Raw genomic sequence first — 57,671 nt, forward strand, 5'->3', positions numbered from 1 at the left:
TGCAACGCCTGCCAAGCTGATGGAATGGATCAACGTCCATCCGGAGCGGGATCATATTGCAACTGCCGCGATTGAATACGGCGATCGCCTGAAAGGCGGCCTTGCAGAGCCGGTCAGCCTGTTCGATACGAGCTCGAAGCAGAATGAGCAGGAGCATACGCTCTTTATTCGCCATGACGACTTATTTCTAGTCGATCGTCCGAATCGCTTTTATCTGAATGTTCATCATACCGAAAAACGGTATTCAGAGCCGGAGCTTGCTGCTTCGCTTGCGTCAGAGTGGGTAGAGTGGACTTATTTCTCCAACGGAAATTGGGTGGCTTTCGATTCGGCTACAGCTGCCGGAAATATGGTCGTATTACATAAGAAACAAGCAGGAAAGCTTGAAAAGACGGAGCATGAAGGCATAAGCGGACGCTGGATCCGCTGTACGCTGAAGCAGCTTCAAGGTACGGCTTCTCCTTTGCTGAAGAAGCATTTGGAAATGGACAAGATCAGGCTGCGCGCTGCTCATGATGCCGCAAACGACGACGTTGGCATCCAGCCAGGTGCCTTGTACTTTAATGACACAGAGCTGCTGCGCGATGGCTTCTATCCTTTCGGCGAGCATTTTGTTCCATATTCCGTATTTTATTTGTCCTGCGAAGAAGCTTTCACCAAGCGCGAGAGCAAAATTAAATTGTCGTTCAAGGCGAAAGCGAATCCGAGCAGGCTTCGCATGGCGCAGGATCCGGAAGTGAAATGGAAGATGGTTATGCGGACCTCGGACTTTGACGAGAAGGACCCGCCGCGTATTTGCATTCGGAGCGTGCAGTGGGAGTACTGGGATGGCGGTAACTGGGCAAGGCTGCCGGGCTGCGAGCGTTACGGCGGCATGTTCGCAGAACTGCCCGAGCAAAGCGAGAGAAGCTTCACGCTGGATTTCATCTGTCCCGAGGACATGACGCAAACCTTTGTCAACGGTGCATCCGATTATTGGATCCGGGCACGTGTTCTACAGACTGATCCGATTATTGCTCCCGTTGTTGAATATATGTCGCCGTGGTTAGGCGAGCCGTCGCTCTCTTATGCGCATGGATCGCAAACCTTGTTCATGCCGGAGCATGCCTTTACGAGAAGCAATATCGATAATCGTGACCGAACGATTTCGGCTCAACAGGGTGGGCAGTCATTTAAGCTGTTTGAACCGATTGAAACGAGTCATCCCGCGATGTATGCTTCCTTTGACATGGCTCCGCTAAAAGGACCGATTCGTTTGCATATCGAGCTGGAGCGAAGATTCTCGGTGCGCAATCAGCCGCCATGGGTGGAATGGGAGGCGCTCTGCCTCGAAGCTGGCCGTTACGTGTGGCAGCCGCTCAAGGTCGTTGACAGTACGGAAGCCTTTACGGTAAGCGGAGAATTACAATTTGTGGGTCCGCCGGCAATGGTTTTGGCAAGATTGTTCGGTCGCGAGCGATTTTGGATACGGGTCATCAATCGGGATAGTACGCTTGGAGATTCTTATCCAAGCAATCCGATTGCAAAGAGCATGCATTTGAACGCCGTATCCGTCAGGCAGCAGATCAGTCAGGAGAAGGAGCTCACGATTCCGTCTGACGGATTCGTACATTTAGCTCCAACCGCTTATATAGAAGAAGAAGTATGGGTGGATGAACTCGAGCATGTCACGCCAATGGACCGAATCGCGCTAAGCGATGCAGAACCAGACCGTTACATGCTGCAGAGGGATGGAGACGGGAATGACCAGCGCTTCTGGGTGAGATGGAGGCCGGTTGCATCGCTCGCTGAATCCGGGCCGATCGACCAGCATTATATGCCGGACCATGCCGGAGGTACGCTGCAGTTTGGAGATGGCGTCCGAGGAAAGATGCCTTCCTCCGATACAGCGGAAACGGTCCGCGTTCGGTTCAAAACGACCAGCGGAGCCAGCGGCCATGTGGATGCCGGTCAAATAACAGGCATGGTGCTCCCGTTTGCTTTCATTAGCAGCGTGAGCAACCCAGCGCCTTCCATCGGCGGTGGCGACGCGGAGCGAGTCGAGCAGGTGCTCGAGCGAGGACCGCAGCGGCTTAAGCACCGCGGACGGGCCGTTACAACTAAGGATGTGGAGTGGATTGCCCGAGAAGCCTACCCGCAGATTGCCAAGGTCAAATGCCTGAGCAATCGCAATGGTCTGCTGGAGCGGTCGCCTGGCTGTATGACGGTAGTTGCTTTCCCGTCAGGCGGCTTGGCGAATGCGGCGCAGTTTCCCGAGCTTCGCAAGGCAGTCGAACGCGAGCTGACGCGGACGGCCTCGAATATGGTCTCCCTCAGCGGATCTATCCGTGTCATCGAACCGGCATACTTGGAGGTGTCCGTCCACGCGACGGTTGCGACGGAGTCGGTAGACGAGCTGCTGCCGCTTGAGCTAGCCTGTGCGGCAAAGCTGAATGCGTTCCTCGATTCCGTTTCGGGAAATGTGGATGGAAACGGCTGGAATATCGGCGAAGCATTGCATGTGTCGGTCCTGCATTCTCTCCTGCATGCGGTCCGATCGCTGTTATACATTGAGCGGCTGTATTTGCATGTGATTAAGATTGAAAATGGCGTAAGGACGGAATGCGATCCAACGCGAATGGATGAAGTCATACACGGTATCGTTGTCAACGGCGTACATGCCATTACGGCAATACCTGCCCCTAAATAACGGCTGATACCATGCATTGAGCTTGATATGAATGCTTAAGAGAAAGGAGAGATCATATGCTGCCAAGGCTGCCCTTGGACGACCGCACCTATGCGGAGATTGTTCAGCAAGCTAGAAGGCTTATTCCGAAACGCGTGCCGGAATGGACGGACGAGAACGCGCATGACCCGGGCATTACGTTTATCGAGCTGTTCGCTTGGCTGACAGAGATGCAGCGATATTTCATCGGCCGCGTACCGGACCGAAACAAACGCAGGTTTCTGGATCTGCTAGGCATTGCGCCAGCGGATGCCAGCTCGGCGCAAGCGATCGTGCGTTTTTCGAACGTGAAGAAAGCGATAACGCTGCCTCGCGGAACGAAGCTGATGGCTGAGGATCAAATGTTCGAGACCGAAGCATCCCTTTCGCTCGTACCGCTCGCGCTGGATCGAATTGTTACCCGGACAGAACGGGAAGCGAATGATGTTACGGCTACCAATGATCATGCGAACGTCGCCTTTTATGCATTCGGCAAGGATGCGAAGGCAGCCTCGAAGCTTTATCTTTCCTTTGACCGCGAGCTTGAGCCGCAAGAGCAAATAACGATTAACGTTAAGCTGCTGGAAGCAGGCGTCGACATGTTAAAGGATGCGGAACAGGAGTTTGTCGTGGACCGCTCCGCTATTTCTCCGTCAGCCCGCCTTTCCTGGAAGGCTTATTGCTGGGATGAGTCTTCGGGCTCCTCGGGCTGGATGCCCGTTGAGATGATCGAGGATGAGACGCTGCATTTGACGCTAAGCGGAAAGATTACGTTTGCGATTAAATCGCAAATGCGCAGCGTCACGGTGCATCCCGCCAGCGAGCAGGCCCGATATTGGATATGCGCTACGGTTGAGGAGGCGGGCTACGAAATGCCTCCCCGCATACGCCAGCTTATGCTGCACACGGTAGCGGCACAGCAGAAAGATACGTTAAGCGAAATCGTCGATTTCATCGTTGACGGAGAGCCAAACGAAGAAATACATATAGATCGCTATTTGGCTGTTTTCGGGCAAATACGCGTTCAAGTAAAGGATGCGGACGGAGCTTGGCGATACTGGCAGGAAGCTCCGTCATTCGAGAATCTGCCGCCAATGGACCGACCGCCATCCGTATTTGCCCTTGTCAGGCATGAAACGCTGGACAGCGTGACCGTCAAGTTCAGCGACGGCTTGTCAGGCGCAATTCCTCCGCCTGGACAAACGGTAAGAGTCATTGCGAGCGATGCCAAATTCGATCTGTACAGGCAGGTTGGACGAAGCAATGGACTCCCGGAGCAGACGTTTGAGCTGTACAGCCTGTCTTGCAAGAAGCGTGACGCTTTGCGCTTGCAGGTAGGCGTGCCCGAGCCGCAAGGCGCTTACCGGTGGCAGGATTGGACGCGGGTAGATGAATTTGACCGCTCCAAACCGGAGGACCGCCATTTCATATACGATCCGGCCAAACGGCTGATTCACTTTGGCAATGGAGAAAGAGGCGCCATTCCGGAAGCAAGCATCGATACGAACATCGTACTCATAGCCTGTGAGCTCGGAGGAGGAGATCGGGGCAATGTGAAGCCGCATCTCATTACCGAATGGGTGAATGAGGCTCAGAAGGCTTTGCATATAAAAGCGGACAACCCCGGCTTTGCAGCAGGCGGAGCAGAGGCTGAGACGCTGCAGATCACCTTGCAGCGGGCACAGGCGGAGCTTAAGCATACATTCCGGGCCGTTACGAACGAGGATTACGAGACGCTCGCAAGAGCGACGCCAGGGGCTGCCGTTGCTAGGGTGCATGCCATTCCGCTATTCAAGCCAGGATTAGCCGATTATCCGAGAGAAACCGCTCCGGGACAAATATCTGTCGTCGTTGTGCCGTTCGGTCTGACGGATACGCCTACCCCGAGCGCCGGTTTTCTGCAAACCGTAAAGCGTCATCTGGATTCGAGAAGGCTTGTAACGACCGAGGTGCATGTTATTCCTCCCGTTTATATTAAAGTGACGGTGAATGCGGTTGTGGTCGTTGAGCCGCAGTTCGTGGACGAAGGACAACGCTTGGTTGAGCATTTGAAAAAATTGCTTCGTCCGCTTGATGGCGAGCATGGAATAAAAGGCTGGACCTTTGGCCGCTCCGTGTATAAAGGCGATATTTATAGCGCATTGAGTCTTGGCAGCGGTGTCGTCTACGTTCAGGACCTATGGATCGATGCGGAGGGGCCGCATGTGAAGAAGAGCGCGGGCGGCGATATTATACTGCCGCCGCATGGTCTCGTTTTCTCGGGAGAGCATGAAATTGAACTGATAAGTCGCACGCATCTATAGCATTGTGGTAATCGGCTGCAAAGGAGGCACAGCATGAACGGACAAAACCACTTTTTCTCGATCAGCCGCGAGCAGGATTGGCAGCGCGGCACGGGATACAATCTGGACTATCATATCGCGGGATATGGTGTTCAGCGCGATAGCCGCTACGGCATCGCGGGAACCATACAACTGAATGAGCTTACCGGCACTGCACCGGTTAAGGAAATCGCAGTCTCGCAGCATGAGCATATGTATTTGCTGGATGAGCGTGCGGATCTCTGGATATACGACCGCCGCAATGCCGACCATAAGCGCTTGTTTACGCAGGGCCATCGTTTGTTTAGCCCACATGCCAGGCTGGCTGCCTCTGGTGACCTTCTCATTGCAGCCGACCGCTCGAGTGAAAGAAGGGTAGCCGCCTACCATACCGGGAACGGCCAGACGCTTTGGTCCAGAATGGGGGATGAGGCAGACGGGATTCCCCTGCACCCTCTCGCCATTGCGGCTGACGATCGCTATATCTATATTCTTACGCCGCTTGCTCTTGATCTTGGAGCGGACGAGCCGACGGTTGCGGAAGGGGCGAAGCTTGGCATTATTCAATTTACGCTGGGCGGGGCAGTCGCAGCCGTATGGAGCGATCCTGCTTTTACGCAGCATGTACGGGCCAAGCTTAGGCATCTGAACCGAACGTATTATATGACCATTGCATCGTCCGGCGAGCTTTATATATTCGATACGTTGTACGCCAAGCTTTTCAGCTTTCAGGCGAATGGCCAATTGAACATAAAACGGGAGCTTCCTTCGCTGCCATACGCAGGGCTTTGCGCGGATGGAAGCGGGAAGCTGTACGTAGGCGACACGCGTCAAATGGATCAAGTCAGCGAGGATGACCGGTTCATTACACAGTTGAATTCTGCCGGGGAGACCATCGGGCGCATTACGGGCTTCCGGGGCAAGGCAGACCAGCTGCTGATTGACGAGAAGGACCGCATGTACATATTGAACGGCGAGGATGGCACCGTTACGATATTAAATCTGCAGCCGCAAACATTGCTTATGGAGGAGACTGGCGTTCCGGAGGGTGTTTGGCTCTCAACCGCATTCGACAGCGCCGAAGCGGAGACGGTCTGGCACAAAATGGCGCTTGAAACGTTCATTCCAGACGGCACGCAGCTGCATGTTTCCTATTTCAGCCAAAACGAGGATAGCTGCATCATTGCCGGCAGCTACCGCAAGGTTGATGATTGGCTGGGAGATCAGACGATCCCTTACCGCGAGAAGCTGAAAGGGCTTGAAGGTTTTTGGTCGAAGCCCGTTATTAATCCAAATGACGCTTTGTTTTTTGGGGCTAAGGGTCGATATTTATGGTTAAAGATGGAGTTTATCGCATCGGAGAGATATACGCCTCTCATAGAATCGATGCGCATTTATTTCCCTCGGGACACGTATCTGTCTTATTTGCCGGCAGTTTACCAAGAGGACCCGGCCAGTCGCGATTTTCTTGAACGTTATTTATCATTATTCGGCACGTTGTTCTCCGGCATCGAGGAGGATATCGAGGATTTATCTCGGTATATTGATCCGGAAAGGGCGACCGGCGAGCATCTTCGGTGGCTTGCGACCTGGGTTGGTCTGGAAACCGATGATTACTGGACGGATGACCAGGTGCAAGCTTTTATCCAAGCAGCACCAGAGCTGTACCGTTACCGCGGCACGCGTCAGGGCTTAATGAAAACCATTGAGATTTATACGGGAGTAAAGCCGCTGATCGTGGAATACTTCCAAACGAAAGCGATGCGTGACCATGCGGAGCTGCGTCAATTGACGGATCAGCTGTACGGGGGAGATCCTTATACCTTCACCGTGCTGCTTAAGCCGGAGCAAGCCCCGTCCGAGAAGCAGCGCGTCGTGATCGAGCAATTGCTCGAAGAGCAGAAGCCAGCCTTCACGGAGGCCAAGCTTGTGCTGCTTCAGCCATGGATGTACTTGGATCTGCATACATACCTAGGTATTAATACGGTGCTTACGGAGCCGTCGCTGCTTAAGCTGAACCCTGATCGGACGATGCCTAACGATACGCTAATCGTAGACATTGGCATGGAGAAGCGCCTAGATGTCCATACACGCTTAGAAATGGATTCAGAGCTGGAATAATATAAAAACGCGAAGGAGCGGTACAGGTGAAAAAATCGAGGCTGTATCCATTTGAGAGAAATCGTTATTTTTACGGGAAGCTGCTTACAGTGCGCGATTTCGAGTCTGAGCAGAAATATTTCAATGACAAAAGAAGATTGCTGAACCGCCTGCTTTACGGCAGCGGCGTATTGTCGGGCATGCAGGTTGTGGCTGTTGACGATAAAACGATCTCCGTTGAAATGGGCGTAGCCATCGATTATATCGGACGCGAGCTCGTCATCCCTTCTCCCGTCACGCTCAAGCTGTCCATGATTGAGGGCTTTACGAACAATGAGTACAAGAAAAACGTCTACTTATGCGTCGCTTATGACGAGAAGGGCAAAGAGCCCGTGCATTCCGTAGGCAATTCGGCCATTCGCAACGATGAAGTAAGCGAATATAATCGGGTGCTGGAATCCTACCGCCTTTTCATTAACGAAGAAGCACCTGCTCCCTCCTCCTTCGAATTCGTCCGCTTGCTGGAAAATGTCGTGACGATTTACGAGGATGCGAACGTGCGGATTACGCAGCGCATGCCTAAGTATGTTAATGTTGGCGAGGTTGTCGAGGTCAAGCTGGTCGTTGAGAAAACGCTGCAAACACCTCGAATTGCGTTTCAGTATGATTACGAGGCTTCAGGCTTCACCTCTGTCGGGCATGACGGCAATAAGGTGGTGTTCGTAGAGCCGGGCGACGCGCAGGAAACGGAATATGCGGTGAGCTTCCATGTGAAAGCTCCGCAGACAGCGGGCGTAAAAGCGGAGCTATCCGTTCCGAATCAGGCCGCTAAGCTGACCATTGGCGATTCAGCTATCCCGCTGGACACGAATGCCAAGCACAGCATTGATGTGCTGGATGAGCCGGTAGCGAATCGTATTCTGAAGGATTGGCATGAGCGGACGCTGGAACAGGCCGTTGAAGGCGCAGCGGATCAAAGCATTTGCTTAGCCAAGATCAGCTTGCTGCAAATGGGCCCAACCTATATGATCGAGAAAGTGGATCGGGTACCTTTTGACGAATATATTGAAAGCACGTCACTGCTGCAGCGGCTAACGCAAACCTCGCGGGGTTCATCGCTTAATAAATTTTATGCCAGTGCCGAGACGCATGATTTGGAATATGACGCGAAGCCATCGCTGGATGTACAATACCATCCGGATCGCAATGAGTTTGACTTCAAGCTCGGCATTCCGCGGCCTCAGCATTTGTATGATGAAATCGCAACCGGAACGATGGAGGTGGCGCTTGAATCAATCGGCAAAACCGGTGGATTCTTTTTCTCCCGCGGCAAGAAAAACTACGTATCCGAAGAAATATCGCATGGCTTAGGCGAAGGCCAGGTTTCGGTGGTCGTTGGGCTTGAAGAAGTCGATCGGACGGTGCTCGCAGACCGGACAAGCACGATGAAAAAAATCTATTACGGTCAAAGCGATGTGTTCAAAGGGACCGAATTCGAGCCTGACATTCCTAATGTGTCGCTCGGAACGATCGTTTATCCCGAGAAAGGCAGTTTCCGTATCGGAATGAAGCTGCAGGGAGAGACGGAATCGGCGGCATCCGTCATTGCAGTGCGCTGGTGGGCATTCAAAAGCCTTGGCGCTGGGCAAGCTGCCCCGTTAGCCGATGATCCCGCAGACGAGGGCCTATCCGAGGCGGCAGCTTCGGAGCAGGAGTAATCGAAATAAGCTGTAGGGAAGATCAACGCGTGGATGTTGATCTTTCAGACAGCTTTTTGTTTATCCACGCGGAGGCTAGGTTGATAAGCTATAATGCTAGATAGATTTCGCAATTAAAGCAATAGCTAACGAGGCTTGCAAGAATAAGAATGCTACTATAGATGCGAACATGGTGATGCTGCCTAATGAAAGCGCTCCATAATTGAAGCAGGCTGAAGGAAGCAGCGCATGGAATCAATTTGCGAACAGGAACAGGTAAAGGAGCTTAATGAGTATGAAGCAAGAAAGCTCTTGGTTGAGCTTCTTGAGCTGTCCTTCCGCGGTATACCCATTGCGATACACCAATATGAGGTTCGAATCAACAGGAGGAATATAGAATGAAACCATTGTACGGGAAGGACTCGGTCATTCCGAATAAGAAAAAAATCGTATTTTTGGGGGATAGCATCACAGATGAGGGAACGTATATCGCCTACATGGATGCGTATTTGCTTCAACATTGGCCTGGGCATGAGATTACACTCATTAACCTTGGCGTAAGCAGCGAAACATCATCGGGTCTGAGCGAGCCGGAGCATCCGTTTCCGCGCCCCTGCGTGCATGATCGCTTGGAGCGGGCGTTAGAGGAGAGCAAGCCTGACTGGGTCGTGCTTTGCTATGGGATGAATGACGGTATTTATTATCCCTTCTCTGACGAGAGATTTGAAGCTTACCAGAGCGGCATCCTCCGCGCAGTCGAGCTTGTCAAAGCCGCTGATGCCAAAGCCATTCTGATGACGCCGCCTCCATTCGATGCGGTATCCTACGATGCGCCGATGCAGCCTGAAGGCCAGTCTCACTACAGTTATGCTGCACCTTTTGCCCGGTACGAGGAAGTGTTGAAGCGGTATGCGGATTGGGTGCTTACTTTGCATGGCAGAGCAGATGCTGTCGTTTCCATCCATGATCCATTGCTTGAGCTGTGGAGTGAAAAGCGCGAGAAAGATTCCGATTATGTAACCGGTGACGGCATACATCCAGGTGCTGAGGGGCACTGGGTCATCGCTCGTGAGCTGCTACGCGTATTATTTAATGTATCGCTCCAGCAGGTCCCGCAGCATGTGCTGCAGCCGGAACAGTCTCCTATATTCGCAGCGGTAGCGGAACGGCATCGCTTGCTTAGCTCCGCATGGAAAGAGCATGTCGGCCATACCAATCCAAGCAAGGCAGATGCGTTGCCGCTGAATATAGCCATTAAGCGGGGAGAAAACTTGGCGGCGCAGATTCGTAACATCGCTTCGAAGCTGGATGTTGCCGCGTCGCATCGCAGATCACAATGGAAAGGTTATGAGCGGATCGATTTTATGCTGGAGGGCAGGGAGGGCCTGCTTGTATTTCCTAAAACATTCGCAGAAGGCAAGCCATGGATATGGCGGGCTTCCTTTTTTGATGCCTTTTCCTATGCGGACATGGCTCTACTTGAGCGGGGATGGGCAATCGCATATGATCATGTAAGCGATATGTACGGAGCTCCGGGTGCCGTCGCTCATATGCGAGTCTTTCAAGACTATGTGACAGAAGCCTTCGAGCTTTCCGCTAAGACCGTGCTATTTGGCTTTAGCCGAGGAGGGCTTTATTCCTGCAACTATGCAATCGCCTACCCTGAGCAGGTAAAGATGATGTATCTGGATGCGCCTGTATTGGATATATTGAGCTGGCCGGCGGGGAGAGGTGCTGGTACGAGAACGGAATTCGAGTGGCAGGAGTGCTTGGCTGTCTACGGCGTTAACGAAGAGACGGTGTCAGGGGCGAAGCTCTCTCCGATCGATAACGTGCAGACGCTTGCCGCTACGAATATACCGATATTGATCGTAGCAGGGGATGCGGATATTCCGGTACCGCTGTCCGAGAATGGCACACCGTTCGCAGAGAGATTTCGCGAGTTAGGCGGAACAATTTCGCTGATCGTGAAGCCCGGGGTCGGCCATCATCCGCATAGCTTAGAGGATCCCAGCCCAATCCTTGCGTTCATTCGGCTTTATTCTTAAGCAAATACAAGGCAAAGAGTCAACGGATACAAACTAAAAAGAGCGATGGCAGCCGTAGACAAGAAAAAAGCATTAGGCTGACCACCGCTTGTTTGAACGGACGTTTCCTGTATGTGTAATCTCGAGAGATGCCTCAATCCACATCCTAGGGGCCCCTTGTATTTTGGAAGTTTCGGCACTGTGGTTATGGCTCTCGCACCAGATGCACGTGGACGGACAGCTTGTAGTCTATCGTCGCTAATCTTACATCCTTTAATGCGTGGGGGCGTATTTTAATTTCCAGCCATTCGCGGTCCACTCCGATCTCGCGCAGCAGTGCATGTTCAATGTGACCATCCGCGATGATCGGTTTAGTTAGGTTAAAGGGTTCAGTGGGTAACTTCAGATCTGTTGGCGTTATAGGCTGAAAAGCCGCATTCATGAACACGGATAACGTTCCGCCAGGCTCCCATGCAGCAAAAGCAACCTTAGAGATATCGTCCACATTCGCTTTTCTGAGCTCCGCGAACAAAAACTCAATAGGCAGCTTAGCTTTCGATAAATTCCTGTAATCAAGCTTCCCCTCCTGGATAAGCGTAATCGCGGGAGGATCGAAAAATTGTTTGATTAGCGGGACCTTTAGGCTGAGCCAGATCGCGAGAACATATAGAATAACGAGCGAAACGGTCGTAATCATGGAGCCTTTAAGCCCAAGGTGCTCGTCCGATAACGGATGGGCAATAATGTTGCCAAGCGTCAGCGCGATAATAAAATCAAGAAACCTAAGCTGAGAAATGGAACGCTGGCCCATGAATTTGGCAGCAACGATCAGAAATACAAATCCGACAATACTGCGTAATATCCATCCCGTTGCCGTCAACGACTCTTGGCTTTTGAAAAAGTCCATATGTATATTTCCTCCGATACCCTCATTGTCTAAGGAGTATGCTTCCCTTTTTTACCAAAGCCATACCATTTGCTGAGCTGAATGCCTGTCTTGGCGAGCCTATTGGTGAATGGATCACTTATGATAGCAAAGGCATGAAGTACAAAGCCACCTCTCGCGATAAAAAATAGAATGTGAAAATTGGCTAAAATCATCCCAAGAAGGTTTATAAATAGAGAAAAGGCAGGCTGAGAGATCGCTCCCAGCCTGCCTTTTCTATTCGGATTCCGTTAGAATGGATGACATTTCAAGCCGCACGGGCTTGTTTTTATTCATTAAAAAAGTAAGCAGCGTGTTGCCTGATTTGAAAATAAGGTTCGTCCGTCCATTTTCGAGCTGCTCCTTGGCGGATACGGTTTTGGCCGCCAGCAAGCGGCTGTAGGTTTGCTCCATGATGACCGGGTTCCATGTCGTAAGCCGCTGGACATAAAAGGCTTCAGGATTGTCCGCGTCAACTTCAAGCACAAAGGATAGCTGCATCGCGCTGAAGGTTAACGTTTGAGGTAAAATAACCTCTGCGCCCAATTCCTCTTCAAGAAGCGTTTCATTGCCTGAAGCAGGTGCATCCGTCATTGTGGCGATATCTGTAATCGCTTCTGACTCGTTAGAAGCGGATAACGCCTGAACCTCATTGTTCGGAGCCGGCGATGAAGAAGGTACAGCACTCGCTTCTGGCGTTGCGGATGGCTGAATAGCTCCTTGATCCGTTTCCGTTGGCGTTGCAGACGGCAGCGGCGAGATCTCCGTTCCGTCTGGTTCGCTGGTAGCGTCCGGCAAAGCACCTTCTATGTCGGCTCCATCTTCGAGAGGCTCCTCTTCAAGCGGAAGAACTGGCGCATCAGGCGCGCCTAGCGTTTCTTGCAGCTTCACGAGCGAGAGGCTCATAAAGCCTTCGGCATAGAGATTGCCTTGTCGGAAAAAGCCTTTATAGAGGGGTGCGCCGTCCGCATCGAAGAGCGTACCTACGCCTTCGTATTTCCCATTTACGAACTTGCCGTCATAAACAACGCCTCCGGCGGCATTGAATGCTTGTCCGCTGCCATTCTGCACGCCATTCGCAAAAGAACCTACATAAACGGCAGAGCCGGTTTCATTAAACAGACTGCCAGCACCATGGTAGCTGCCAAGCAGGAAAGCGCCGTCGTATTTCACAAAGCCGGAAGGGAAATATTCCTTGGCTGGGCCTGAGAGCTTCCCTGCAAGAAAGTTTCCTTCGTACAATAACACGCCATTGCCGTCAAATTGTTTGCCGGCTCCCTCGTAGATGCCATTGTTGAACTGACCCTCGTAGAGCAGCTTATCTTTTCCGCTATAAAGCTTTCCGTCCCCGCTAAATACGCCTTTCACAAAAGCGCCTGCATAGATAATGCTGCCATCGGCGCCGAAGGCGGTGCCTGCGCCTTCATAGGCGCCTGCGAGAAATAGTCCCTCGTACTTGGGCTTCCCATCGGGATAAAACAGTGTTCCCGCACCGCTGTATTGGTCTGCTGCGAACGCTCCGCGGTAGAGCAGAATGCCTTCATCGCTATAGAGTTCGCCAGCTCCTTCCATCATTCCTTTGGCAAAGTCTCCTTGATATCGGAGCTTGCCGTCCGGAAAGAACAGCTTGCCGTTACCGGTATATTGACCATTCTCAAGCTGTCCTTTGAACAGCAGGTTACCGTCGGCGTCCATAATCGAGGCTGGTCCCGTGAAGCCTTTGTCGGCTGCGGCGCTCGCTTCGAGCTGCGGCGTGCGCCCGAACCATTTGTTTATAAACGCCGGAGGACTAATAAAGCCAAAATAAACGATGAAAAGCGTAATAATCAATACGAGTGCAATGAGCTTCTTCGCAATAAAATAACTGCCTACCCGCAAATAATTGTTAAGCGAGCGCAGCGGTCCGAATATGGCGGTAACCAGCCATTTGCGGATGACGGCAAGCGCACGCTTCGGGAGCGTCTTGGCGCGTTTGAGAGGGGCGATAATCTTCCGTTTAATCGGCTTTATAATGGGATTTAAAATTTGCTCAATCATATCATGGCACCTGTATCGTCATCTGTCCGGGATTGACGAACTGAATGACGCCTCCCCAGTTACACATGCATTTCGAAGTTTGATTGAGCGCGGGCATGTTGGCGACCAGAACGGTCGGGGAGCCCGGTGCCCATGGAGCGGCAGTAACCGGAATGCAAGGTTGGGGCGTGAGTGCTCCGAGTGCCGCAGCAGTAGCGGCTGCCACCATCGGGTTGGCCATTGAGTTGCAAACGCCAAAAGGCATGATATTAACCATTGGCTTGTTATCCATGATGTTCGCTATCGGCATAGCCGTCAGAACACGGTTGGCTGGCAGCACGTTTAACGTTCCTGGAGCTGCTCCGAAGGAGCATTGCATCGTAGCTCCGCCGCATACAAGTTGTCCCATAAAATTCCTTTCCGTGAGTGGGCGTTCAATAGCTTGCCCCTCCTGTGATCTACTATTTTAATAGTACTATAAGCCAATAGGACCATCAACAAAAACCTACTAAAATAGCTAACATTCGATGAATTATAACAAGTATACTGATGCGAAATGGCTAAACTTGTAGTACTATGGAAATAGTAGAATTTTGCAAGATGAAAGCGATGGTGCGCATGCGAAGGTCCACGTTGGGAATAGCTCTGCTGTTACTTATGGCAATCGGTCTAGGTTTTTGGCTTTATCCGAATGCCGATCACTTCCAAACCCCCCCGTATACAACAGAAAAACCACTTACTTATTTATCGAAAGTAGCTGCCGGACCAGAAGGGAGCACCATTGTTATTGGCGATTCCCGTCAAGAAATTGTAAGGATGAGCAGCGAGGGCTCTATCGAAGAGCTCGTCAGGCAGGACTCCAATGATGGAAGCAGGCATGATTTTACGGAAATTGCGGTTGCTGCCGATGGCACCATTTACGTCCTGGATACGATATTGGATGGCTACGGTCTTTATGTCCAAGAGGAAAGAATCGTCAGCTATACCCCTGGCGATACGAAGGGAACGCTTCTTTATACCTATAAGGGAAGCGGAACGAACAAGCGTGTCGGCCTGATCAAAGGACTTCAGGTTGCCGGCGACAGTATTTATTTCTACATAAACGAAGACACAAGCGTCACATTGAATCGATTGTCACCCGCTGGGGGCAAGCCTGAGCAGACGATGGCGTTCGAGCTGCCGGCAGATCGCTATTTATCGGAGATTGTCGGTTATGAAGCGGGGCAAATCTATTATTCTACGAAGCGCGGGGCCATATTTAACGTGAAGGCAGACGGCGTTAGTGAAATGTCGTACCCCCTTGAGGGAATGGACCGCACGCGCAAAAACTTTCCCGAAGGATTGCTGCTCGGAGAGAATGGGCGGCTCTATTTCATTGACCGTCTCGTAAATGCGGTTACAAGCATGAATGCGTCGGACTCCAGCGATTTGATTACGGTCATTGACGAAGCTGCATTAAGTGCTTTGGCACCAAACGCGGAGAGCCTCGACATCATGGATTTAACGCTTGATGCCGCGGGACGCATGGAGCTGATTCTGGGCGACAGCAAGGTTACGCTTGGCGAGGACAAGAGTCCGGCAAAGGTATTAATGAAGCTAACCTATGATCGAAGCACCATCGTTAAAGGCTGGTTGACATGGCTAGGCGCTGCGGCGCTGCTCATCATCTTGATTGTTCTAATTAGGCTGTTCTACGTGTACGTGCTAAATCGCAGAATTTCTTTATTTTTCAAACAGGTTTTCGCTATCGTGCCTATTCTGATTATCGCAATGATCCTATTATCGAATTTTATTTACAATAGCTTCTCTAGCAAAATGGAGGACGAGATGCAGAAGCAGCTTTCGCTGCTTGCGCGGAACGGACAAAATATTATTAACGGCGACCAGTTAAACCGTTTGACATCGCCTAATGACTATATGAGCAAGGACTACCAAACGATTCGAAGCAAGATGAATTTCTTGTTCGAAAGCGAGGATCCTGCCAACCGCAAAGGCTTATACAGCACGCTTTACAGATATGAGAACGGTGAAATCTTCATAATCATGGACGATGATGACGGCGTTAACATGTATAAGCCCTTTCCCGTAAACGAGCTGAACCGGCTTGTCGTCGAGAACGGCGAGGTCGTGACGGATCGCTGGGAGGACGCGACAGGAAAGTGGCTTTATGCGATTGGCCCTATCTATGATTCCTCGAACAAGATCGTAGGTGTGTATGAAACAGGCCGCGACGTCAACGTCTTATACCAATCCAATCAAACCATCTATAAAAGCATTATGCGCAATATCGGACTGATTAGCGTTGCGTTGATCATACTGGTTCTCGCGGTTACCTATTACCTGCTGTCATCGCTTCGTAAGCTCCGCAAAAGCGTGATGGAGATGGCGAACGGAAATTGGGATGTGAGGGTGAACATTCGCTCGCAGGACGAGGTCGGGGACCTTGGCGAGCAATTCAACAGAATGGCCGTCCATATCCGGACCTACATTAAGGATATTACATCCTTTAGCGAGGCGTCGCACCGGTTCGTACCGCAGCAGATTTTCAAATACCTTGGCAAAAAGGGCATCACGGATATCCATCTTGGCGATCAGGTTCAGCAGAATATGACCGTTATGGTGGCGAACATCCGCTCATTCCACCAGCTGTCCAAGCAGCTGTCTCCCAAACAGAATTTCGATTTCATGAATGCGTTCCTTAAGCGCTTCAGCCCATTCGTGCGGACGGAGGAAGGACTCATTAGCAAATATCTGGGAGCAGGCTTCATGGCGCTTTTCCCAGCCCGCAATGAGGACGCGCTTCGTGCGGCGGTATCCATTCGCAGAGAACTTGTGTCTTATAACGAGAGCTTGAAGGCTTCAGGCTACGCTCCCGTCGATCTTGGCATGGCGATCCATAAGGGGCCGTTGATGCTCGGCATCGTGGGTGAGGAGCAGCGCATGGAAGGCAACGTGATTTCGGATGACGTTAACATTACGGCAACGCTGGAGCGGATGTCGGATACGATGGGAGCATCGATTCTCGTAACGCGCACTTTCTTTGAGCAGCTGCGCGCGCCTGAACGCTTCCGTTTCCGTCAGCTTGGGCGGGTTCGGATCGAGGGCAAGGATGAGCCGATTGAGCTGATCGATGTGTACGAGGGCGATTCGGATACGGAGCGGGGCTTGAAGGACCGGACGAAAACGATGTTCGAGAAGGGCATTATGCTCTGCCAAGAGGGCCGTTTCTTCGACGCGAGGGAAACCTTTATCGAGGTTATTAAAATCAACCGTTTCGACAAAGCCGCAAAGCTGTATTTCTACCTTTGCGATGAATATTACCAGAAAGGCTCGACTGAGGGCTGGAATGGAACGCTGGCTGTTTAATTCCAACATACATGGGAGGCGGGCAAATGATTGTGGGACAAATTCGGTTAAGTCGCTTATCTACGGCAGAAGAAGCAGAGAAAATCGTTCAGTTTTTATTATCGGATCATTCGTTTGACGATACACGCTATACGCCCGGTGAGTTGGTCCATTTCCATGAGCTTCCTTACCGAGCGTTAAATGAAGCAATCTATTTCTGGTATGCAGAGGACGAAGACGGCAATGTTATCGGCATTAACTGTGTCGCGGAAAACGAGCAAAAAACGGGCGGCTACAGCTGGGATTATCTCGTCGTCCATCATGATTACCGCAAGGTAGGCGTCGCAGCCATGCTGATGGAGCAAATGTATGATTTTTTGAAGGCAGAGCAAGCCAGATATTTGGTCACATATACATGCGATTTGCCGGAATATGACCGGATTCGTCAGGTTTTTGAGAAAAGCGGCTTTACGCTAGTCGGCAGATGCCCGGATTATTACTACGAAGGGGAAGACCGGTTAATCTATCATCGAAAGCTGGTTTAAAGGGAAATGAACATAGATAGAATATTGCGTGCCATCGGCGCCCGTCCTGAAGATCAGCGCAAGCTGCTTCTGATGGCGCCTGTTTTTTTTATTTGCGGCATATCGGAGATGCTTAATTACAACGGGTTCATGACACTGTTCAATCAGCGGTTCGGAAGCGAATACTTGCCCTATGTCTACGCTGCGGAAGCGGTTATTTTGCCGCTTGAGGCGTGGTTGCTGTCATGGCTGGCGGTTAAGCTGCCCAAACCAAAGCTGATGCGGGTATTGTATGGCATTTTGCTCGGCATCGTGCTGTTTAATGCGACTGTACTGCTAGTGCTTCAGGGCCTTGGTCTGGAAGCAAGGGCTTACTATCCGGTTCTGTTCATCGCATCGAGCTTCGTTGTCCGGCAGCAGACGCTGCTGCTATGGAGCCTTGCCGTAGACTTATGCTCTACGCAGCAGGCGAAGCGGCTGATGCCAGTGTTCGTAGGCTCCGCCACGCTTGGCGGGGTAGCAGCAGGCTTGCTCGCTCAACTCATTAGTTTAGCTTTCGGGCCAGAGGTCGTTTATGCGGCGGGGGGGCTGCTGCTGCTTGCGGCGTTGCCCAATTACCGCAAAGTTATCACGCGGTATTTGGTTCCGCTGTCTATTAAGATGGAGGCTAATGCACAGGAAGAAGAGCATGTATCGACCGCCGCCGTGTTCAAGCATGCGCTCAGGTCTCCTTTTTTGCTGACGGTCATTCTGTTGATGACGCTTATGCCGGCGCTGTATTTCCTCATGGAATACGAGTTTCTGAATGTAACCAAGATGTCTTTCCCGAGCGAGCAGGCCTTTAGCCGCTTCTTCGGAATGATTACGATGGTTTTGTTCGTGCTTGCGTTCCTGCTCCAGACCGTATCAGGAAAACTGATGGCTCGACTTGGCGCGAGCCAGATGCTCACGGCCATTTCCGGCGTATACGTGCTTTCCTTTGCAGCCGCTTTGTTTTTCGTGGGCGGCACGGCTGCATTGCCGATTATTTCGGTCGGCTACATGCTGCTGTATTTGCTACTGTATTACTCTGCGGAGCCCTCGTACCAGCTGTTCTTCAAGACGCTCCCGCTTGCACAGCGCGACAGCTACCGTTATGCAGCCCAAGGAATTGCGGCATCAGCCGGTATCATGATCGGAGCGGGGCTACAGTTTCTGCATTCGGGCTTCGGCTTGTCTTGGACGGCGCTTTCCTTTGTCGGATTCGCAGGAGCGGCACTACTGTTCGTGCTTGCCTGGTTCGGCAGAAGGTTTTATATGCGCGAGCTCGTAAGCAGCGTACAAACGATCGGCGAGCAGGATTTGGCCGAGCAATTCGATGAATTCGGTCGGGACGATGCTGCCATTGCCGAAGTCAAAAAGATGCTTAAGCTGCCGGCTGACTCAGCGAAGGAGATCGCATTGCAAATTTTGGCGAGGCTGCAAAATCCGAATGACCTTCCCGAATTGCTGGAGTTGATTGATGATCCGAATCCTCGAATTAGGGTCGCTGCGGTAAGGGCAATGAATTTGGAGAGTGCCGACCTTCATGCAATGGTTAAGGTTGCGGCATTTCTAGAGGATCCAGACGACGAGATGCGCGCGGAAGGCGTAAGACAAATCGGCAGAATGAAGCATATGGAGCATCAAGCGTTTTTCTTCCTTCGCCAAAAACTGCTCGATAACCATCCAAGCGTTGTCGCGGAAGCCGTTAAAGCGATGTACTCCTTTAATAATGCCCCTAGCCTTGAAGCCTGTGCGGAGGTTATTGACCGTATTTTGGATGAAGGCGGAGAATCGTCTGTTTATATTTGCCGTGTCATTGCGGAGCTGGAGCTTAGAAATTTTATTCCTAAGGTCGAACGGCTAGCGGAAGAGGCTCACCCTGCTGCCAGGGTAGCGGCAATCGCTTGTCTTGGACGGCTGCAGGTTGTCACGATCATTCCCATGCTGCTCGAGAAGCTGCCGCTTATGGATCAGGAGATGCTGAGAACGGCGACTCAGAGCTTTATCGCCATGGGGAATGGCGCGGTTCGGCCGCTGCTTGACAGCTTGCCGGACTCCCCGCCGAAGCACTGGAATTCAGCGATATCTGCACTCTCTGCGCTGCTGCCGGACGAACAGGTCCGTACGGTGCTTGCCGATGAGGCGCTAAAGCGACTTAGCGAGCTGGAAGCGGCTTTAGGTTATTCCGCTTCGCTACAGCGACTTGGCCAATCCGAGCTTTCGGAGCTTGCGCTGCGGCGCTGGCGCGAGGTTCGCACCTTTATTATTGAAGGGGTATGGGCTGTATTGACGAAGCTTGCGGACGAACAGGTCGTTGATGCAATCAGGCGCGCCGCAGAGGACGAGGATGAAGAAATTCGCAGCAATGCTTGGGAGGTATTGGCGGAAGGGATGGGCGAGCGGCGACTTTCCCAGTATCTGCTCACCGTCCTTGAGCGTGGAGAAGAAGGGACAGCCGTCGATACGGATAGCGATGCACTCGCCATATTGGAGAATGCAAGGCAGGGCAATGACGATTGGTGGCGGGAAATTGCCGCTGCTGCTTTAGTAGAGGAGGAGATGCAAGTGGGAAGCGAACAGCAGATAATGAGCCGCTTGAATAAGGTTATTTTTCTTCGGCAGGTTCCTTATTTCGCTGATCTGTCGCTGGAGGAGCTTGGTTTGATCGCGAACATTGCGGAGGAGCATATTTGCCTGGACGGCGAGAACCTGCTAGAGCGAGGCGAGCCTAATCCGGCCATGTATGTCATCGTTGACGGCAACATAGAGCTTACGAGCATCTCGGCAGCCGGCTGGGAAGGAACGATCGGCGTACTAGGCACTGGCGATGTGTGCGGCGTAACATCGGCGCTCGATCATACGGCTTCAACCGTAACGGCGCAGTCCTTGCTCGGCGACGTCAAGGTGCTGAAGCTGCTCGGCGAAAACGTTTCTAGGCTCATACGGCTGTATCCGGAGATCGGAATCGGCTTGCTTCGCGCATCGTTTGCCCGCATAAGGCTGCTTGAGGAAATGATGATGCGAATTGATTCTTAGCAGGAAAGAGTGCTTTGCGGTTGCAAGCATTCGTCAGATTGCATATAATATAGATTATTGTTTCATATTCGCAGCAAAGCAATGATGGAGAAGAGTAAGCAGTACTTTCGCACAGGGAGAAGACGCCGTTGATTGAGAGCGTCTTTACGGAAACAGGCTGCCGAAGATTCACTCCGGAGCAGACGCCTGAAACGCCACAAGCGGCTTGCCGCGCGGCGCGAGTAGGGAGTGTCCGGTTCCCGCCGTTATGGGGCTAAGGGATAACAATCCGCTATAGCAGTCAAGCGTTAACCGAATGAGGTTAATAGCGATGGCGCGAGCGTTGTCCGAATTAGGGTGGTACCACGGTTCTTTCGTCCCTTCAGGGAGAGAGGGCCTTTTTTTGTGTCAAGAAATAGGGATGAAGACATGGAGGCGAAGAGTAATGAAGGACAGATTGGAAGGATTGCGCGTCGAAGCGCTTCAGGAGCTTCAGCAAGTGAACACTCCGCAGCAGCTTAACGATTTGCGCGTAAAGTATTTGGGCAAAAAAGGCGCATTGACTGAAATATTGCGTGGGATGGGCGGACTGAGCGCCGAAGAGCGTCCGGTTATCGGGCAGGTAGCGAACGATGTTCGCGCCGCGATCGAAACGGTTATTGACGAGAAGCAGGAAGCGTTCCAGCAAGCCGAAACCAATAACCGCTTGCTGGCGGAAACCCTCGATGTTACCCTTCCCGGCAAGCAGCTGCCGACAGGCTCCGTGCATCCGCTGAACAAGGTGGCGCAGGAGATTGAGGATGTATTTATCGGCTTAGGGTACACGATAGCCGAAGGACCAGAGGTTGAAGAGGATTATTATAATTTCGAAGCGTTAAACCTGCCCAAGAACCACCCGGCTCGCGATATGCAGGATTCCTTCTACGTGACCGACGACATTTTGATGCGTACGCATACTTCACCGGTACAGGTTCGAACAATGAAGGCGATGAACGGCCAGACGCCGGTTAAGGTTATTTGTCCAGGCAAGGTATACCGCCGCGATGACGACGATGCCACGCATTCGTTCCAGTTCAACCAAATCGAAGGACTCGTCATCGGCAAAAACATCCGGATGAGCGATTTGAAGGGTACGCTGCTTCAATTCGTGCAGCAAATGTTTGGCTCGCAGGCGCAGATCAGGCTTCGTCCGAGCTTCTTCCCATTCACGGAGCCTAGCGCGGAGGTTGACGTTACCTGCGTGCAATGCGGCGGCAAAGGCTGCCGGATGTGCAAGCAAACGGGCTGGCTCGAAATTCTTGGCTGCGGCATGGTTCATCCGCGCGTGCTTGAAATGGGCGGCTATGATCCTGAAGAGGTTAGCGGCTTTGCGTTCGGTATGGGCGTTGAGCGCATTGCTCTATTGAAATACGGCATTGACGATATTCGTCATTTCTATACGAACGACCTGCGGTTTTTAAGTCAATTCGCAAGAATGTAGCAATGAGAGAAAGGATGATAACAGATGAATGTATCCTATAAATGGTTAAACGAATATATCGACCTGTCCGGCTTCACAGGGCAGGAGCTCGCGGAGAAAATGACACGCGGCGGCATCGAAATCGACGTTGTCGAATCCCGCAATAAAGGCGTGAACGGCGTCGTTGTCGGCTATGTGAAATCGAAGGAAAAGCACCCGGATGCCGATAAGCTGAACGTATGCAAGGTGGATGTGGGCACGGGCGAGGAGCTGCAGATCGTATGCGGCGCCAAAAACGTTGATGCAGGCCAGCTTGTTCCGGTTGCCGTTATCGGCGCGGTTCTGCCCGGCGATTTCAAGATCAAGCGCGCAAAGCTGCGCGGCGTGGAGTCGCAAGGCATGATCTGCTCGGCAAAGGAGCTCGGCTTGAATGAGAAGCTTCTGCCGAAGGAGCAGCAGGAAGGCATTCTCGTCCTGCCGGAATCGGCCAAAATCGGAACGCCAATTGGCGATGTGCTTGGCATTAACGATGAGGTGCTTGAGCTTGATTTGACGCCTAATCGTTCAGACTGCCTTAGCATGCTGGGCGTAGCCTATGAGATCGGCGCATTGACCGGTCGCGAGGTTCGCCTCCCGAGCGCCAATATTAATCATACGACCGTACGTACGGACAGCTTGGTCTCAGTGAGCATCAGCGCCCCAGAGCAATGCTCCCACTATTCCGCACGCTACATTAAAGGCGTGAAGATTGCGGCTTCGCCGCTATGGCTGCAGAACCGTCTCATGGCTGCAGGCGTTCGTCCTATCAATAACGTCGTTGATGTGACCAATTTCGTAATGCTGGAGTATGGCCAGCCTCTGCATGCATTCGATGCGGATCGTTTGCCAGGAGGCCGTATCGATGTCCGGCTTGCGAAATCGGGAGAAACCTTGGTAACGCTGGATGATCAGGAGCGCAAGCTTGAGCCTCATATGCTCGTTATCACGGATGGAGCGCAGCCGATTGCCTTAGCAGGCGTGATGGGCGGAGCTAGCACAGAGGTAACGGGCGCGACGGTTAATATATTGCTGGAATCGGCGAGATTCGATGGCGGTACCGTACGCAAAACATCGCGTCAGCTCGGCCTTCGTTCGGAGTCAAGCATTCGCTTCGAGAAAGAGGTTGACCCTGCGCGCGTCATTCCGGCGCTGGATCGTGCCGCGGCGCTTATTGCCGAGCTCGCGCAAGGCTTAGTCACGGAAGGAATCGTAGAGGCTGCGTCAGCGGAAGCGAAGCCGGCCAAAGTAGCGGTATCGCTGGACAAAATCAATGGCTACCTTGGCACGGAACTATCCCGTCTAGAGGTACAAACGATATTCGGGCGTTTGCACTTTGAGTATGAGCTATCTGACAGCAACGTGTTTACCGTGAACGTGCCAACGCGCCGCGGCGATATTACACGTGCGGTTGATCTCATCGAGGAAGTCGCTCGTCTCCACGGCTATGATGAAATTCCGACAACGTTGATTCACGGTGACGTGGTGCCTGGGTCTTTGACGAAGCCGCAGGCGATCCGCCGCGAGCTGCGCAAGCGTCTATCGGATGCGGGAATGCATGAGGTGGTCAGCTATTCCTTCACGGGACCTGAGCGGACGAAGCTCTTCCCGGCGCTTGCTGATCAAGCTCAGCCTGTCAAGCTCGCAATGCCAATGAGCGAAGACCGCAGCGTACTGCGTACGACGCTGATTGCACAGCTGCTGGAAACAGCCGCTTATAATCGCAATCGCAAAAATGAATCCGCTTTGCTGTTTGAAATCGGCAGCGTATTCCATACAGATGAAGCGCAGCTGACGCGTCTGCCGCAGGAGAAGCACCGCTTTGCAGCGCTGCTTACAGGCAATCGCTCGGACGCTCAGTGGAACGCGAAGGCAGCGCAGGTGGATTTCTACGATGCAAAAGGCATCCTCGAGACGGTATTCGCGGTGCTTGGCTTAACGGCAAGCGTTTCTTACGAGGCGGCGCAGCCGGAGCATTTCCACCCAGGCAGGACGGCAGCCGTCCTTCTTCATACGCCGAAAGGCAACGAGGTAATCGGCTATGTGGGTCAATTGCACCCAGCCCTTCAATTGGAAGCGGATCTCGCTGATACCTACGTGCTCGAAATCGGTCTTGATCTTGTGTACGATCTAGCGGATTCCGCGATTGCTTATAAAGTGCTTCCTCGTTATCCGTCTATGCAGCGTGATATCGCAGTCGTGGTGGATCATGAGGTAGCCGCTGCCAAGCTGACAGGCGTCGCATGGGATGTTGCCGGCGAGTTGCTGGAGTCGGCTCGAATCTTTGACGTTTTCACGGGAGAGAAGCTTGGCGCGGGCAAAAAGAGCGTAGCGCTGTCCCTCGTATACCGTCATGGTGAGCGAACGCTGACCGATGAAGAGGTAACAGAGCTGCACGGCAAGGTCGTTTTACAATTAGAACAATCTTTTGCTGCTGAATTGCGCAAGTAGGCAGGAAACCTTTAAAGCCGCATCGAAATAGTTCCTAGTGAGCTAATGATGCGGCTTTTTTCCTTTTGAACATGAGGCATAACGCTCGATGCAGGTCGTTATATGCCTTTCATTCACCGCGAAAAGAAAGCAGCTCCTTTATCTGGACGATAGACGTCTATGCTTGCTCTACTTGGACAATAGGAGGATTCGCCTTAATGGATGCTGAACAAACGGTAGTTACGGTTGATATATATGGAGTTCAATATAAATTAAAAGGTCATTCCAACGTGGAATATATGAAACGAGTCGCGACAGCGATAGACGAGAGCATGAAGAAGCTGGCAAAAGGATATCCGCGCCTCGATATGCCAAAGCTTGCGGTGCTCTCCGCGGTTCAAATAACGGAGGAAGTATTCCGGCTTCGTCGCGATAACGTTCGCCTTCTGGAAGAGGAAGCGAAGCTGAACCTGCTCATAAGAGAGCTGGAGCAGATTAGCGAACAGGCAGTGACGCTGAAGGCGGAGCTTGCAGAAACGAAGCGAATGGCGAGCGAGCAGCTGCAGCAAGCGAAGGATGCGGCAGAGGCTGAGCTGTCCGAGATGCTGGCGCTGGCAGCGGAGCAGGCCGCGGCAGAGAAAGCTGCGGCCGCCGAGGCGATGCAGCAGCAGGAGGCAGCCCTTGCTCTGCTGACACAGGAGCATGCAGAGCAGATTGCCGAGCTGCGGACGAAGAAGGACGAGCAGCTGGCCCAGGTCCAGTCTAAAAAGGATTCTGAGCTGAATGAGCTGAAACGGACGCTGGAAGCGCAGCTGTCGGAGGTGCGAAGCACGAAGGATGCGGAGCTTGCAAGGCAGAAAAGCCATCTTCAGCTGGAGCTCACCGCATTGCAAAGCCAGAAGGAGACGGAACTAGCTGAGCTGCAAAGCATGAAGGAGCTGGAGCTCGAGGAGCTTCAAGGCCAGAAAGAAGATGAGCTGGCCGAGCTGAAAAGAATAACGGAAGCTGAGATTTATGAGCTGAGGGAAGCGAAAGCGAGCTTGCAGCAGGAGCTTGAGCTGGAGAAGGACATCCAGCTTTCAGAGCTTGAAAGCAAGAAGGATAATGAACTGAGAGCACTGCGCGAGGAAAAAGACGAGCAGCTAAGTACGATGACAACGGTGCACGAAGCAGCTCTTCAAGCGGCAATCGGAGAGAAAGAGCAGCTGCTCGCCGAGCTTGCGGAGGGCTGGCAGTCCAAATGGGATGAGCGGGAGCTGAGCTGGCTTGCTCACGCGGAATCGTCGCAATTGGAGCTGGCACGCCTCAGCGAGGAGCGGGAACAGGCTTGGAAGGCTGAAACAGCAAATGCGGAGCAGGCATACCGCGCAGACCTGGAGCGCCGCAGAAACGGGTGGCTGGAGGAGCGAAGCAGGCTGCAGACGCAGATTGCGGAGCTCCAGCAAGGTTGGACGGCAGACAAGGATACGCTCGGAGCTCGCATTTCGGAGGCGGAGGAACAGCTCGTTCAGGCGATGGAGCAGGAAGAAGCGTCCCGAACCTCATATGCGGAGCTGGAGAGCCGATTAGAAGACAAAGAGAATGAATTGCAGCATGCTCAAAGCGAGCTTGCAGAGACGACCTTGCAGGTTGAAGCGCTGCGCGAAAGCCATGCCGGGTCGGCTGCTCAAATCCAAGAGCTTGAGCAGAAGCTTGTTCATGAACGCAGCCATGTCTCTGCTGCGGATAAGCGGGCTACGGATTTGCAGCAGCGCCTGAAGGATGCCTTGGAGCGTGAACAGCAGCAAGGACAGACTTTGGTACAGCTTGAAGAGCTGCAAAAACAGCTAGAGGAACAGGTGCTTCAGCTTCAGCTTGAGGTAGAGGAGAAAGCGCTTGGCGAGCAGGTACAAAGGGAAGAGCAGCGAAGCCTGCTGCGCACAGAGCTTGAGAATCAGCGCGAGCTGCTGCAAGCAGAGCATGAACAGCAGCTGGCTGCGATGGAGGAAGAGAAGCGCGAGCTGGCTAGAACGCTGCGCTTGGAAAACGAGGAGCAGCTAAGAATCGTCGAAGCGGAAAGCGATGAGCTGTTCAAGCAGCTATCCGCTGAGAGCAACGAGCGCTATGAACAGCTTGCCGCAGAGCGCGACGCTCGCCTTGCCTCATTGGCGGAAGAGCATGAAGCCAAGCAGAATCAGCTTGTTAATCGCCACGAGGAGCAGTTGCTGGAGCAAGAAAAGCAAAACGAGGAACAGCGTAAACAGCTAGCTCTTGATTATGAGAAGCAGCTTCAACAGAAGAATGCCGATCAGGCTGAGCAAGGCAGGAAGCTGGCCGAACAGCTGGAAGAGCAGCTTTTGGAGCAAGCGCTGCAGCAAGAGGAGCATGTGAAACAGCTTGCTCGCGAGCATGAGGAGCAGCTAAGGCAGAAGAAGGCTGAATTCGAAGGTCAGTACAAGCAGCTCGCCAACCAATACGAAGAACAGCTTCTGGAACAAGCGCTGCAGCAAGAGGAGCATGTGAAACAGCTTGCTCGCGAGCATGAGGAGCGGCTAGGGCAGAAGAAAGACGAGTTCGAAGATCTGCAGAATCAGCTTGTTAATCGCCACGAAGAGCAGCTGCTGGAGCAAGAAATGCAAAACGAGGAACAGCGTAAACAGCTAGCTCTTGATTATGAGAAGCAGCTTCAGCAGAAGGATGCCGTTCAAGCAGAGCAAGGCAGAAAGCTGGTTGACCAGCTGGAAGAGCAGCTTCTGGAGCAAGCGCTGCAGCAAGAGGAGCATGTCAAACAGCTTGCACGCGAGCATGAGGAGCGGCTAGGGCAGAAGAAAGACGAGTTCGAAGGTCTGCAGAATCAGCTTGTTAATCGCCACGAGGAGCAGCTGCTTGAGCAAGAAATGCAAAACGAGGAACAGCGTAAACAGCTAGCTCTTGATTATGAGAAGCAGCTTCGGCAGAAGGATGCCGATCAAGCAGAGCAAGGCAGAAAGCTGGTTGAACAGCTGGAAGAGCAGCTTCTGGAGCAAGCGCTGCAGCAAGAGGAGCATGTGAAACGGCTTATTCGCGAGCATGAGGAGCAGAACAAGCAGCTGGCTGACGAGTACGAGCAGAAGGCCAAAGCTTACGCGGCTCAGCAGTCAGCTCGCTCCGAGCAGCTGGTTGACCAATATGAGGAACGATACATTGCGCTTGCTGCCAAGCAGGAGGAAGAACGGGCTTTGCTGTCACAAGAGCAGGAGGATCGCATTCTTCAATTGGAGGCTGAACATGACGAGCATGTCAAGCAGCTGGCGGCAAACCAAGAGGAGCTGCTTCTGCAGCAGCAGCATGATTACGAGAGAATGCTTCAGAAGCTGCAGGCGCAGCTGGATCAAATCGAGCAAATCGCGGCTTCCGCAGCCCATGTGGAGCAATCGATGAAGTCGGAGATGGAGCAGCTGCAGCTTAGGGAACAGGAGCTTACCGAGCAGCTTGAATGGACGGCTGCCAGGGAGCGGATTGCTGCACAGCAGCTTGAAGCAGCATCGGCCCGCGAACGCGAGCTCGCCAACCAATTGCAAGAGCAGCAGCAATTCGCGGAGCTGGCCGCAGCTGAAGCTGACCGGCTTGCAGGTGAGAAGCAGTCGCGGCAAGCGGAGGAGAACGCCATGCGCGAGCGGCTTGATCTGGCTATGCAGGAGGCGGCAGCAGCCACTGAGCTCAAGGAGGAGCTAAGCGAGCATGCCCTGAAGCTTGCTAGAGAGCGCGAAGAGGCAGCAAGCGCTCTAGAGTCACTCTCCTTCGAGCGGGATGAAGCAACCCGCTCGGCTGAGAAGCTTGCAGGAGACCATGCCGACTTGCAGGAGCAGCACCATAAGCTGAAAAACGAGTATTCGAAGCTGCAGACGGAATATAATGAGTGGATTGAGCTCATTGAGCATAGCTAGCTGCCAGAGTAACAAACGTTAAAGTGTAAGTGTGCTATTTCAAAAGTCATTATGGGAGCTTTCAGTTTCCATTTGTTAAGCCGTATAGGTTAAAAAACCTTCAGCCCCACTTTATAGTGGGGCTGAAGGTTTTTTTGCGCATGTCATGGGAATGGCCGATTCTGTGTTACCTTTTGGGATCGCTCCTCCATGAATCAAGAAAAGCAGCATCAACCATAAGAAACGATCGTGCCTGTCGGGCCGCCAGCAGGCAGGCTAGCTAACCGGATCAGATCAGGCGTTACAATGGCGGGATCTTTGCCCGTCGCATGCATTTCTGAGCGAAGCGTCCCTGGATTATAGAGATTGGCTAGAATACCGTGCTCATGCTCCTCGCCCGCGAGCGTGCGCGTCAAAGATTCTAATCCGGCCTTGGCTGCGCTGTATGCGGCATAACCGCCTGCGCCGCTCCATGATAGCCCCGAGGTTATATTGATAATACGCCCGTATTTTGCTTTGCGCATAGCCGGCAGTACAGCTTTCGTCAGCAAAAAGGGACCCGTTAGGTTTGTTGCTATTTGGTTTTGCCAATCTTCGGAGGTCAGCTCGAGCACGGTACCGGATTCGAAAACCGCAGCGTTGTTCAGAAGAATATCGATGCGTCCGAAATGCGCGATAACAGCTGCGACGGCATCCTGCACCTGCTGTTCCTCCGCGACATCCGTTTGCAGAATAAGTGCTTCCTTTTGGAATTTCTCCTTTACGAGTGCCGCAGTCTCTTCCAATTTGGATAAGCGCCTTCCCAATAATACGATCTCCGCGCCTGCCGCGGCAAAAGAAATCGATGCAGCGCGTCCCAGTCCGCTTCCAGCTCCGCTAATAATGGCGACTCGATTGTGTAGGTTGCCCATCACCATTCCTCCATTCGCTGTTCATTTGTGAATATCTTATCAGAGGTGAAGCTGCAGGGAAAGAGCAATCATGATCCGAATGCGCGAGGACGGGCTAGAATCTAAAATTATTGCACCAAAAGGTAAAAACAAAGTGTACCCTTTGCAATTGTATAATGAGCATGGGTCGAAATTGAAAGCGGTTGCAAATCGACGAGAGAAAGGGTGCGGAAGAATGAATCAAACGATTCAACGAAAATGGGGAAAAAAAATGTTGTCGATGGTGCTTGCCGGGGTCCTCGTGACCAGCGTGTCAGCAAATGCCGGAACACCTGTCTATGCGGCGGAAAGTATTGTTTTTAAAACACAGGTCGGAGGGGTATTCAACGGGATGCCGTTGTTTGACGGCAATCCGGACCACTTGGACGCTTATGTGGATACGTATTTCGACTATACGGGCCTAGAGGGTCCGGCGGTTTATGTGACAGGCTCCCGCAATCATTACACGCTCACCCAAGGACCGAATGCGGGAAAAGTCATTCCGGGAGCGTTGGCTGCCGCGGATAACGTTCAAGGGGTATCGACCGACTTTCCTGCATTGGTCGGAATGGGACAAACCTGGAACAAGGAGCTGCTCGCTGATATTGGCAAGGTGATGGGGAATGAAAAAATCAGCTTGCTCAAAGTAAAGCAGGGTGAATCCAATATTCATGGCGGCGCCAATGCATCTGCGACGGTTGCCTTTACGGTAGTCAGCGATATGCGGATCAACCCATTGAGCGGGCGGTTTGACGAAGGTTATTCCGAGGATCCATACATGGCAGGCACACTCATTGATGAGATGGCATCTGGACTTAGCGGTATCGACCAGCCGGCCAGCGAAGACGGCTTCTGGATGCGTGCGGCTGTCGGTACGAAGCATTATTCGGTGTACAATGCGCAGTGGTTCCGCGAAAGCGCGAACAACAGCGCTGGGGCAAGAGCCATGTTCGAATACCAGACGCGTAGTCCGCTCAAAGGACTGGAATCTGGCGCGATTGCGGGTGTGATGACTTCGTTTGGACGTACGAACGGCATTCCCAACATTCTTTCGCCGCTGCAGCTTCACGCAAATGATTTCTCCAAATACGGGGCATACAGCTCGCCTGACTTTAACGGCGACGCCCACGTTTCGAGCTCCGGCAACCTTAGCAACGGCTATGATGCGAACTATGCAGTAGACCGTACCCATGCGACTGTGCTTATGGCGCTCGCTGAAGCGAATGCCGGCCGTCCGTCAGGGACGACGCCCGCGGATGTTCCTGATCTTGTTGCGCTCGTGAACAAGGGCGAGTATGGCATAACTGCCGATGATCTCATCAAGGCTGCGAGATCGCATGTGAACCAGATGGTGCGCGTGGGCATTTTTAACGAGGTGGATGAGAACGGCATTCCGAAGTTTTATCCATTTGCCCAAGACGCTAAAGACGTGCGTACGGCAGCAGCAGCAACCTATAGCTTGCCGGAGCATCAGGAAGTTGCGCTGCAAGCGGCACAAGAAAGCATCGTGTTGCTCAAAAATGACGGCGTGCTGCCGCTCGCGAAAAATAAAAATGCAGCCGTGTCCGGTGTGTATGCGGATGCGAGGTTCAAAACGACATATTCGGTAGGCACGACGCCTACGCTTCCGCAATCGGGAATCTCACCGTTGCTGGCGATCATCAATGCGAACGGCGCGAACCATGTCTCGTATGATCCAGCGGGCAAAGTCATAGCTCTTACGGCTATGGGCAATAATCAGACGGTTACGGCCAACGTATATGACCCGGCTGTTACCGCAAGCGGAGCTCAGCTTATCACGACGGCTGATCCGGTGAATCCAGCTGATACGGCCCAATTGTTCGAGGTATTCGATTGGGGTCAGGAAGGCTCCAGCTTGCTCTCGCTCAAAAACAACCGCTGGGTGACTTCACCGACCGCGAACAATGGGGTTGTAGGCAATACGGATGCTACAAGATTGAACTTGACTGATAATGACTGGGATCTTGCGGCTATGCTTGGCAATACGAGTGCGATTCCGCCAAGGGTTCGCATTGAAAATAACGAGGATCAGACGATCTCCCTCGTAGCGAACGGATACAGAAGCGGCTTCTCCGGCGACTTCACGAACTGGTATTACTCGAATGGCCGTTTCATTACGGCAGGCGCGGACGCTAAGCTGAAGGCAGCGTCAGCGGTACTCGGCAATGCCGCGAACGCAGCAGTTCGCAGCGCAGACGTGAAATTCAAGGAAACCGTAGTGAAGGAAGTTGGCGAGGATACGGTTGCACGTGCAGCGATTGACGATTACGCTGTCGTATTCGTCGGCGCAGTTCCTCGTCATAGCGCGGGCGAAGGCAATGATCGCTCGAGCCTGTACATGGGTGATGCCGATTATGAGCTGGTTGATAAGGTATCGGCTGCTTTCGCGGCAAAAGGCAAAAAAACGGTTGTTGTGGTGAAAAGCAGCTTCCCGGTAGGCATTGAAGAAATTCAAAACAATCCGAATGTTGCGGCTATCGTGTACCAGCCTTATGGCGGCCAATATGATTCGCAAGCACTGGCACAAGTATTATACGGCGATTATGCGCCAACAGGCCGTTTAACCTCTACCTGGTATGCCGATATGTCAGCATTTCCGGCTATTAATAAATATGTCGTTCCAGAAGGCAACAAAACCGCTTCTCTGGCAACGATTGATCCGCGGTTTACGCTTGACATGACGAATGCTGATCCAATCGAGTCCAAGCTTACCTATATGTACACAGATGCGCAGGTTACGTATCCATTTGGATTCGGTCTTTCTTACAGTTCTTTCTCGTACAGCGATTTCGCTGCCCCTGAGAGCGCAAATGGGGATGATACGTTTACCGTTTCTGTTAAGGTGAAAAACGAAGGCAGCGTGAATACTTCTGAAGTCGTTCAGCTGTATATTAAAAACAAGCAATCCGCTTATGGCGACTCCGCTCCCAAGCAGCAGCTTGTAGGCTTCGAGAAAGTTCATTTGGCTGCCGGAGAGAACCGTACCGTCACTTTGACGGTTGACGCCAGTGACTTTGGCATTTGGGATGTGAACCAGAATAGCTTCGTTGTTGAAAATGGCGCTTATTCATTGCTGGTCGGGTCTTCCTCCCAAGATATCCACGGCGAGAAGACGATTCAAATCAACGGCGACGATATTGCGACCCTGAAGGTTTATGAGCCATTTAATGTGTTTGACCATTCATTTGTCTCGAATGAGGTCATCTATCACGAGGTGTCCAAGGAGCGTACGGCTCAAAACCTGAAGGCAAAAAATGTGGTAGGCGGCTATTATGCGGTAAGATCCAAACAAAATGGCTCATACGTAGCCATTCCTAATGTGGATATGACAGGAGCCTTGCGTGTGAGCGCTTCCGTAGCATCCGATGCTGCAGGCGGAATTATTACTTTGCATGCAGATTCTCCAAGCAGCGCGCCAATCGCAATGATTGAGGTGCCGGCCACACAGCCTCGATCCTACACGATTGCAAATGCAGCGGTTCCGGTAACGGAGCTTGGCTATGTGGATGTTCATTCGGATTTGAGCAATACAAGCTTGAAAGGCGAGCATAATCTGTATGTCGTATTCAAAGCGGCTGACCTTCGAATTGACAGCTTGGCATTCGAGAGCGAAGCGGCTGTCAGCACGGCCAGCCAAATCAATGCAGGACAAGTAAATCCTATTATTGTGATTAAAAGCGACAGCGCTCCTTTCGCGGCTGCTGCGTCTAACACCGAGAGCTGGAGCTTTGATCCAGCGGCAAGCGGACTAACGCTCGGTTCGGTTCAAGTCAATGAATCCGGTACGGAAGCGACGCTTCAATTCATGGGAACAGCAAAAGTGGCTTCGATCAGCATTCACGCAAACGCAGCTGCGTTTAATGGCAATGTGACGGACAGCAATAAGCTCACCGTCGCGATTGCGGCAGCACCTGCAACCGGCGGCGGAGGCACTCCGGTCATCACGACGCCAGCCGTATCGATTACGCCTGGAAGCGCCGCTGATACCGCGAAAGTGAATAAAATCAAGGCAGACGGTGTTACCGTAGCTTCAGCGCCGGTAAGCATCAAAGTCAACCAAGTGAGCGGCTCCTATGCGGTAGCGACCGTAACGGTAGAGAAAGAAGCAGGCAAAAAGGTTACAGCGCTCGCTTTGGTTGCCGATGACGGCACGCTGACACCTGTGCCTGGCAAGCTAACGACGGATGCAAGCGGGAAGACAGTCATTAAAGCACTCGTTTCTACGAGCGGCACATATGTAGCTATTTCTTCCGAACGCGAGTTCAACGATGTGGCTGCCAATGCTTGGTACGCTAGCGAGGTCGCGAAGGCTAACAGCCTGCTGCTGATCAATGGCGTGACGACTTCAACGATGCAGCCAAGCGCTCCTACTACGAAAGCACAAACCCTGATGGTTGCACTGAACGTGCTTGGCATAGCTCCAATTACAAACGCGGCCGATGGGAAATGGTATGATGCGGTTGTGAGAGCGGCGGGTCAGCATGGACTGGTGAGTTATGACTCGCTGGCATCCGATACGCCAATGTCGCGAGAAGGAATGGCTGCCGTGCTTGCAAATGCCCTGAAGCATGCGGGTGTTGACATTACGCTGAGTGAAGCAGAGGTCAGCAAGCTGCTCCAAGGTTACAAGGACGCATCAAGCATTTCCAAAGAGAACCGTAACGCAATGGCGATTGCCATTAAATACGGTATTTTCAAAGGGACGCCTGCGCAGCAATTGCTGCCTGCAAGCACCATTACACGAGCGGAGCTGGCTGCTGTTGCCCTCCGCGCACATGGCACTATCGTGAACTTGATCCCTTAATTTAGTAGACAGAAAACAGCCTGCTCCTCATTAGAGGGCAGGCTGTTTTTGCTGGAAAAGTAAGTCTTTATAGGTTTCACACGATAAAATATTGTTCTATCTCTACGAGAAACGGATTCCGTCCTCTAGCAGAGGACGGCGTCAGGCGTTTCTTCTTGACGTATAGGAAAGGATATGAGTTTGCTCATCCTTTCCCGATACGTTTCTCCGAAACGATGGCGTCTACAGACAGGACGTGGTCAGGCGTTTCTCTTAAAATAAAGGAAAGGATATCCTTTCGCCTACTTTCTCTATATTGCTACGCGAAACGTAAGCTTAGCCGCCAGAGGACGGCTTCAGCCGTTTACGCTTGATGATCAGCTTTTTCTGAATTCCTCGGGTGTCGCGCCAGTCATTTTCTTGAATACCCGGAAAAAGTATTTCGGGTTGTCGAAGCCAAGCTGCTTGGCTACCTTATAAACTTTGTCATCAGAGTTTTTAAGCAGCGTTTTTGCTTGCTCGATCCGAAGCTGGTTAATATAATCGGTGAAATTATGCGATGTTTTTTCTTTGAACAAGAAACTGAGATAGCTTGGATTGAGATAAAAGAGCGATGATATTTTTTCAAGGGTCAGATCCTTGGTGTAATTTTTGTGGATATAGGTTTTAATATTTTCGATCACATTTTCGGACGCATAGACAGAGCTTTCCTTCAAGAGGTCGGCGGTGCCCATCAAGACCGTAAGCAGATACTCGCGAATCGAATCCAGATCAAAGGAGATGTTCAGCACGGATTCCAGACTTGAGGAGGGGGCGCCGTCGGCATGTGTCTGCAAATAGACGGACAGCATCTTTTTGACCTCTTGAATCATATCCCGGCTTTGCTCCTTCAACTGGGCGAGAGAGACGGCGGGCTGACGGATATAAAAGGCGAAAAAGTCGAGGACCAGCTCCTGAACCTTCAGGCTCTTGCCCGACTCCACCAGAAACAACAGCTCATGCGTTCTTTCCCAAAGCATGACATCAGGCCATTCGCCTTGCTTTTCGTACAGGTAACAGCGGCCGAAATCGGCAATCGAACGCTGATCGAGCGCGGTAATGGTTTCGTGATGGGCTTGCCGAAGCATGCCGATGTCGTGGAATACATTGCTGATGCCCACGCAGCCTTCGCTGCCTTTTCTCACGCTTACGGCATTAATGAGCTGCTCGGCTGTCCGTTTGGCGGATGCAAGCTTGTCCGAATCGGGCTGCCCGGCTGGAAACGAAATAAGGATAAAAGCCAGCTTGTCGCTTTGGGAATGGGGAATATACACATATTCCGGCTGCAGCTCATCGATATGCTGAGCATTCGAATCAGGCGCGTATACGGTAAGCAGAATAAACGCAGGAGCTGCTAGAGCCTCCTTCAAGCGAGCGGATTGAAAGGTGGGCAGCTTATCCCGTTGGTGAATGCCGATAATAAGATTGAGCAGGGATTGTACATCGGAATGGTAGCTGATCTGCTCATTTTCTGCGGTCTTCTGCACAACCTCCTGTTTGACGCTCTGATCCTTCTCGAGAGCTTCGATCGCCTGCTCCAGCGTGCGGTGAATCTCTTCGCGGCTGAACGGCTTAAGCAAGTAGCTGACGACCTTTGCCGAGATGGCCTCTTTCATGTAATCAAAGTCCGAGTGCCCGCTGATCACGATTATTTTTTTGTCGGGGTAGAGCTGATGGACGGTTTTCATTAACGACTTTCCATCCATCTCGGGCATGCGCATATCCGTAAAGATGATATCAGGGTTCTGGCTGCCGATTAGCTCTAAAGCATCTGCGCCGTTATCGGCTTCACCTGCGAAGGCTAGAGGCTCGCCATAGGATTGTATTTTTTTGAGCAGCCCCTTCCGAATCAAGGGCTCATCGTCTACGATAATGAATGAGTACATGCTGTTGTCACCTCTTCTCCCATTTAGACGGAACGGCAATTTTGACAGTGGTGCCCATGTTTTTCTCGCTAGTGACGGTCAGGCCGTTCTCCAAGCCATAATAAAGCGCCAGCCTGGAATGTACGTTTTTAATGCCGATGCTTTGCCTTGACCGTTGTCCGATCGCAGAAAATTCAGCAGGCTGGGACAGCAGCAGCCTAAGCTCTGAAACTTGCTCGTGCGACATGCCGACTCCGTCATCGCAAATTTCGAAAAAGACCATTTCTTCGCGCTCATAGCCTTTTATGGTGATGCTGCCTTTGCCCCGTTTGTTTTCTAAACCGTGATAAATGGCGTTTTCTACGAGCGGCTGCAGAAGAAGCTTCAGCATGTTGACCTGCAAGATTTGCTCGTCAATCTGTTTGTTGAACGTAATTTTATCGCCGTATCGAATTTGCTGAATCGCCATGTAGTTGTCTACATGCTGAATTTCCTCGGAAGCAGCGACTAACTCGCTATCGGTTTTGATGCTGTACCTGAACATATCGCCCAGCGCTTTCGTCATGACAACGATGCTTTCGACCTCCTCGATCTCGGCGATGCTGTTAATGGACTCAAGCGTGTTGTACAGGAAATGCGAGTTGATTTGAGCTTCAAGCGCTTTCATTTGCGAGTCCATCGTGAGGATCCTATTTTGGTAGCTCTCGCGGATATGCGTATCGATATCCTTCATCATTTTGTCGAATTCATGGTACAGTATGCCGATTTCGTCGACTCTTTTGTTGTCGGCTTTGATCGTGACGATACGCTCTGCTTTATTCCTGCGCATAACCTTCGTCAGCTGTATGATCGGCTTCGTAATTAAATTGGACAAGAAGAAGGAAAGGAGCAGGAAGATGACGGCGCATGAAACCGAAACGTAAATGATAAGCTTCTGCGAGATTCCGTACTCTTCATAGACCTTGGCGACGGAAATGTTGGCGATAACTTTCCAGTTGTTGCTCGGAATCGTTTGGATAACCGTTAAGCTCTTGGCATCGTTGAACTGCTGCTTGGTGCCCTCCATGGCAAGTGTCTTGCTTAGAAGCTCTTCTGGCAGATCTTCGCCAGCGAGACTGTTGGTGCCGTCAAACAATATTTTCCCTTTCTCATTCGCCAAGTAAATATTGGAGATGCTTGGAGCGGGATTCCGGTTCACCCCGGCGAAGATGTTCATGCTGCAATCCAGCATGAACACGCCAAGAAATTCATTGGAATTGGGATCATAAAGCGCTCTTGAAAAGCCGATGGAAGGCTTCGCATTAATGATGTAGGGCTTTGTTTCAACATCGCCGATGAACAGGTCGCCTTTGCTTGCAATAGTCTGCTTGTACCAATCGTCAGCGAAAGGAACGTAGTCGACCATAAGATCTGTTCCGTTGCCGTAGCTAATGAATTTCCCATCCGGCATAAAAAGATAAATACCATTAATGTAATTATAACCCAATAAAATATTCTCGAAAATAAGCTTCAGCTTAGCCCGGGTAATGAATATTTCGTATTGGTCATTCGTGTTGCGCAGCTTTCTGAGCTCGTCGCTAACGGTTGTGTAAGCGGTTGCGGTTGAGGATTGCTGCTGCACCGTAATCGAGATTCGGTCAATATTTTGCAAAATATCCTCAATGCTTTTCACCGAGTTGTTGATCGTTGTTGAAGCGACTAGGGAGGTCTGTTCATTGACAAGCTTGGTATAGCTGCGGTAAGAGCTTACGCTAACCACAATAATGGGCACAATGGATACTAGGACAAGCACGAGAAACAGCTTGGTTTTAATATTAAAAAAGAGCATACACGTATCCTCCTCGTTTGTCTAATCTAAAAATAGTGCACCAAATGAGCCAAAGCATTTATACTGTTTCTCACATTATTATAAAAGTGTGCTCAAGGCAATAGCGTTTCATGAAAAGCAGGAGAGAGCCAGCCTGCGACACAAACAATGAAAACAGGGGGAATTGTACGATGAAATCGGTTAAAACAATGGGACTCGCAATTCTAGTATTTTGCTTCGTTCTACTCAGTGCTTGCGGCTCCAACAACGGAGCATCGAATGCGACCAATGCACCGGCCGCAACGGACAGCGCAAACGATTCGGGAAATAAAGAGGAAGAAGCAGCTTCATCCGAGCCAATTACGCTGACCATGATGTTGTCCGGCAATAAAGCATCGGAAGGCGAGGATTTTGAACTAGAGACGCTTCCGCGCCTCGTGAAAGAGAAGTTCCCGAACATCACGCTAGAGGTGCAGAAGCTTCCGGATGACCAATACAACACTTCCGTTCGCACGAAGCTGGCAGCGGGGCAAGGTCCTGATATTTTCTTGGTTTTCCCTAAAAATGCAGCCGGCGGCGTTATTGATTTCGCGAAAGCAGGCTTCACGGCCGACTTGTCCGATCTGAAATTCTGGGACAACATCGGAACGGGTGCGAAAGACGATATGTCTTATGAAGGCAAGCCTTATGCCGTAGCGAAAGGCTTGGATTACCTAGGCGTCTACTATAACAAGGAAATGCTGGAGCAAGTAGGCGTAACCGAATTCCCGAAAGATTGGGCTTCTTTCCTTGAAGCTTGCCAGAAGCTGAAAGATGCGGGCATTACACCAATCGTGCTTGGCGACAAAGATCCTTGGGTGATTCAATTCGGTATGTATCCAATTGCGGCGAACGTGGTTTACCCAGATGAGATGGACTTTGACGTAAAGGTGCAAAACGGCGAGAAATCACTAAACGATCCGAAATGGGTTAAAACCATTTCGATGTACAAAGAGCTTTATGACAAAGGATATGTCGTGAAAAACTCGCTTGGGGTAGGCAGCGCGCAGGCTTCCCAATTGTTCATTGACGGCAAAGCAGCGATGACATTCACGGGCACTTGGGATTATGCTTCCATGACTTCGAAGGGTGCTGCTGAATTTACCCGCGGATTCGATTCGCTTCCCGGCAACGATGCAGGCAAGCCGACTTTCGTCTCTGCGGCAACAGCTGCCGGCTACGGAATCAATGCCAAATCGAAAAACCTGGATGCCGCAAAAGAAATTTTGAACTATCTGTTTGACGGAGAATCGGAATTGTTCAAAGCATTCGTTGCCGCCAACAGTTCGATCAGCGTCTATAAAGACGTTCCGCTTATCAATGAGCTGTTCAAAACCGTAAATGATAACTATCAAACGAACGGCAACTCGGTATACTTCAGCAACCAAATGTGGCCAGCTGGCGTTTCCGACGTCATGCAGTCGAAGTTTGCTGAAATTATCGGCGGTCAAAAAGCGACGCCGGAAGATGTGGCGAAAGCGATGGACGAGAAGTTCCAGGAGCTTTGGAAAAATAAATAATCTTTTGATTAAAGGGTAGCAGCAGCGGGGGGAAGACAGCCGTCTTCCCCGCCGGTATGAGGTTAGCTGGAGAGGATGGAGCAACATGAATTCGACTGTTATGAAAAAAACGATGTACTTTTTTGCAATACCGGCCCTCATTTTTTATCTGATTTTTTGGATTTTTCCGATTCTAAGATTGTTTCAATACAGCATCACGGACTATAACGGATTCTCACAGGCTTACAATTACATCGGTCTGGACAATTACAAGGCTCTCTTTAATGGAGATACACTCGGTATTTCCGTCAAAAATACGTTGATTTATACGCTCGTCACGGTCGTGCTTGGCAATATTATCGGCCTTGCTCTTGCGCTTCTCCTAAATATGAAAATTAGAGGAAAAGGGATTTACCGCTCCTTGGCTTATATTCCGACTTTGTTCAGCGCAATTGTAGTCGGATTCATCTGGAGCTACGTATATATGCCGGATTACGGCATGATCTCGTCCTTCCTAGATAAATTCGGCATCAATGACGACAATCTGAATTTCCTTGGCAGCTATTCCTCCGCATTATATGCTATTATTTTCGTGGAAATTTGGAAAAACATAGGAACAACGATGATTATTTTCCTTGCGGGACTGCAAACGGTACCGAATGATCTGCTTGAAGCGGGGAAAATGGATGGCTGCGGCCCTTGGCGCCTATTGAAGAATGTGAAGCTGCCGCTGCTCGCGACTGCGATTACGATCAATGTAACATTAAGTCTAATCAATGGCTTGAAGGCATTCGACTTCCCGTTCATCATGACAAACGGCGGTCCGGGAACGTCTACCAATACGTTGATTTATTCCATTTACAAGATGGCCTTTACGGAGCAGCTATTTGGCAAGGCATCGGCGCTAGGCGTTATTTCCTTTGCCCTGATTATCGTACTGACGGCCGCTTTCGTTATCCGCATGAATAAACGGGAGGTGTCGGCATGACCATCGGTTCCTTGACCAAAAAGACGCTCGTGCAGCTTTCGGTTATTATCGTAATGGCTGTCAATTTAATTCCTCTCATTATTGCGTTGTCGACTTCGCTGCGCGATCCGAATAACAATGCCAATCCGCTTCAATTATTTAGTGAAATATCCTTTGCGAGCTACCGTACAGCGTTTGAGAGAATGCATTTCCCGCAAGCGCTTATGAACAGCATTATCCTTACCGGCATATCGGTCATTGTTGTGGTGCTGCTGGCGGCAATGGCTGCCTACCCGATGGCTCGCCTCCAGTCCAAATGGAGCAAGTTCCTTTATCTGTTTTTTCTATCGGGCTTAGTCGTGCCTTCCCAAATGGTGCTTATCCCGATCGTGCAGATGATTAACTCGCTTCATATTCCGACTTCGCAGTATACGCCGATTCTGATGTTCATTACATGCAGCCTGCCGTTCTCCACGTTTCTATACACAGGCTTCATTAGAAGCGGCGTGCCTGAAGAGGTTGAGGAGGCTGCCCATATTGATGGGGCTGGGCTGTTCCGCAGATTTTGGCTTGTCGTATTCCCGTTGCTCCTACCGGTAACGGTGTCGGTCATCATTACGCAAGGCGTATGGATATGGAATGATTATTTCTTTAATATGATCTTCATTTCCAGAGCCGCTGAATCGCCGCTGCCTTTGGCTATGCTCGGCTTTCTAGGGGATCAGCAAAATCCGACGCAGTGGAACGTGCTCTTCGCGGCTTGCTTCCTTTGTGCGCTTCCGCTGCTCGTAGCCTTTCTCTTCCTGCAAAAATACTTTGTAGGCGGCATGACGGTTGGAGCCGTCAAGGGTTAGTTCGAAAAAAAATGAACCGACTGGCGTCTAAAGGATGGAAAGAGCAAGGGCTGTGCCACTGATCGATGAGATCTGCGGCACAGCCCTTGTTTTCATGCGCTTTTCATTTACTCAACGACCAGCGTAGCTTTCATTTCTCTGTGGCCAGTACCGCATGGTACCGTACAGATCATCTCGTAGCTGCCTGGCTCGCTTATGTTGACGGCAACGGTTTTGCCGTTTGCAATCTGATAGTCGGTTTTTTGGATTTGCAAGCCGTGCAGGCCGCTAACGGAGTCCAATTTAAGATTGACCGTTTCACCGGCTTTGATCTTATATTCCTTCTGGTCGAACTTCCAATTGGATGCGGTCACGACTAGATCGGACGCTGATCCGCTGTCCGCGGCGGTTGTGTTCGCTTCCTTGTTGTCTTCTTTGGCGGTATTTGCTCCGCAAGCCGCAAGGACGAATACAAGGCAAAGCGCGCTTGCAAATAGTAACCATTTTTTCATGAGTGAGTTTCCCCCTTCTATTCCCGGCATTTGTTGCTAGTCCGAGTTATCTCTATTGTAGCCTAAATTCCGAGCCGTACAGACATGACGATATGGCAAACTTTTGAATAAGCTGTGAATGAATGATGAAGTCCGCAACAGCTCCTGCTCGCAAAAAGCAGCCCTTGAACGCTTTGGAAGGCGATCAAGGGCTTTTTGTATGGAAGTTGATTCGTTAATCGCGGTCGCGTCTGCCGGCTTCATACGGCGTGCTCACCGGGATGAACAAATCGATAATACCGATGACAAGCGCAGCCAAGATTGCACCGAGCAGCGTCACGGTTACGCCGCCTACGATAAATTGAGCGATCCAAATGACGGCCGCACTAGCGATGAAGCCGACGATGCCGCGGCCGAAGGGGGTAACCCTTTTGCCAAATATTCCTTCAATAACCCAGCCAAGAGCGGCGATAACGAGAGCAAGAAAAAAGGCGCTCCAGAAACCGCCTACGCTAAATTGGGGAACGATAAACCCTACCAGCATTAACACAAGCGCGGCCACGATGAACCGGATGACATGTCCTAAAAAAGTCATTGCGCAAACCTCCTTTTAGTGTGCGTAAAAACCTCAGCCATGCTGGATCTTTCCGCCGTTTGTAGCGAAAGCTGCATTGTAAGAAAGCTCGTTCAATACTATTGTGACCAAACGCGCATCATTTATGTATGAATCAAAGGTTCACACCGTGCATCGCAGCCGCGGTTCGGCTATAATAGGAAGGCGAGAGGAGTGTTATTTGTTGGACACCAAAATTTTGACGACACTTGAATATCCCAAAATCATACATAGATTGTCACAGCATGCGGCGACATCGCTCGGGAAAACGATTGCGGAAGCGCTTCAGCCGCTGTCGGACCTGGAAACGGTCAAAGCAACGCTGCAGCTTACGGATGAAGCCTATGCGGCTGACCGCTTAAAGGGCAGCGCGCCGTTCGGAGGCGTGGTCGACATTACCGGGCCGCTTCATCGCGCCCGCATCGGGGGCACGCTTAATCCTGAAGAGCTGCTTAACATCGCGGCTACCTCCAGAGGCGGACGTCGCGTGAAGAAGCATATCGGCTTGCTTCATGAGGAGCATCCGATACCGATGCTGCAGCAAATCGCGGATCAAATCAGCGAGCATAAGCAGCTTGAGGATGCGATATTCGATTGCATTGACGATCAAGCAGAGGTCATGGACAGCGCAAGCGCCGAGCTGGCATCCATCAGGCGCGAGCTGAGAAACGGCGAATCGCGCATCCGCGAGAAGATGGATCAAATGGTTCGTTCGTCCTCCGTCCAAAAGATGCTGCAGGACGCAATCGTCACGCTGCGAAACGATCGGTACGTGATTCCCGTAAAACAAGAGTACCGCTCTCACTTCGGCGGCATCGTGCATGACCAATCCGGATCCGGCGCAACGCTGTTCATTGAACCGGAAGCAATCGTTGCCATGAACAATAAGCTGCGTGAGCTGAAGGCAGGCGAGCTGCGCGAAATCGAAAAGATATTGCAGAAGCTTACCGCCCTTGCTTCGGATTACGTGGAGGATTTGATCTTTAATTTGGATCTGCTAGGGCGCATTGACTTTGCTTACGCGAAGGCACGGCTTGCCCATGGCATGAAAGCGACGCAGCCGCGTATGAATGACAGAGGATTCCTTAAGCTCAAGCGCGGCCGCCATCCGCTGATCGCCTCTGAGCTGGTCGTTCCGATCGATGTTGAGCTCGGCAATCAATACACGGCGATTATCGTAACGGGCCCGAATACGGGAGGCAAGACGGTCTCCTTAAAAACGATCGGCTTGCTTAGCTTAATGGCCATGTCGGGCTTATTCGTTCCGGCAGAGGACGGAAGCCAGCTTTGCGTCTTCGATGCCATCTATGCCGATATTGGCGATGAGCAAAGCATTGAGCAAAGCTTAAGCACATTTTCAAGCCATCTGAAGAACATCATTCGCATTCTGGGCACGATGACCTCGAAGAGCCTTGTGCTGCTTGATGAGCTTGGAGCGGGTACCGACCCTGCCGAAGGCTCGGCGCTTGCGATCGCGATCCTTGAGCATGTGCATGCAATGGAAAGCCGTATCGTAGCAACTACGCATTACAGCGAGCTGAAAGCATACGCTTATAACCGCAAGGGAGTCATTAATGCGAGCATGGAATTCGATGTCGCGACGCTTAGCCCTACTTACCGGCTGCTTGTCGGGGTGCCGGGACGAAGCAACGCGTTCGCAATCGCGGAGCGGCTCGGACTTCCCCGCACGATTATCGAGCATGCGAGAGGCGAGGTAAGCGAAGAGGATCAACGGGTCGAGAACATGATCGCATCGCTCGAGGAGAACCGGTTGGGTGCCGAGACCGAACGCCAAACGGCAGAATCGCTGCGCCGCGAGATGGAGACGCTCCGTGCGCGCCATGAAGCAGACCGCGAGCGGTTCGAGGAGCAGAAGGAAAAGCTTATGCTCAAGGCGCAGGAGGAAGCGCGTGAGGCCGTTATGAAAGCGAAGCGCGAGGCAGAACAAATTATTGCCGATTTGCGCAAGCTTGCGATGGAAGAAGGCGCCTCGGTTAAGGAGCATAAGCTGATCGAAGCGCGCCGCAAGCTGGATGAAGCGGCACCGGAGCTGCAAAAATCCAAACGAGGCGGATCCAAAACTTCGGCAAAGGCCGCCAAGATTGAAGCCGGGGACGAAGTAACGGTATATAGCCTGAATCAGAAGGGAACGGTCGTGGAAATTCATGGCTTGGATGCTACCGTTCAGCTTGGCATTATGAAAATGAAGGTTGCGCTTGATGATTTGGAGCTCTTGAAGGCTTCGGCTTCCACGAAAACGCAGCAGCCGAAGCAAGCTGCCAGCCTTAAGCGTTCCAAAGAAGAGAATTTCAAAATGGAGCTGGATTTGCGGGGCGAGAACTTGGAGGAAGCGATTCTAGAGGTAGACCGCTTTCTGGATGAGGCTTTCTTGTCGGGACTCGCACAGGTTGCCATCATTCATGGCAAAGGCACGGGAGTGCTCCGCACCGGCATTCAGCAATATTTGCGCAGGCACAGCCATGTCAAAAGCTTCAGGCTCGGCAACTATGGCGAAGGCGGCGTTGGCGTGACGGTTGCGGAACTGAAATAGGCTGCAGCCGTCAGGTGCCAAGATCGCCTGATATGGAGGAACAGGGAATGAGTAATGAAGTCGATAATCTGCTAAGCAACCCTTACGCAGCCTCACTCGTTTATGTGTCAGTGACGGTCTTGTCCCTTGTCGTCTTTTTATCTTGTTTCGAGCTTGTGACCAGATACAAATGCTGGAGCGAAATCAAGAAGGGCAATGTAGCCGTCGCGATGGCGACAAGCGGGAAAATATTTGGCATATGCAATATTTTCAGATTCTCCATTGAATCGAATGATTCGGTTTATCAAAGCCTCATCTGGGGAGCTTTCGGATTCGTCATCTTGATGGCCGCTTATTTCTTATTTGAGTTTCTAACGCCCGTATTCCGAATTGACGATGAAATCGCCCGCGATAATCGCGCCGTGGGACTAATCGCGATGATCATCTCGGTATCGCTATCCTACGTCATCGGAGCAACGGTCATTATTTAATCCGGAGGAAATCATTTTGAATGTATTATGGAAGATTTTAATCGTCGTCGCTATTTTGTTTTTTGCGTTTGGCGTCGTTTATCTATTGAACAATTAGAGGGGAAGACAAACAATGGAAGAGCATTTGATTTGCCCATGGTGTTTGACAGAGATCGTATGGGATGAGGAAATCGGTCCTGAATCGCATTGCCCGCATTGCGACAATGAGTTAAGCGCCTACCGGACGATAGAGCTTGGTTATGACGAGGATGAAGTTGAAGCTGACGAGCATGAAAGAGCAGTCCAAGCGTTGAAAATTAACGATACGCACCGGGCTGCGAAGCATAACGATTCTGACTCGGACCAAGAAGAGTGGGACGAAGATGAGCAGGAGAATGATTCCGATGACCCCGGGCATAAACGCTGGCTGCAAGAGGATGATGGTTACCGCAGCGCGGATACGGCTCGATTTGCCGTAGAGGAGACCGTACAGCGGGTGCTTGACGATCAAGACGAGGTGCCGGAATGTCCGGTTTGCCGCTCCTATATGATTGAGGCTGGCGTACAGCTCGTTGGTGAGCAGCAATTCGAGGCAAGAATCGCTCCTTCGCTTGGCGGACCTGTGCTCACGACTCCATTTAAGCTGGCCTTGTATGTCTGCCCTGCCTGCTACCACACGTCTACGCTGCTTAGTCAAAGCGACCGGGAGCAAATGCTGAAACGGCTAACGCCAAACGAGTAGGTGCGGCTGGATAAAATGGTCGGGCATGGCTTGCGCGGAAAGAGGGAATCTTACAAAACGTAATTCGGAAACGCGAAGGGAAGGACTTGGAATAGGGTCCTTCCCTTTTGGCAGGAGGAATCGTTTTGGCGAAAACCTTAGACAAACAAGCCGTTTTATTGCTCGTGGTCCAAGCGCTGTACGGCGTTGCAAATGCTCTGTCAGGGACGTTTGTTCCCGTGTACTTATGGAAAGCAAGCCAGTCCTATTCCCTGATCGGTTGGTTCACCATGGGCCAATATGTGATGAGCGGATTAACATTTTGGGTGGCTGGCAAATGGGTGAAAGAGCATAACAAAATGAACAGCCTGCGTGCAGGCATCGTATTATCAGGCGTTTTTTATTGCACCGTTCTGCTCCTTGGCACGCAAGCAAAGCTTTATTACGTGCCATTAGGCCTTCTGAACGGCATGGCGCTCGGTTTTTTTTGGATCGCGTTTAATGTGGTTTACTTCGAGGTGACCGATCCCGATAACCGCGATCGATTCAATGGCTGGGCGGGGCTGCTGGGAGCGGCGGCAGGTATCGTAGCACCTTGGGTGTCCGGCTTGCTCATCACCTCCATGCATGGCGAGAAAGGGTATCGGCTCATTTTCACCATATCCCTCGTTATATTCGCGATTAGCGTCGTGTTGAGCTTTTGGCTTAAGAAGCGGCATGCGGAAGGCAGCTACAGCTGGCTGCACGGCTGGCGGCAGCTCAGACAGAAAGGAAATCCTTGGCGGCGAATGTTTCCCGCGATTGCGGCGCAGGGCGTGCGCGAGGGCGTATTTATGTTTCTTGTCGGACTAACCGTATATGTAGCTACCCAAAACGAGAGCAAGCTCGGCACTTTCTCGCTGATTACTTCCCTTGTCGCGCTTGTCAGCTTCTGGTTAGTCGGAAAGAGGCTTAATCAGAACAATCGCAAGCGGGCCATGCTGCTCGGAGCCGTTATGATCGGAATCGTCATTTTGCCGCTGTTCTGGAAGGTAACCTATGGCACGCTGCTGATGTTCGGTATAGGTACGTCGCTTTTTATGCCGTTTTATATTATTCCGATGACCTCGCGGGTTTTCGACCTGATCGGGCAATCGGAGGAGAGCGCACGGGAGCGGGAAGAATTTATCGTGCTGAGGGAAGCTGGCCTCGTACTCGGAAGAGTCATTGGCCTATCGTCATATTTGATCGTATTGCCGCTTAATCATTCGACAACCGCGATTACATGGCTTCTGTTCGCGGTCGGAGTGGTTCCGATTGCGGGCTGGTGGTTTATGAAGCCGTTTTTGAAGGAGCAAAGCGCTTAACATAAGTGGAGAAGAGGACTTACAATGCCTAGAATCGTGAACGACATTACGCAATTGATTGGAAATACGCCGGTCGTAAGGCTTGGACGCCTGCCGGAAGCGGGAAGCGCCGAAGTCTATGTTAAGCTGGAGCGATTTAATCCGAGCGGAAGCGTTAAGGACCGTGCCGCCCTTTCTCTCATCAACGATGCGGAGCAAAGGGGACTAATCAAGCCGGGAGACACCATCATTGAGCCAACTAGCGGCAATACCGGAATCGGTCTTGCCATGAACGCGGCAGCCAGAGGCTACAAAATGATTTTGGTCATGCCGGATAATATGACTGCCGAGCGGATTAAGCTATTGCAGGCATACGGGGCGGAGGTCGTTCTCACCCCCGCCGCAGAAAGAATGCCCGGCGCCATCCGTAAAGCGGAAGAACTGCAAGCAGACCGTCCTGGCAGCTATATTCCGAATCAATTCGAGAATCAAGCGAACCCGGATATTCATCGGTTAACGACTGCCGTTGAAATTGCGGAGCAAATGGATGGCAGGCTTGATGCGTTTGTAGCAACGGCAGGCACTGGGGGGACGATAACCGGTACGGGAGAAGCGCTCAAGGAAGCAATGCCGAATCTCTACGTGGCGGTTGTGGAGCCTCAGGGGTCTCCCGTATTGTCAGGCGGCGTTCCGGGACCGCATAAGTTGGTCGGGACAAGCCCCGGATTCGTGCCGACCATCCTTAACACGAAGGTTTATGATGAAATTATTCAAGTGTCCGATGATCATGCGCTTACGACGATGCGAGACCTTGCTACAAGAGAAGGCCTTCTGCTAGGTCCTTCCTCCGGCGCGTCCGTATGGGCAGCCATGCAGATCGCAAAGCGGCTTGGCACCGGAAAACGCGTGCTCTGCATTGCTCCCGATACGGGTGAGCGCTACATGAGCATGGATATCTTTTAAATAAGTCAAGTTATGCACTTATGCCCATTCCTGCAGTGAACGCTTCACAATGGTACGACGCTCTTGAATATAGGTGCGGAAGAAGGCAGGCTCCGATAGAAACGTATCGTAGCTTGCCTTTCTTGTATAGTCGTTCCGAATCGCCGGAGACAGGCTCTCGTGCATGCTGGACATGACGGGCCCTAGCTTCTCCAACGTGAAGTGCGATTGCAGCAGCCCTTTCATAATGGACTTATATTTTCTGCGGCAAGCAGGAAGCGTAAGTAGCTTTTCCGTTAACGCATTGTAGCCTTGCAACCGTACGAGATCGCTTCCGCAAGGCTTTCCATAGCAATTTCTTCCCCAGGTTCCCTCGTAATCCCATGGAATCATTCGGTATTTCCCGCTTGGCAAATGCTCATATAAAGCATAGTTTTGATCAAATCCATCATAGTTTCCCGTTAATACCGCTCCGGCTAGCCACAATAAGTATTGGGATACGTCGAGTCTTCTTGCGGTATGTTTGCGCAGCTTCTCTCCCGATAATCGATTCGAGCCCCTAATGAATGACACCAGTCTGCTTTTTGTCCCCGTTTTTCCTTGCATCAGCTCATAGCCGTCAACTAATGATGCCTTCTTATCCTTCGTTACCGGGTCGATTAAGCTGAAATCAGCACTGTCATTCACTGCGTAGAGCAATGACTTGCTGCGAATGCTACGTTTCTCGAAGAAGAGCGAATCAACAGCTTCGATTTCCAAATAAACGCCTTGCGCAATCCCGTTAATGATTAACCAGAAATGGTTCGTTCGAGGCGAAGGCACGCCAATGGTATTGAAAAAGTGAAAGGAAAGCGCGTTGCGTATCATGGAGGGGTCGTCATACTCGGCATTCCAATGCAGCGTTCTGCCATCTTCCAGCCGGACCTCGTAGGATTTTTTGGCATAGTTGCGCGTATGGCCTCCCCGCAAGCCGAATTCTGCTTTGAACGTATGCTCTTCCATTCCGAGTTCAGCCGGCTTGAAGTCTTTTCCCCATGCATTCCCCTTTATTTCCTGCAAGTCTGAGTCCGTGATGCGAATCGTACGCACAGGCAAGGCAGCAGCCATTCCATCATCTCCCGCGGCAAAAGATAAAGCCCACCTCGTTGCGATAGGCTTCTGATCTTATTACCGTATTCAGCATATGCCCAGATGGTCACAGCTTCGGAGCCGCGAATGACGATGTGTATGCCGGCAGCGTATTCGTCCCTATTGACTCTATCTCTAGCAATGACAAAAGACACAACTTTCAATAAATAGATAGTAATCTAGTACCGCTACTATAGGGGATACATATAAATATATTACATATCGAGCATCATGATAGATGGAGTGAAAGACGCTTGGGAGGGATGTAAAGCTAGAAGAACAGAAGGTTAGCGTTCAGTCAGATGTCGTTTGCTCGGTAAGGCTTGAATCTACTAATGATATTATCGGAGGGATTTATTTATGAGTTATTGCTGTAACAATCAGAACGTTGCTGGTCAAATGGATTCGAATAACAATCACAGATGTCATAGAAGCAATGGACAAAACGATGATTTTCTTCAAAGCTTGGTAGGCAAAAACGTTAAAATCAACCGCGGGGGTCCGGACTCCATTCAAGGCAAGCTTCTTGCAGTAAAAAGCGATTATCTGGTCGTGAATACGAGAGAAGGCGTTGTTTACGTCGCAAAAAGCCATGTTAAAAGCATCACGGAGGTGGCATGCGGCAAAAGCGGCGGCAATAAAAGCGGCGGCAATAAAAGCGGTGGCAATAAAAGTGGTGGCAATAAAAGCTGCGGTCATAAAAGCGGACACCGCGACCCTAGCTTTATCAAAGCGAATAATTTCCGTGGCGTAATCCGCGCATTGAATCAAACGTTCGTACAAATCAACTGGGGCGGGCCTGAGCGGGTAGAAGGCTTCTTAGCCCAAGTAAACAACAATTCCGTTCTGCTTGTATCAGGTAGAGAAGCGATTCAAATTCAAATCGACCACATCAAAACGATTAAAGAAGTGAACTGCGGCCGTTCGGGCGGCAATAACAGCACGGCTAACAATTCCGACAGCAACAAGAACAAAAACGACAATAAAAACGACAACAAAAACGATAACAAAAGCAACAAATCGCAAGGCAACCGCAGCGGTGGAAAAAACCGTGCAAACGCAGCTTCTGTCAAAATGGTCTCCAAGGCTCCGCGTCGGTCGGTAAAGTAAGGCTAATGGTTGTTGCCAGACAAAGTGTTTATCCTTTGTCTGGCTCAATCCTAATCGGATGAGAGGAGGTTGATTGCATGAAAACCCGTCATCCGCTGCTTGACCGGCAGGTCGAATTGGAGATTTCAGGAAAAGTAGCGCCTATACGAGGTAAACTGATTGAATTTGGTCAAGATATATTAGTGCTGCACAACGGAACGCAATTTCTTTATATCCCGCTTATTCACTTGCAGCAGCTTCGGCTATCTACGCGAGAGGATGAAGAAATCTACGAAGTACCGGAAACGCCTTTCGAGCCCTATAACGAGCCTGTTTCCTACCGCAAAATGTTAATGAACGCCAAAGGCATGTTCTCGGAAATTTATATTACAGGAAACCAGTCGATACACGGCTATCTAACGACCGTAATGAACGATTTCTTCGTTTTCTATTCGCCCGTTTACCATACGGTAATCGTTTCGCTGCATCATATGAAATATTTAATTCCGTATACGCCGAACGTAACCCCCTACACGTTAACGCCTGAGCAATTCCCTCTGAAGCCATCCCCGCTAACACTGGCAAGAACCCTCGATCAACAGCTTCGCAAGCTTATCGGAGAATTTGTTGTGCTTGATTTAGGCGAGAATTCGAACAAGATCGGCGTGCTCAAAAGCGTCGATCAAAACATGATAGAGCTGGCAAATGCCAGCGGGAATGCTGTTTTCCTTCATTTTGATCATGTCAAAACCGTTCATATTCCTTAAAACGCGGAAGAAGATGCTTTGCCGGCAAACGGCATAAGCATCTTTTTTTGATAGATACGAATTTTTATGTTTTCACATGAAAATATGCTTATCTATCTCTGCGAAACGACTGCTATTGCCACATGGCCGGCTACAGCCTTTACGTTTGCATGTAAAAACGAAATTTGGATGCATTATGAAAGGCATTAAGGGAACATTATTTTGTAAGGAAGTGATTGGTAATGAAGATAAAACCATTTGGCATCTTACCCGTCATGTTTATGCTGATTTTGTCTGTCGGCCTCGTGAATCATGTACTGGTGGTTCCGTTGCTGCTTGATGTTGCCAAACGTGACGCTTGGATATCGGTGTTAGCGGAGCTCGTTATTGTTTTGCCGTGGACTTTGCTCCCTATATATGGAATTTTGAAACGAATGAACGGAATGGCTATCGACAAGTGGCTCGCGGAATATATTCCCCGGTGGCTTGCAGCATTCCTCATAAGCATGCTGCTGCTTGTCCAATTATGCACGGCGCTCGAGACGCTCATCACGACGGCTTCTTGGACCGCCACAACCTATCTGCCAAACACACCCTCACTAGTCGTATGTACGGTGTTCTTAGGTCTGTGCATATTTGCCTCCATATCCGGGCTGAGAGCGGTCGCCTACGTTAGCTGTATATTATTGCCGATTGTAGTTCTGCTGGGCGACTTCGTCATGTCAGCCAACATGCCGCATAAGGACTACCATTACTTGCTGCCTATGCTCGAGAACGGACCGAAGCCCGTTATGCATGGCGTGTTGTTTTGCGTGACCTCATCTTGCGAGCTATTTGGGCTGCTATTTATTCAGCACCACGTGAAAGGGACGTTCAAACGCTGGCACTTCATTGTACTCGTCCTATTTCTGGCATTGCTGACGATTGGGCCTGTAACGGGAGCCATTACGCAATTCGGGCCGGAGGAAGCGGAGGATCTCCGTTATCCCGCCTTTTCGCAGTGGAGATTGGTGTCGATTGGCAAATATTTCGAGCATGTCGATTTTTTTGCGATATTTCAGTGGATGTCCGGAGCGCTTATTCGAATATCGATAGCCATACATATTTTATCCGAGTTCGGACCGATGCGGCGCTTGAGAAGAAAGTGGCTTTCCCCTTTCGTACTAGGGGTGTTTATCCTCATCGCTTCAGGCATCGGCATTAACCACATGATTGTCATTAAAGAGTTGTTTATGGTTTATTTTCAGTACGTCGGAGTATTTGTCATTGCATTAACCAGCATCATTTGGCTCATATCCTTCCTTAAAAGGGGAAAGAGCGCGAATGAGAATAAGCGTATCGCGATAAACGGCTCGGAGGAGGCAGAGCAGTCATGAAACATATGGTGCGGCAAGAGCAGTATGGGAATGCTGATGGCAACGACAACGACATGAGCGTTGAGCAGTTCAGAAGTCATTTAGCAGGCTGCCATGACGTGATTGAATATAGGCAAACGCTGGACGTCCACGGACAGTTAGAGGTGATTTTGTTTTACTGTGATGGCTTGATCGATAACCAGCAGATGCAGCTCGGTCTGCTTCCCCAGCTTGAGAAATGGGCGGAGCAGCTGAGAGCTTTCCCGAAAGGCACCAAGACGGATATCCATAAGCCCAGTATGCTTTTCAGTAAATTAGAGGGCGGACCTAACGGCAGCAATTTATTTGCCCGATTGTTTGCGGGCAGCGTGATCCTCTCTTTCGAGAATTTAGAGGGGCTATATGAGTACGATATTGCTGATCAGCCGGGCAGAAGCCCTGAGGAATCCACGATGGAGGTATCGATCAGAGGTCCGCGCGACGGGTTTGTGGAGCAGCTGGCAACGAATGTCGCATTGGTACGCAAGCGGCTCCGCACGCCGGATATGCAGGTTGAATACAATCGGCTCGGCAGCGAATCGTTAACGGAAATCGCGTTGATCTTTATGGACGGCATTGCGAAGCCCGAGCTCGTAGAAGAAGCGAGAAATAGGCTTAGCCGTATCGATGTACCGTCCATTACCGGAGGCAGCCAGCTGGAGGAGCTATTGTCGGATCGCCGGCTCTCTTTATTCCCGCTTGTCGAATATGTGGGAAGACCGGATTATGTCGTGCAATCCCTGCTGCAAGGGAAGGTAGCGATTCTGCTTGACGGTTCGCCATCCGCGCTTATAACGCCCGGTACGTTGCTGCTGCTTATCAAGTCGCCTGAGGACGCCCATCTGCCTTATTATTACGTATCGCTGGAGAGGCTCCTGCGATTCGTTGGCCTCATCCTGTCCATTTGCCTGCCGGGATTTTGGATTGCTCTGTCGGCCTTTAATACGGACCAAATTCCGTTTACCTTGCTTGCAACCATTACCATATCAAGGATAGGCTTGCCGTTGTCCGCAACCATGGAGATGTTCATGATGCTCACGATGTTCGAGCTATTCCGGGAGGCTGGCGTGAGATTGCCAAGGGCTGTCGGTCAGACCGTTTCAGTTGTCGGAGGCTTAATTGTCGGCGATGCTGCGATAAGGGCGGGAATGACCTCACCGACCATGCTGGTCATGGCAGCCGTAACTGCCGTTTCTACGTTCACGCTGGTTAATCAATCATTAAGCGGCTCGGTTAGCGTCATTCGTTACTTCGTTCTTATCTGTTCCTCCGTTCTAGGCATTTTCGGTTTCTTTGTAGGCACCTTCGCGGTCATCATCTATTTATGCACGCTGGAATCGTTTGGAAGGTCCTATTTAGAGCCGCTTGCACCTCTTCGCTTTAAGCAGCTTATTCCTGCGATTATGCAGCTGCCTTGGAAGCTGCGAAGCGGAAGGAGGAATAAGTGATGCTCTCCCGGTGGATCATGCTGCGAAGGGAGAAGGTGAAGCGGACGGCGCTGCTCGGCGTGCTGCTGAGCGCCTTGCTGCTCCAAGGATGCTGGGATGAAATCAACCTTGAGGACGTGAGTTATATTTCATCTCTAGGCATCGATTTCAAGGAGGGACATTACGAGGTTTACGCCCAAATGATTAAATTCGGGCTAATCGCGAAGACGGAATCGATTCAGCCCGACCCGAACCCTGTTTGGATCGGCAAAGGCAAAGGGGATTCCATCCTGCTTGCATTAAACGATTTGACGAAGGCAGGGCAAGCGATTCTTAGCTTGGAACATTTGAAATCTGTCATTGTGCAGGAAAGGGCGATGACCCATATGGAGGATATTATGGATGGTCTCAATCGGCAAAGGGCTTCCAGGTATACTTCCATATTGTTCGGGACAAAATCCCCGATCGAAGACCTGTTTACGACCGATACTTTTTTTGACCAATCGCCGCTAAATAGCATTATGTACATGCCTTCCCCGCTTAATGTCCAAAGAAGCTTCATTCGTCCGTATGCACTTCAGTTGGCCGTGCAATCTTTGAATGAGCCAGCCATGACAACGACGGTTCCGTCGCTTTCGGCTAATAAGGATTATTGGAAAAGAAAGAAACAGCCGCTTAAAATTCAATTTATTGACGGCGCTTTCGTTTATCGGGAATTTAGGTATATCGGATTTATGCCGGAGCCGGAAGCAGCAGGGCTAAGATGGATAAATCCCGATTTCAAGCATTTTTTATTGGGCGTGAAGGACAACGATGGCACGGCAACGGTGACGGTCACTTCCTCCAAAGCGAAAATAAACGCTACTTTCAAGAATGTTATTCCTCATTTTATGTTCACTGTACGGATGGCTGGAGATATGGCAGAGATGCACGTTGGAATGGAGCAGTCCCAGTTAGAGGAAGAGGTGGCAGAGAAGACTCAGCAGCAGCTATTAGAAACGTACCGCAAAGGACTGGCGAAAGGAATGGATGTGTTCGGTCTCGAGCATCATCTTTACCGATACCATAACGCCTACTGGAAGCAGCACTGCAAGGGAAAGAATTGGATGCCGAAAGAGGGGCAAGTGCAATTCAAAACAACCTTTCAGCTCATTCATTCCGGTAATTTCGAATTAAACAGCGATACATAAATAAAGGAAAAATAGCTCATAATACGTTTGGCACGAAAATAATGGGTCCGTGGTGCTTAAGCAATCCATATTGAAATTAGGAGGATGAATAATGATTCAGCCAATGACAGGGAAAGAACTGGAGTACATCGCTGACTCTATGTCCAATGAAGATGCGCAAATTAAGTCATGCGCGGCCTTGGCGGCAACGGGTACTACCCCTGCTCTAAAGAGCCTTGCCTCTCAAATGATTCAAACGCATCAGCAGCATTATGATTCATTGCTGCATGCGATTTCGCATCACCAGCAAATGGCTCCCACGCAGCCGCAGCAATAAGAGAACGCCATAATAGACATAGGAGGCAAGTCGATATGTATCAACAACAACAACAGCAGCAAAAACAATCGGTCCTAACGGAAGAAGATTTGGCCGGCGGCATTCTCTCTGATTTAAAGAGGATTGTTCGCGAATACGCAACTGCCGCAACCGAGTCGACATGTCCCGATATTCGCCAGCTATTTACGAAGCTGACGGACAATACGCTGGCGCTTCAAGGCCAAATGTTCCAAGCGATGCAGCAAGCCAATATGTATAACACGTCATCGCCCGTGCTACGCCAAGAGCTTGATAAGCAAGCGAAGCAATATCAGCAAACGAAGCAAAAAACGAATCAGTTTTTACAGCAAACGCTGGGCGGCCAGCAAAATCAAACCCTATACACGCCGCAAATGCAGCAATCAAGCCAGCATCAGCAAAACGGGCAGCCCTATTATATGTAACCGGAAAAGACCCCTAGCGGGTCTTTTTTGGTTGCATTCATTTGCATGGCTAGCACGATGATCACAGGCATCCACCAGAAAAATGAATAGGAAGCATCGAATTATAGCATTGAAATAATCGATACATATCCAATCGTGCAGGGTCGCATGACGCTTGGAAAAGCCGCGGCTTCCCGAAAGCCTTTGATTGCGCGTCATTCGAAAAAGTTGTAAAATATTCTTTATAATCGCAGTCGTACTGGAAGGAGTTATACAATGACCGAATTACAGTTGAAAGTGCTCGAACTGCTGAAGGAAGACGCGCGACGGGACGCCGAGCTGATCGCTACAATGCTAGCCGTGCCTATCGAGGAAGTGAAGCAAGCGATCGCCGAGCTTGAGAACGATCATATTATCGTGAAATACGCTACCGTTGTAAACTGGAGCAAGATTGATGACCAGAAGGTAACGGCACTTATCGAGGTTCAAATCACACCAGAACGCGGTCGCGGATTCGAAGGAATCGCCGAGCGCATTTATTTATATCCGGAAGTAAAATCCGTATATCTCATGTCCGGTGCTTACGACCTGCTGGTTGAGGTTGAAGGGAAAAACTTAAAAGAGGTTGCCTCTTTTGTTTCGAATAAATTATCGCCGATCGACGCGGTATTATCGACTAAAACGTTTTTTATCTTAAAAAAATACAAACAGGACGGCATTATCTTCGAGGAGCATGAAGGGGATCATCGGTTGATGGTTTCGCCGTAAAAAAGGGTGATGGCAATGATTAAAGACGAAGAGAAACAACCCTCCACACCTGTGCGGCGCCAATCCATGGCCGATTACTTGTCTCCGCTCGTTCGGGACATTAAACCGTCGGGGATCCGTCGGTTTTTTGATTTGGTCAGCACGCGCAAGGATGTCATAACGCTTGGCGTAGGCGAGCCTGATTTTGTTACGCCTTGGCATGTAAGGGAAGCGGCTGTTTATGCGCTTGAAACGGGGAAAACGCAATATACCTCGAATGCAGGCATGCCGGAGCTTCGCGGAGCGATTGGGCAGTACTTAAATGACCAGTTCGCCGTAGAATATAACCCTGCGGACGAAATTTTGGTTACGGTTGGGGGAAGCGAAGCGATAGATCTCGCGCTGCGGGCTTTCATTGCGCCAGGAGATGAGATTCTAATCCCGGAGCCCTGCTATATTTCATATTCGCCAATTACGGCACTTACGGGCGGAAAGCCGGTAGGAATCGAAACGTATGCCAAGGATGAATTCAAGCTAAAAGCAGAATCGCTAAAAGCGGTCATTACGCCGAAGTCGAAAGTGCTTATTCTTTGTTACCCAAGCAATCCAACCGGCGGAACCATGACTTATGAGGACTGGCTGCCGATTACGAAGCTTGTGGAAGAGCATGACCTTGTCGTCATTTCGGATGAGATATACGCGGAATTGACGTACGGCTCCAAGCATGTCAGCTTTGCCGCTATGCCGGGCATGAAGGATCGCACCATTCTGGTCAGCGGCTTCTCGAAGGCGTTTGCGATGACAGGTTGGCGGATGGGCTATGCATGC

The 57,671-nt window shown here is 51.0% G+C and carries 39 protein-coding genes (2 of these 39 running past the window's edge); 30 read left to right on the plus strand and 9 right to left on the minus strand.

Annotation, left to right across the window (positions count from 1 at the left end; all coding sequences use genetic code 11):
- The 5 genes from AC0YN3_RS11815 to AC0YN3_RS11835 form a co-directional block, all read left to right on the plus strand.
- Positions 1-2,689, plus strand: partial view of a baseplate J/gp47 family protein gene (locus AC0YN3_RS11815; RefSeq protein WP_475775259.1) — the 3' portion only. The gene continues 410 nt to the left of window position 1, outside the view; 2,689 of the gene's 3,099 nt are visible here — the last part of the coding sequence; the start codon falls outside the window, past its left edge; the stop codon is at positions 2,687-2,689.
- 56 nt (positions 2,690-2,745) lie between these two features.
- Positions 2,746-5,010: a putative baseplate assembly protein gene (locus AC0YN3_RS11820; RefSeq protein ID WP_475775260.1), complete on the plus strand. Its 2,265-nt coding sequence runs from the start codon at positions 2,746-2,748 to the stop codon at positions 5,008-5,010.
- A gap of 33 nt (positions 5,011-5,043) precedes the next feature.
- Positions 5,044-7,149, plus strand: a complete 2,106-nt coding sequence (locus tag AC0YN3_RS11825; protein ID WP_475775261.1) for a phage tail protein — start codon at positions 5,044-5,046, stop codon at positions 7,147-7,149.
- A gap of 26 nt (positions 7,150-7,175) precedes the next feature.
- Complete coding sequence (locus AC0YN3_RS11830; RefSeq protein ID WP_475775262.1) at positions 7,176-8,846, plus strand: hypothetical protein; 1,671 nt, start codon at positions 7,176-7,178, stop codon at positions 8,844-8,846.
- 377 nt (positions 8,847-9,223) lie between these two features.
- On the plus strand, positions 9,224-10,873 hold the full coding sequence (locus AC0YN3_RS11835) for a GDSL-type esterase/lipase family protein (protein WP_475775263.1): 1,650 nt from the start codon (positions 9,224-9,226) through the stop codon (positions 10,871-10,873).
- A gap of 184 nt (positions 10,874-11,057) precedes the next feature.
- Here the strand turns inward: AC0YN3_RS11835 and AC0YN3_RS11840 are convergent, their stop codons facing one another.
- The 3 genes from AC0YN3_RS11840 to AC0YN3_RS11850 form a co-directional block, all read right to left on the minus strand.
- Positions 11,058-11,759, minus strand: a complete 702-nt coding sequence (locus AC0YN3_RS11840; protein ID WP_475775264.1) for a DUF421 domain-containing protein — start codon at positions 11,757-11,759, stop codon at positions 11,058-11,060.
- Between the two features lie 255 nt (positions 11,760-12,014).
- The gene (locus AC0YN3_RS11845) at positions 12,015-13,814 is read right to left on the minus strand and encodes an MORN repeat-containing protein (protein WP_475775265.1); all 1,800 of its coding nucleotides are present in this window, start codon (positions 13,812-13,814) and stop codon (positions 12,015-12,017) included.
- Position 13,815: 1 nt separating this feature from the next.
- Positions 13,816-14,202 (minus strand): DUF4280 domain-containing protein, encoded by a 387-nt coding sequence (locus tag AC0YN3_RS11850; RefSeq protein ID WP_183557130.1) that lies wholly within the window; start codon positions 14,200-14,202, stop codon positions 13,816-13,818.
- A 191-nt stretch (positions 14,203-14,393) separates the two neighbouring features.
- Between AC0YN3_RS11850 and AC0YN3_RS11855 the strand changes: the two genes are divergently transcribed.
- From AC0YN3_RS11855 to AC0YN3_RS11885, 7 genes are all read left to right on the plus strand, one after another.
- Positions 14,394-17,159: an adenylate/guanylate cyclase domain-containing protein gene (locus AC0YN3_RS11855; RefSeq protein ID WP_475775266.1), complete on the plus strand. Its 2,766-nt coding sequence runs from the start codon at positions 14,394-14,396 to the stop codon at positions 17,157-17,159.
- Between the two features lie 26 nt (positions 17,160-17,185).
- Entirely contained in the window at positions 17,186-17,683 is a 498-nt protein-coding gene (locus tag AC0YN3_RS11860) for a GNAT family N-acetyltransferase (RefSeq protein ID WP_475775267.1), read from the plus strand.
- A 6-nt stretch (positions 17,684-17,689) separates the two neighbouring features.
- On the plus strand, positions 17,690-20,722 hold the full coding sequence (locus AC0YN3_RS11865; RefSeq protein ID WP_475775268.1) for an Npt1/Npt2 family nucleotide transporter: 3,033 nt from the start codon (positions 17,690-17,692) through the stop codon (positions 20,720-20,722).
- 128 nt (positions 20,723-20,850) lie between these two features.
- On the plus strand, positions 20,851-20,979 hold the full coding sequence (locus AC0YN3_RS11870; RefSeq protein WP_475775269.1) for a hypothetical protein: 129 nt from the start codon (positions 20,851-20,853) through the stop codon (positions 20,977-20,979).
- 167 nt (positions 20,980-21,146) lie between these two features.
- Positions 21,147-22,181, plus strand: a complete 1,035-nt coding sequence (pheS, locus tag AC0YN3_RS11875; RefSeq protein WP_441941322.1) for a phenylalanine--tRNA ligase subunit alpha — start codon at positions 21,147-21,149, stop codon at positions 22,179-22,181.
- Between the two features lie 24 nt (positions 22,182-22,205).
- Positions 22,206-24,647, plus strand: a complete 2,442-nt coding sequence (gene pheT / locus AC0YN3_RS11880; protein ID WP_475775270.1) for a phenylalanine--tRNA ligase subunit beta — start codon at positions 22,206-22,208, stop codon at positions 24,645-24,647.
- Positions 24,648-24,844: 197 nt separating this feature from the next.
- Positions 24,845-28,531 carry a hypothetical protein gene (locus AC0YN3_RS11885; RefSeq protein WP_475775271.1) on the plus strand — a complete coding sequence of 1,229 codons (3,687 nt, stop codon included), beginning with the start codon at positions 24,845-24,847 and terminating at the stop codon, positions 28,529-28,531.
- A 209-nt stretch (positions 28,532-28,740) separates the two neighbouring features.
- On the opposite strand, the gene AC0YN3_RS11890 is transcribed toward AC0YN3_RS11885, so the two are convergent.
- Complete coding sequence (locus AC0YN3_RS11890; protein ID WP_475775272.1) at positions 28,741-29,421, minus strand: SDR family NAD(P)-dependent oxidoreductase; 681 nt, start codon at positions 29,419-29,421, stop codon at positions 28,741-28,743.
- Between the two features lie 214 nt (positions 29,422-29,635).
- Between AC0YN3_RS11890 and AC0YN3_RS11895 the strand changes: the two genes are divergently transcribed.
- Entirely contained in the window at positions 29,636-34,264 is a 4,629-nt protein-coding gene (locus AC0YN3_RS11895; RefSeq protein WP_475775273.1) for a glycoside hydrolase family 3 C-terminal domain-containing protein, read from the plus strand.
- Positions 34,265-34,620: 356 nt separating this feature from the next.
- On the opposite strand, the gene AC0YN3_RS11900 is transcribed toward AC0YN3_RS11895, so the two are convergent.
- The gene (locus tag AC0YN3_RS11900) at positions 34,621-36,168 is read right to left on the minus strand and encodes a response regulator transcription factor (RefSeq protein WP_475775274.1); all 1,548 of its coding nucleotides are present in this window, start codon (positions 36,166-36,168) and stop codon (positions 34,621-34,623) included.
- A gap of 7 nt (positions 36,169-36,175) precedes the next feature.
- Positions 36,176-37,975, minus strand: coding sequence for a sensor histidine kinase (locus AC0YN3_RS11905; RefSeq protein ID WP_475775275.1), 1,800 nt, complete (start codon positions 37,973-37,975; stop codon positions 36,176-36,178).
- Between the two features lie 170 nt (positions 37,976-38,145).
- On the opposite strand from AC0YN3_RS11905, the gene AC0YN3_RS11910 reads away from it, so the two are divergent.
- The 3 genes from AC0YN3_RS11910 to AC0YN3_RS11920 all read left to right on the plus strand — a co-directional run bounded on the left by AC0YN3_RS11910 (position 38,146) and on the right by AC0YN3_RS11920 (position 41,313).
- Positions 38,146-39,513, plus strand: coding sequence for an ABC transporter substrate-binding protein (locus AC0YN3_RS11910; protein ID WP_475775276.1), 1,368 nt, complete (start codon positions 38,146-38,148; stop codon positions 39,511-39,513).
- An 85-nt stretch (positions 39,514-39,598) separates the two neighbouring features.
- Positions 39,599-40,480: a carbohydrate ABC transporter permease gene (locus AC0YN3_RS11915; RefSeq protein ID WP_475775277.1), complete on the plus strand. Its 882-nt coding sequence runs from the start codon at positions 39,599-39,601 to the stop codon at positions 40,478-40,480.
- Complete coding sequence (locus AC0YN3_RS11920; protein ID WP_183557151.1) at positions 40,477-41,313, plus strand: carbohydrate ABC transporter permease; 837 nt, start codon at positions 40,477-40,479, stop codon at positions 41,311-41,313. The genes AC0YN3_RS11915 and AC0YN3_RS11920 overlap by 4 nt, the downstream gene beginning before the upstream one ends.
- A 107-nt stretch (positions 41,314-41,420) precedes the next feature.
- On the opposite strand, the gene AC0YN3_RS11925 is transcribed toward AC0YN3_RS11920, so the two are convergent.
- Positions 41,421-41,804 (minus strand): cupredoxin domain-containing protein, encoded by a 384-nt coding sequence (locus AC0YN3_RS11925; protein WP_183557154.1) that lies wholly within the window; start codon positions 41,802-41,804, stop codon positions 41,421-41,423.
- Between the two features lie 214 nt (positions 41,805-42,018).
- On the minus strand, positions 42,019-42,378 hold the full coding sequence (locus tag AC0YN3_RS11930; RefSeq protein ID WP_475775278.1) for a phage holin family protein: 360 nt from the start codon (positions 42,376-42,378) through the stop codon (positions 42,019-42,021).
- Positions 42,379-42,580: 202 nt separating this feature from the next.
- On the opposite strand from AC0YN3_RS11930, the gene AC0YN3_RS11935 reads away from it, so the two are divergent.
- From AC0YN3_RS11935 to cysK, 5 genes are all read left to right on the plus strand, one after another.
- Positions 42,581-44,947, plus strand: a complete 2,367-nt coding sequence (locus AC0YN3_RS11935; RefSeq protein ID WP_475775279.1) for an endonuclease MutS2 — start codon at positions 42,581-42,583, stop codon at positions 44,945-44,947.
- Positions 44,948-44,994: 47 nt separating this feature from the next.
- Positions 44,995-45,417 (plus strand): DUF350 domain-containing protein, encoded by a 423-nt coding sequence (locus AC0YN3_RS11940; RefSeq protein WP_475775280.1) that lies wholly within the window; start codon positions 44,995-44,997, stop codon positions 45,415-45,417.
- A gap of 112 nt (positions 45,418-45,529) precedes the next feature.
- A complete protein-coding gene (locus tag AC0YN3_RS11945; RefSeq protein ID WP_475775281.1) occupies positions 45,530-46,138 on the plus strand; it encodes a hypothetical protein in 609 nt (202 codons plus the stop codon).
- Positions 46,139-46,263: 125 nt separating this feature from the next.
- Positions 46,264-47,463: an MFS transporter gene (locus AC0YN3_RS11950; RefSeq protein ID WP_475775282.1), complete on the plus strand. Its 1,200-nt coding sequence runs from the start codon at positions 46,264-46,266 to the stop codon at positions 47,461-47,463.
- A gap of 24 nt (positions 47,464-47,487) precedes the next feature.
- Positions 47,488-48,405 carry a cysteine synthase A gene (gene cysK, locus AC0YN3_RS11955; protein WP_475775283.1) on the plus strand — a complete coding sequence of 306 codons (918 nt, stop codon included), beginning with the start codon at positions 47,488-47,490 and terminating at the stop codon, positions 48,403-48,405.
- An 18-nt stretch (positions 48,406-48,423) separates the two neighbouring features.
- Here cysK and AC0YN3_RS11960 read toward each other — a convergent pair whose 3' ends face one another.
- Positions 48,424-49,491 carry a CotH kinase family protein gene (locus AC0YN3_RS11960; protein ID WP_475775284.1) on the minus strand — a complete coding sequence of 356 codons (1,068 nt, stop codon included), beginning with the start codon at positions 49,489-49,491 and terminating at the stop codon, positions 48,424-48,426.
- Positions 49,492-49,872: 381 nt separating this feature from the next.
- Here AC0YN3_RS11960 and AC0YN3_RS11965 point away from each other — a divergent pair, with 381 nt between their 5' ends.
- The 9 genes from AC0YN3_RS11965 to AC0YN3_RS12005 all read left to right on the plus strand — a co-directional run.
- Positions 49,873-50,622: a DUF2642 domain-containing protein gene (locus tag AC0YN3_RS11965; RefSeq protein ID WP_475775285.1), complete on the plus strand. Its 750-nt coding sequence runs from the start codon at positions 49,873-49,875 to the stop codon at positions 50,620-50,622.
- A gap of 77 nt (positions 50,623-50,699) precedes the next feature.
- A complete protein-coding gene (locus tag AC0YN3_RS11970; RefSeq protein WP_441941303.1) occupies positions 50,700-51,368 on the plus strand; it encodes a DUF2642 domain-containing protein in 669 nt (222 codons plus the stop codon).
- Positions 51,369-51,589: 221 nt separating this feature from the next.
- A complete protein-coding gene (locus AC0YN3_RS11975) occupies positions 51,590-52,723 on the plus strand; it encodes a GerAB/ArcD/ProY family transporter (RefSeq protein WP_475775286.1) in 1,134 nt (377 codons plus the stop codon).
- The gene (locus AC0YN3_RS11980) at positions 52,720-54,189 is read left to right on the plus strand and encodes a spore germination protein (RefSeq protein ID WP_475775287.1); all 1,470 of its coding nucleotides are present in this window, start codon (positions 52,720-52,722) and stop codon (positions 54,187-54,189) included. Before AC0YN3_RS11975 ends, AC0YN3_RS11980 begins: the two co-directional genes overlap by 4 nt.
- Positions 54,189-55,358, plus strand: coding sequence for a Ger(x)C family spore germination protein (locus tag AC0YN3_RS11985; RefSeq protein ID WP_475775288.1), 1,170 nt, complete (start codon positions 54,189-54,191; stop codon positions 55,356-55,358). The genes AC0YN3_RS11980 and AC0YN3_RS11985 overlap by 1 nt, the downstream gene beginning before the upstream one ends.
- 91 nt (positions 55,359-55,449) lie before the next feature.
- Entirely contained in the window at positions 55,450-55,674 is a 225-nt protein-coding gene (locus AC0YN3_RS11990) for a hypothetical protein (RefSeq protein WP_475775289.1), read from the plus strand.
- Positions 55,675-55,709: 35 nt separating this feature from the next.
- A complete protein-coding gene (locus AC0YN3_RS11995; protein WP_475775290.1) occupies positions 55,710-56,117 on the plus strand; it encodes a spore coat protein in 408 nt (135 codons plus the stop codon).
- Positions 56,118-56,372: 255 nt separating this feature from the next.
- Positions 56,373-56,864, plus strand: a complete 492-nt coding sequence (locus AC0YN3_RS12000; RefSeq protein ID WP_183557190.1) for an Lrp/AsnC family transcriptional regulator — start codon at positions 56,373-56,375, stop codon at positions 56,862-56,864.
- Positions 56,865-56,879: 15 nt separating this feature from the next.
- Positions 56,880-57,671 carry the 5' portion of an aminotransferase class I/II-fold pyridoxal phosphate-dependent enzyme gene (locus AC0YN3_RS12005; RefSeq protein ID WP_475775291.1) on the plus strand. The gene runs 429 nt beyond the window's last position, so the window shows 792 of its 1,221 coding nt (coding positions 1-792); the start codon lies at positions 56,880-56,882; the stop codon falls past the right edge of the window.

It is taken from the genome of Paenibacillus sp. J22R232, assembly GCF_056269165.1.

Excerpts from the sequence above, each read along its gene's own strand:
- AC0YN3_RS11920 (WP_183557151.1), top strand. The coding sequence starts at position 40,477 with ATGACCATCGGTTCCTTGACCAAAAAGACGCTCGTGCAGCTTTCGGTT.
- AC0YN3_RS11970 (WP_441941303.1), top strand. The coding sequence starts at position 50,700 with ATGAAAACCCGTCATCCGCTGCTTGACCGGCAGGTCGAATTGGAGATT.
- AC0YN3_RS11995 (WP_475775290.1), top strand. The coding sequence starts at position 55,710 with ATGTATCAACAACAACAACAGCAGCAAAAACAATCGGTCCTAACGGAA.
- AC0YN3_RS11915 (WP_475775277.1), top strand. The coding sequence starts at position 39,599 with ATGAATTCGACTGTTATGAAAAAAACGATGTACTTTTTTGCAATACCG.
- pheT (WP_475775270.1), top strand. The coding sequence starts at position 22,206 with ATGAATGTATCCTATAAATGGTTAAACGAATATATCGACCTGTCCGGC.
- AC0YN3_RS11860 (WP_475775267.1), top strand. The coding sequence starts at position 17,186 with ATGATTGTGGGACAAATTCGGTTAAGTCGCTTATCTACGGCAGAAGAA.
- AC0YN3_RS11850 (WP_183557130.1), bottom strand. The coding sequence starts at position 14,202 with ATGGGACAACTTGTATGCGGCGGAGCTACGATGCAATGCTCCTTCGGA.
- AC0YN3_RS11975 (WP_475775286.1), top strand. The coding sequence starts at position 51,590 with ATGAAGATAAAACCATTTGGCATCTTACCCGTCATGTTTATGCTGATT.
- AC0YN3_RS11865 (WP_475775268.1), top strand. The coding sequence starts at position 17,690 with ATGAACATAGATAGAATATTGCGTGCCATCGGCGCCCGTCCTGAAGAT.
- AC0YN3_RS11910 (WP_475775276.1), top strand. The coding sequence starts at position 38,146 with ATGAAATCGGTTAAAACAATGGGACTCGCAATTCTAGTATTTTGCTTC.
- AC0YN3_RS11885 (WP_475775271.1), top strand. The coding sequence starts at position 24,845 with ATGGATGCTGAACAAACGGTAGTTACGGTTGATATATATGGAGTTCAA.
- AC0YN3_RS11905 (WP_475775275.1), bottom strand. The coding sequence starts at position 37,975 with ATGCTCTTTTTTAATATTAAAACCAAGCTGTTTCTCGTGCTTGTCCTA.
- AC0YN3_RS11965 (WP_475775285.1), top strand. The coding sequence starts at position 49,873 with ATGAGTTATTGCTGTAACAATCAGAACGTTGCTGGTCAAATGGATTCG.
- cysK (WP_475775283.1), top strand. The coding sequence starts at position 47,488 with ATGCCTAGAATCGTGAACGACATTACGCAATTGATTGGAAATACGCCG.
- AC0YN3_RS11845 (WP_475775265.1), bottom strand. The coding sequence starts at position 13,814 with ATGATTGAGCAAATTTTAAATCCCATTATAAAGCCGATTAAACGGAAG.
- AC0YN3_RS11855 (WP_475775266.1), top strand. The coding sequence starts at position 14,394 with ATGAAAGCGATGGTGCGCATGCGAAGGTCCACGTTGGGAATAGCTCTG.
- AC0YN3_RS11925 (WP_183557154.1), bottom strand. The coding sequence starts at position 41,804 with ATGAAAAAATGGTTACTATTTGCAAGCGCGCTTTGCCTTGTATTCGTC.
- pheS (WP_441941322.1), top strand. The coding sequence starts at position 21,147 with ATGAAGGACAGATTGGAAGGATTGCGCGTCGAAGCGCTTCAGGAGCTT.
- AC0YN3_RS11945 (WP_475775281.1), top strand. The coding sequence starts at position 45,530 with ATGGAAGAGCATTTGATTTGCCCATGGTGTTTGACAGAGATCGTATGG.
- AC0YN3_RS11980 (WP_475775287.1), top strand. The coding sequence starts at position 52,720 with ATGAAACATATGGTGCGGCAAGAGCAGTATGGGAATGCTGATGGCAAC.
- AC0YN3_RS12000 (WP_183557190.1), top strand. The coding sequence starts at position 56,373 with ATGACCGAATTACAGTTGAAAGTGCTCGAACTGCTGAAGGAAGACGCG.
- AC0YN3_RS11825 (WP_475775261.1), top strand. The coding sequence starts at position 5,044 with ATGAACGGACAAAACCACTTTTTCTCGATCAGCCGCGAGCAGGATTGG.
- AC0YN3_RS11960 (WP_475775284.1), bottom strand. The coding sequence starts at position 49,491 with ATGGCTGCTGCCTTGCCTGTGCGTACGATTCGCATCACGGACTCAGAC.
- AC0YN3_RS11985 (WP_475775288.1), top strand. The coding sequence starts at position 54,189 with ATGCTCTCCCGGTGGATCATGCTGCGAAGGGAGAAGGTGAAGCGGACG.
- AC0YN3_RS11835 (WP_475775263.1), top strand. The coding sequence starts at position 9,224 with ATGAAACCATTGTACGGGAAGGACTCGGTCATTCCGAATAAGAAAAAA.
- AC0YN3_RS11840 (WP_475775264.1), bottom strand. The coding sequence starts at position 11,759 with ATGGACTTTTTCAAAAGCCAAGAGTCGTTGACGGCAACGGGATGGATA.
- AC0YN3_RS11940 (WP_475775280.1), top strand. The coding sequence starts at position 44,995 with ATGAGTAATGAAGTCGATAATCTGCTAAGCAACCCTTACGCAGCCTCA.
- AC0YN3_RS11820 (WP_475775260.1), top strand. The coding sequence starts at position 2,746 with ATGCTGCCAAGGCTGCCCTTGGACGACCGCACCTATGCGGAGATTGTT.
- AC0YN3_RS11895 (WP_475775273.1), top strand. The coding sequence starts at position 29,636 with ATGAATCAAACGATTCAACGAAAATGGGGAAAAAAAATGTTGTCGATG.
- AC0YN3_RS11900 (WP_475775274.1), bottom strand. The coding sequence starts at position 36,168 with ATGTACTCATTCATTATCGTAGACGATGAGCCCTTGATTCGGAAGGGG.
- AC0YN3_RS11930 (WP_475775278.1), bottom strand. The coding sequence starts at position 42,378 with ATGACTTTTTTAGGACATGTCATCCGGTTCATCGTGGCCGCGCTTGTG.
- AC0YN3_RS11890 (WP_475775272.1), bottom strand. The coding sequence starts at position 29,421 with ATGGGCAACCTACACAATCGAGTCGCCATTATTAGCGGAGCTGGAAGC.
- AC0YN3_RS11990 (WP_475775289.1), top strand. The coding sequence starts at position 55,450 with ATGATTCAGCCAATGACAGGGAAAGAACTGGAGTACATCGCTGACTCT.